50 protein-coding genes and 2 pseudogenes (2 of these 52 running past the window's edge) are annotated in these 57671 nt (G+C 50.8%); 11 read left to right on the plus strand and 41 right to left on the minus strand.

Going from position 1 to position 57671, the window contains the following annotated elements; genetic code table 11:
- A protein-coding gene (locus MKY64_RS17360; RefSeq protein ID WP_036721510.1) for a carbohydrate ABC transporter permease crosses the window boundary here: on the plus strand, positions 1–156 show its 3' end. It extends 681 nt beyond the left edge of the window; only the last 156 of its 837 coding nucleotides appear in the window; the start codon falls outside the window, past its left edge; it ends in the stop codon at positions 154–156.
- A gap of 84 nt (positions 157–240) precedes the next feature.
- Here the strand turns inward: MKY64_RS17360 and MKY64_RS17365 are convergent, their stop codons facing one another.
- The 14 genes from MKY64_RS17365 to MKY64_RS17430 form a co-directional block, all read right to left on the minus strand.
- Positions 241–1350 (minus strand): response regulator, encoded by a 1110-nt coding sequence (locus MKY64_RS17365; RefSeq protein WP_340954613.1) that lies wholly within the window; start codon positions 1348–1350, stop codon positions 241–243.
- 36 nt (positions 1351–1386) lie between these two features.
- The gene (locus tag MKY64_RS17370; RefSeq protein ID WP_340954614.1) at positions 1387–4494 is read right to left on the minus strand and encodes an ATP-binding protein; all 3108 of its coding nucleotides are present in this window, start codon (positions 4492–4494) and stop codon (positions 1387–1389) included.
- 129 nt (positions 4495–4623) lie between these two features.
- Complete coding sequence (locus MKY64_RS17375) at positions 4624–6978, minus strand: beta-galactosidase (RefSeq protein WP_340954616.1); 2355 nt, start codon at positions 6976–6978, stop codon at positions 4624–4626.
- Positions 6979–7091: 113 nt separating this feature from the next.
- The gene (locus tag MKY64_RS17380) at positions 7092–8666 is read right to left on the minus strand and encodes a DUF3502 domain-containing protein (RefSeq protein ID WP_340954618.1); all 1575 of its coding nucleotides are present in this window, start codon (positions 8664–8666) and stop codon (positions 7092–7094) included.
- A gap of 67 nt (positions 8667–8733) precedes the next feature.
- Complete coding sequence (locus MKY64_RS17385) at positions 8734–9597, minus strand: carbohydrate ABC transporter permease (RefSeq protein ID WP_425355110.1); 864 nt, start codon at positions 9595–9597, stop codon at positions 8734–8736.
- Between the two features lie 85 nt (positions 9598–9682).
- A complete protein-coding gene (locus tag MKY64_RS17390) occupies positions 9683–10609 on the minus strand; it encodes an ABC transporter permease (protein WP_036721498.1) in 927 nt (308 codons plus the stop codon).
- Positions 10610–10801: 192 nt separating this feature from the next.
- Positions 10802–12361 (minus strand): response regulator, encoded by a 1560-nt coding sequence (locus MKY64_RS17395; RefSeq protein WP_340954621.1) that lies wholly within the window; start codon positions 12359–12361, stop codon positions 10802–10804.
- A gap of 40 nt (positions 12362–12401) precedes the next feature.
- Positions 12402–14123 (minus strand): sensor histidine kinase, encoded by a 1722-nt coding sequence (locus MKY64_RS17400; RefSeq protein ID WP_340954623.1) that lies wholly within the window; start codon positions 14121–14123, stop codon positions 12402–12404.
- Between the two features lie 230 nt (positions 14124–14353).
- Positions 14354–15358, minus strand: coding sequence for a CapA family protein (locus MKY64_RS17405; protein WP_445671726.1), 1005 nt, complete (start codon positions 15356–15358; stop codon positions 14354–14356).
- A gap of 69 nt (positions 15359–15427) precedes the next feature.
- Positions 15428–15637, minus strand: a complete 210-nt coding sequence (locus tag MKY64_RS17410; RefSeq protein WP_340958109.1) for a DUF1877 family protein — start codon at positions 15635–15637, stop codon at positions 15428–15430.
- A gap of 119 nt (positions 15638–15756) precedes the next feature.
- A complete protein-coding gene (locus MKY64_RS17415) occupies positions 15757–16416 on the minus strand; it encodes a class I SAM-dependent methyltransferase (protein WP_076079038.1) in 660 nt (219 codons plus the stop codon).
- Positions 16417–16593: 177 nt separating this feature from the next.
- A complete protein-coding gene (locus MKY64_RS17420; protein WP_340954628.1) occupies positions 16594–17616 on the minus strand; it encodes an SDR family oxidoreductase in 1023 nt (340 codons plus the stop codon).
- Between the two features lie 18 nt (positions 17617–17634).
- Complete coding sequence (locus MKY64_RS17425) at positions 17635–18573, minus strand: aldo/keto reductase family protein (protein WP_209872675.1); 939 nt, start codon at positions 18571–18573, stop codon at positions 17635–17637.
- 66 nt (positions 18574–18639) lie between these two features.
- Positions 18640–19227, minus strand: coding sequence for a TetR/AcrR family transcriptional regulator (locus tag MKY64_RS17430; protein WP_209872679.1), 588 nt, complete (start codon positions 19225–19227; stop codon positions 18640–18642).
- A gap of 183 nt (positions 19228–19410) precedes the next feature.
- Here MKY64_RS17430 and MKY64_RS17435 point away from each other — a divergent pair, with 183 nt between their 5' ends.
- Positions 19411–20373, plus strand: coding sequence for an NADP-dependent oxidoreductase (locus MKY64_RS17435; RefSeq protein WP_340954632.1), 963 nt, complete (start codon positions 19411–19413; stop codon positions 20371–20373).
- A 22-nt stretch (positions 20374–20395) separates the two neighbouring features.
- Here MKY64_RS17435 and MKY64_RS17440 read toward each other — a convergent pair whose 3' ends face one another.
- A complete protein-coding gene (locus MKY64_RS17440; protein ID WP_340958110.1) occupies positions 20396–20992 on the minus strand; it encodes a TetR/AcrR family transcriptional regulator in 597 nt (198 codons plus the stop codon).
- 123 nt (positions 20993–21115) lie between these two features.
- Between MKY64_RS17440 and MKY64_RS17445 the strand changes: the two genes are divergently transcribed.
- Positions 21116–21661 carry a hypothetical protein gene (locus tag MKY64_RS17445; RefSeq protein WP_340954634.1) on the plus strand — a complete coding sequence of 182 codons (546 nt, stop codon included), beginning with the start codon at positions 21116–21118 and terminating at the stop codon, positions 21659–21661.
- Between the two features lie 40 nt (positions 21662–21701).
- On the opposite strand, the gene MKY64_RS17450 is transcribed toward MKY64_RS17445, so the two are convergent.
- Complete coding sequence (locus MKY64_RS17450) at positions 21702–22307, minus strand: DUF1349 domain-containing protein (protein WP_340954636.1); 606 nt, start codon at positions 22305–22307, stop codon at positions 21702–21704.
- Between the two features lie 243 nt (positions 22308–22550).
- Between MKY64_RS17450 and MKY64_RS17455 the strand changes: the two genes are divergently transcribed.
- From MKY64_RS17455 to MKY64_RS17465, 3 genes and pseudogenes are all read left to right on the plus strand, one after another.
- The gene (locus MKY64_RS17455; RefSeq protein WP_235191724.1) at positions 22551–22610 is read left to right on the plus strand and encodes a hypothetical protein; all 60 of its coding nucleotides are present in this window, start codon (positions 22551–22553) and stop codon (positions 22608–22610) included.
- A pseudogene (locus MKY64_RS17460) lies at positions 22597–22659 on the plus strand (hypothetical protein); the annotation flags it as partial. The gene MKY64_RS17455 and the pseudogene MKY64_RS17460, both read left to right, overlap by 14 nt.
- Before the next feature lie 78 nt (positions 22660–22737).
- Positions 22738–23016 (plus strand): annotated as a pseudogene (locus tag MKY64_RS17465) (short-chain dehydrogenase); the annotation flags it as partial.
- Between the two features lie 84 nt (positions 23017–23100).
- Here MKY64_RS17465 and MKY64_RS17470 read toward each other — a convergent pair.
- The 6 genes from MKY64_RS17470 to MKY64_RS17495 all read right to left on the minus strand — a co-directional run bounded on the left by MKY64_RS17470 (position 23101) and on the right by MKY64_RS17495 (position 31809).
- Positions 23101–23982 carry an Rpn family recombination-promoting nuclease/putative transposase gene (locus MKY64_RS17470; protein WP_340958112.1) on the minus strand — a complete coding sequence of 294 codons (882 nt, stop codon included), beginning with the start codon at positions 23980–23982 and terminating at the stop codon, positions 23101–23103.
- Positions 23983–24064: 82 nt separating this feature from the next.
- Positions 24065–28384: an S-layer homology domain-containing protein gene (locus tag MKY64_RS17475; RefSeq protein ID WP_340954637.1), complete on the minus strand. Its 4320-nt coding sequence runs from the start codon at positions 28382–28384 to the stop codon at positions 24065–24067.
- A gap of 98 nt (positions 28385–28482) precedes the next feature.
- Entirely contained in the window at positions 28483–29139 is a 657-nt protein-coding gene (locus tag MKY64_RS17480) for a 3-oxoacid CoA-transferase subunit B (protein ID WP_036721471.1), read from the minus strand.
- Entirely contained in the window at positions 29132–29800 is a 669-nt protein-coding gene (locus tag MKY64_RS17485; protein WP_036721470.1) for a CoA transferase subunit A, read from the minus strand. The genes MKY64_RS17480 and MKY64_RS17485 overlap by 8 nt, the downstream gene beginning before the upstream one ends.
- 46 nt (positions 29801–29846) lie before the next feature.
- Positions 29847–30590 (minus strand): acetoacetate decarboxylase, encoded by a 744-nt coding sequence (locus MKY64_RS17490; protein WP_340954642.1) that lies wholly within the window; start codon positions 30588–30590, stop codon positions 29847–29849.
- A gap of 34 nt (positions 30591–30624) precedes the next feature.
- Positions 30625–31809: an acetyl-CoA C-acetyltransferase gene (locus MKY64_RS17495; protein WP_340954644.1), complete on the minus strand. Its 1185-nt coding sequence runs from the start codon at positions 31807–31809 to the stop codon at positions 30625–30627.
- Positions 31810–32623: 814 nt separating this feature from the next.
- On the opposite strand from MKY64_RS17495, the gene MKY64_RS17500 reads away from it, so the two are divergent.
- Positions 32624–33118: a hypothetical protein gene (locus MKY64_RS17500; RefSeq protein WP_340954646.1), complete on the plus strand. Its 495-nt coding sequence runs from the start codon at positions 32624–32626 to the stop codon at positions 33116–33118.
- Positions 33119–33156: 38 nt separating this feature from the next.
- Positions 33157–33261: an IS3 family transposase gene (locus MKY64_RS33435; protein WP_445671727.1), complete on the plus strand. Its 105-nt coding sequence runs from the start codon at positions 33157–33159 to the stop codon at positions 33259–33261.
- A gap of 271 nt (positions 33262–33532) precedes the next feature.
- Here MKY64_RS33435 and MKY64_RS17505 read toward each other — a convergent pair whose 3' ends face one another.
- The 9 genes from MKY64_RS17505 to MKY64_RS17545 form a co-directional block, all read right to left on the minus strand.
- Positions 33533–34417: a hypothetical protein gene (locus tag MKY64_RS17505; RefSeq protein WP_340954649.1), complete on the minus strand. Its 885-nt coding sequence runs from the start codon at positions 34415–34417 to the stop codon at positions 33533–33535.
- A gap of 553 nt (positions 34418–34970) precedes the next feature.
- Entirely contained in the window at positions 34971–35540 is a 570-nt protein-coding gene (locus tag MKY64_RS17510) for a manganese catalase family protein (protein WP_036692823.1), read from the minus strand.
- Positions 35541–35588: 48 nt separating this feature from the next.
- Positions 35589–35855 carry a spore coat protein CotJB gene (locus MKY64_RS17515; RefSeq protein WP_036721463.1) on the minus strand — a complete coding sequence of 89 codons (267 nt, stop codon included), beginning with the start codon at positions 35853–35855 and terminating at the stop codon, positions 35589–35591.
- A 3-nt stretch (positions 35856–35858) separates the two neighbouring features.
- A complete protein-coding gene (locus tag MKY64_RS17520) occupies positions 35859–36074 on the minus strand; it encodes a spore coat associated protein CotJA (RefSeq protein WP_036692819.1) in 216 nt (71 codons plus the stop codon).
- A 218-nt stretch (positions 36075–36292) separates the two neighbouring features.
- Positions 36293–37651 carry a hemolysin family protein gene (locus MKY64_RS17525; RefSeq protein ID WP_036721461.1) on the minus strand — a complete coding sequence of 453 codons (1359 nt, stop codon included), beginning with the start codon at positions 37649–37651 and terminating at the stop codon, positions 36293–36295.
- 18 nt (positions 37652–37669) lie between these two features.
- On the minus strand, positions 37670–38809 hold the full coding sequence (yfkAB, locus tag MKY64_RS17530; RefSeq protein ID WP_339255043.1) for a radical SAM/CxCxxxxC motif protein YfkAB: 1140 nt from the start codon (positions 38807–38809) through the stop codon (positions 37670–37672).
- Between the two features lie 169 nt (positions 38810–38978).
- Positions 38979–40085 (minus strand): HD-GYP domain-containing protein, encoded by a 1107-nt coding sequence (locus tag MKY64_RS17535; protein WP_036721458.1) that lies wholly within the window; start codon positions 40083–40085, stop codon positions 38979–38981.
- 59 nt (positions 40086–40144) lie between these two features.
- A complete protein-coding gene (locus MKY64_RS17540) occupies positions 40145–40966 on the minus strand; it encodes an undecaprenyl-diphosphate phosphatase (RefSeq protein ID WP_209872766.1) in 822 nt (273 codons plus the stop codon).
- A 75-nt stretch (positions 40967–41041) separates the two neighbouring features.
- Positions 41042–42481, minus strand: a complete 1440-nt coding sequence (locus MKY64_RS17545) for a bifunctional metallophosphatase/5'-nucleotidase (protein WP_036721453.1) — start codon at positions 42479–42481, stop codon at positions 41042–41044.
- Positions 42482–42633: 152 nt separating this feature from the next.
- Between MKY64_RS17545 and moaD the strand changes: the two genes are divergently transcribed.
- Both moaD and MKY64_RS17555 read left to right on the plus strand, forming a co-directional pair.
- Entirely contained in the window at positions 42634–42882 is a 249-nt protein-coding gene (moaD, locus tag MKY64_RS17550; protein ID WP_036721451.1) for a molybdopterin converting factor subunit 1, read from the plus strand.
- A gap of 159 nt (positions 42883–43041) precedes the next feature.
- Entirely contained in the window at positions 43042–44082 is a 1041-nt protein-coding gene (locus MKY64_RS17555; RefSeq protein WP_036721450.1) for an HD-GYP domain-containing protein, read from the plus strand.
- A 113-nt stretch (positions 44083–44195) separates the two neighbouring features.
- On the opposite strand, the gene MKY64_RS17560 is transcribed toward MKY64_RS17555, so the two are convergent.
- Both MKY64_RS17560 and licT read right to left on the minus strand, forming a co-directional pair.
- The gene (locus MKY64_RS17560; RefSeq protein WP_340954657.1) at positions 44196–46058 is read right to left on the minus strand and encodes a beta-glucoside-specific PTS transporter subunit IIABC; all 1863 of its coding nucleotides are present in this window, start codon (positions 46056–46058) and stop codon (positions 44196–44198) included.
- A 230-nt stretch (positions 46059–46288) separates the two neighbouring features.
- Complete coding sequence (licT, locus tag MKY64_RS17565; RefSeq protein ID WP_340954658.1) at positions 46289–47134, minus strand: BglG family transcription antiterminator LicT; 846 nt, start codon at positions 47132–47134, stop codon at positions 46289–46291.
- A gap of 266 nt (positions 47135–47400) precedes the next feature.
- Here licT and MKY64_RS17570 point away from each other — a divergent pair, with 266 nt between their 5' ends.
- The gene (locus tag MKY64_RS17570) at positions 47401–47649 is read left to right on the plus strand and encodes a DUF7667 family protein (RefSeq protein WP_340954660.1); all 249 of its coding nucleotides are present in this window, start codon (positions 47401–47403) and stop codon (positions 47647–47649) included.
- Between the two features lie 93 nt (positions 47650–47742).
- On the opposite strand, the gene MKY64_RS17575 is transcribed toward MKY64_RS17570, so the two are convergent.
- The 8 genes from MKY64_RS17575 to MKY64_RS17610 form a co-directional block, all read right to left on the minus strand.
- The gene (locus MKY64_RS17575; protein ID WP_340954663.1) at positions 47743–49611 is read right to left on the minus strand and encodes an ABC transporter ATP-binding protein; all 1869 of its coding nucleotides are present in this window, start codon (positions 49609–49611) and stop codon (positions 47743–47745) included.
- Positions 49608–51377 carry an ABC transporter ATP-binding protein gene (locus MKY64_RS17580; protein WP_340954666.1) on the minus strand — a complete coding sequence of 590 codons (1770 nt, stop codon included), beginning with the start codon at positions 51375–51377 and terminating at the stop codon, positions 49608–49610. Before MKY64_RS17580 ends, MKY64_RS17575 begins: the two co-directional genes overlap by 4 nt.
- A 498-nt stretch (positions 51378–51875) precedes the next feature.
- On the minus strand, positions 51876–53273 hold the full coding sequence (gene sufB, locus MKY64_RS17585; protein WP_036721442.1) for a Fe-S cluster assembly protein SufB: 1398 nt from the start codon (positions 53271–53273) through the stop codon (positions 51876–51878).
- A 30-nt stretch (positions 53274–53303) separates the two neighbouring features.
- A complete protein-coding gene (gene sufU / locus MKY64_RS17590) occupies positions 53304–53732 on the minus strand; it encodes a Fe-S cluster assembly sulfur transfer protein SufU (RefSeq protein WP_036721441.1) in 429 nt (142 codons plus the stop codon).
- Positions 53719–54945, minus strand: a complete 1227-nt coding sequence (locus MKY64_RS17595) for a cysteine desulfurase (protein ID WP_036721439.1) — start codon at positions 54943–54945, stop codon at positions 53719–53721. Before MKY64_RS17595 ends, sufU begins: the two co-directional genes overlap by 14 nt.
- Positions 54942–56243 (minus strand): Fe-S cluster assembly protein SufD, encoded by a 1302-nt coding sequence (sufD, locus tag MKY64_RS17600; RefSeq protein ID WP_340954669.1) that lies wholly within the window; start codon positions 56241–56243, stop codon positions 54942–54944. Before sufD ends, MKY64_RS17595 begins: the two co-directional genes overlap by 4 nt.
- Before the next feature lie 25 nt (positions 56244–56268).
- A complete protein-coding gene (gene sufC, locus MKY64_RS17605) occupies positions 56269–57051 on the minus strand; it encodes a Fe-S cluster assembly ATPase SufC (RefSeq protein WP_036721433.1) in 783 nt (260 codons plus the stop codon).
- Positions 57052–57224: 173 nt separating this feature from the next.
- Positions 57225–57671 carry the end of a nitroreductase family protein gene (locus MKY64_RS17610; RefSeq protein WP_340954672.1) on the minus strand. 582 nt of this gene lie beyond the right edge of the window, so the window shows 447 of its 1029 coding nt (coding positions 583–1029); its start codon lies off the right edge, out of view — the gene reads right to left on this strand; its stop codon occupies positions 57225–57227.

Raw genomic sequence — 57671 nt, forward strand, 5'->3', positions numbered from 1 at the left:
ACGCTGGCCGCTTACACCTTCGTGGGCCAGTATACCTCGGACTGGCAGTATGCCATGACCGCTATGGTAATGGCGGTGCTTCCATCAATCGTGGTCTTCATCTTCCTGCAGAAATACATTGTGAAGGGCGTTGTCGCGGGGGCGGTTAAGGGCTGATCCTGTTCTCACTATGCAAAGAGGCGTCCCCATAAGCCGTGTAACGGCTACATGGGACGCCTTTTCTTTTTGTCACGGGATATACTAATGAGCCTGCAGCCATTCATTCTTGATTTCCGGCGGCAGCTCAAGCCCCAGCTCATTTTTACAAGCCGCTTCAAACTGCTCATACCGTCTGTTGATATTCTCTAATGCGCCGCGTCCTCTATACATGCTAATCAGGTGGCGGTTCATTTCCTCCTCCAACGGATACAGCGACAAGTATTGCTCAAGACGTAATTCCGCTGCTGCTCCATTTCCAGCGGTAAGCTCAGCCGCCGCCAATTCCCGGACCATTGCTGTATATTGCTTGAAGAAGGCTTCCTCTAACGGGATCTTCCATAAGTAATTCTTACCCTCCAGCAGCGGCCCCTGATACAGCGAACAGAGCTCTTCGGCTTGCTCTGTGGTCAGTCTGCCCTCACTGTGAACCTGCTGCAGTTGATGATACTGCAGGAGATCATATTGTTTATTTGCCGTATCCAGCCTGTAACCGTCATTAAGCTTCTGTATGCTCATCGGAATTTTGTTCTCTTTCAGGACCTTTTTTAACAGGTACAGGGTATTATGCAGATTGGATAATCCCCGCTCTCCCTTCGCATCCTGCCACAACAAATCAATGAGCTTCCACTTGCTGATATACCGTCCAGGGTGGCAGAGAAGATAAGCGAACAATTCCTCGGTCCGGCGGGTTCGGAAGTGGACCGGAAGTCCCTCCGGATTAAGGACTTCAAATTCACCGAAGCAGCGGACGGAGAAGCTAGACTTGACGGACTCTGCGGGAATGTGGGTTGTCCCGTGCTTGAACAGCCGCCCGGTGACCCGCTGAATCGCTTGCGGCGTGACAGGCTTGAGAATATAATCAAGTGCACTTACTTCGAATGCTTCAAGCGCATAATCCTTATAAGCCGTAGTGAACACTATCTCTGCCTGACCCAGCTGTTCATGGATGTGCACTGCAAGCTGCAGCCCGTTCATCCTCGGCATCTCCACATCAATGAACACGATATCCGGCTGCAGCTCCTGCAGATTCGCCAAGGCCTCTACCGGATTCGTAAAAGCTCCTACAATGCTGTAATTGCTATTTTGGCCAACCAGCACCTTCATTAAATCCAGGATTGGCCGTTCATCCTCAACAATCATCGCCCGAAACATGGAAGACCCCTCCTTCACGCAGAATCATATTTACTCCTACTCCTCAGAAGCCCCTTGCCCGGAGCCGCCGCCGCTGAGCGGCAGATAGATCGTTACCTTCGTACCGCTGTCTGCTTCAGAATGAATGCTTATGCTGGCTCCCGGAATCATATCCAGACGCTTGCGGATATTCTGAATACCAATGCTTCCTTGCAGCTCTCCTTGACTATTCAATGTATATAACAGATCAGCGGGAATGCCTACACCGTCATCTTCGACTATAATCCTCATGTATCCGTCACCAGCCTGAATTCTTAAGGCAACCTTGCCTTGCCCCTCCTTCTCGAACAGTCCATGACGGATGGCATTCTCAATAAATGGCTGGATGCAGAGGGACGGGATATTCACTGCCTTCAGGGAATCATCCACCTGGCTGCTATAGTCGAACCTCTCCCCGAAGCGGGCTTGTTCAATTTCCACATAGGCTTGAATCAGCTCCAGCTCCCGGTACAACGGAATGACAAGTGTGGAGCGGTCCATATCCAGAATAAAGCGCATATATTGGCTGAGCATGGTTAACAGATAAGCTGCCTTGACGCCATCGGTATAACAGAATGAGATAATACTGCTCATCGCATTATACAGGAAATGCGGTTTGATCTGGGCTTGATGGAACGCATGCTCATGCCGGATCGCTTCCTGGATCGACAATTTCATGGCCAGCAGGTTATGAATCCGGGCCATCAGCGTCTCGCTCTCAAAGGGCTTGGTCACAAAATCATTCGCCCCGGCCCGGAAGCCCAGCGCGATATCGGAAGGTGCATCCTTGACTGTGGCGAACAGAATCGGCAGATCAAGTATAGAATGCCGGCTGCGCAGTGATTGGCATAATTCTATCCCCGATGTACCCGGCATCATGATATCCAGAATGACAAGATCCACTTGCTGATATTCCTGCAGTTTGGTCAATGCTTCCTTGGCGGAGAAGGCTACCAGCACATTATAATCATGACGACGTAGAATATTCAGCAGGGTATGGATGTTGGAGGCCTCATCGTCTACAATCAGAATGGTCTGCCCTTCCCGGTCCAGTACATCAAGCACCGTATAATCAACATCGGCATGCAGCGCGTAAGGTTCGGATACGGCAGCCTGCTGATATTCGGGAATAGGGTCTACTAGGGGCAGCGTAAATACCATGCGGGTTCCCTTGCCCTTCTCGGACCAATCCACCCGAATCACACCGCCCATACGCTCCACCAGCTTCCTGCTGATATACAGCCCTACCCCCATTCCGGTATATCCGTCCTGCGGCAGCAGCCTGTCCACCTGCTCGAAATATTCAAAGATCGCCGCATGGTTCTCTTCGGATATCCCTGTTCCGGTGTCCTCCACTTCAATGAAGACCTCACTCCCGGCTACTCTTGCTGTAATCTGAATCGATCCCTGAAGGGTATGCTTAATCGCGTTATGAACCAGGTTATACATCACCTGCCGCAGTCTGCTCTCATCCGCGAGTACCCATGTATCGGCTTCCACCTGGTTGAGCAGCTGCACCTCTTTGCCCGCCAGCTCGAACCGGAGAATATCATATACAATTTGGACAGCCACTCTTAGATCAACAGCGGTCTGGTGTAATCGCAGCTCTCCGTGCCTCAACCGGCTGACATCGATCAGATCCTGGATCAGCATCGACAACTTCGTGGACGTATCCTTAATCAGCCACAGATTCTGCTTCTGGCCTGCATGCAAATTCTCTTCCTGATTCTCCAGTAAAAAAGAGGTCATATTCATTATTCCATGGAGCGGTGTCTTAATCTCATGAGAGGTGTTCATCAGGAATTCATCCTTCAGCTGGTTCGCTGTCCATAGCTTACGGGATAGAATCTCTGTTTTGGCATACGCATTCGAGAACCTTACGGCCAGCAGGATATTAATGAGCACAATAAATGCAATAACTCCGCATCTTCCTGTAAAATTGCTCTGCACAATATTCTCGGAATAAAGGCCGTCATTCATCAGATAGATTATCAGCGAGATGGCACCGCCAATGAACAGCATCAGCTCCGCACGGTCTGCCACCTGACTCTGCCTGCGGATATACAAATAGACCATTCTCGCTACAATGCCGAGCATAACGATCCAGAGATAGAATATAAAGAAATATTTCACTCGAATATGCACCGCGTACGGCAAAAGCACAACCATAACAAGATAGGCCATAAACGGGGTAAGAATCAGCTTCAGCCTGCGCAGCGACATCAGGTGCGACTCTACGGTACAAAAGAACACAATAATCAGTATCGCGCTAAGAAAGTGGCTGACATCCAGCAGCTTATACGAAAAATCAAAGGGGACCGACGGCAGGAGACGCTGAAACATCTTTTCCCCGTACAAGGAGTTCTGCAAGGCCAGAAACAATAAGAAAAATCCGCTAAGCAAATACTCCTTCTCATGGCGGCCAATAAAATAGAAGCTGAGGTGATAGGCACCGAACATGGCCAAGATCAAAATGATTCCGATATCCGCACCGATCTGTATCATGTTGCGCCGGGTGATGTCCTCTTGTGCTCCAAGCGTGAGGGAGTTCACAATTCCTCCGGTGACAAAATTATAGTTAGAGACTTGGATCACAATCTCGAGCCTGCGGGCATCCGGATGAAAAAATATCGAATACGGTGTGTTTCCGGGTTGAAACGCGCCTTTGTCCGTGGAAGGAAGCCCGCTGGCCCCCTCCTCCTGTCCACCAATAAACAGACGGTGGGCCATGCGGATGCTTCTTATTTTCAAGCCGAGTATTTCATCGGTATCCTTCAATAATACCTGCAAACGGTAGGTGCCTGAACCCCTGCTGCTCATCCCGCCAGCGGGATTCTTGCCGCGCCAGGTACCGGGAACCTTCAAATAGGCAGGCGGAGAATCATACCGGCCTTGCCGGAAATCCTCAGGGCTCAGCAGCTCATCCTGGTAAAACTCCCACTCACCATCCAAATTCACGACTCCCTGCTGCTCAAGATTCCATGAGGACAGATCCAGTACTCCCTTCTCCACGCTTACCTCATTTTGAGGAGGCCGGGTCAGTGAGAAGATCATGAAGATCAAAGAAAAGATAATACAGAAGAATATGCCGATTCCCGCAAGTCTGCGGATATTTACCTTTCTCACAAACAGCCTCCAGTTCAAATCATCGATGTTCTCATTCTAACTTAATGCACTTATAAAAATCTCACAAAATACTTAAACAGAAAAAAGCACCATCCAGCGGAGCTTCCTGGACAGTGCTTCCTTCTTGCATTATCTTGTTAGTCCGATCCGGTACACCTTTGTTGCGGTCACACTATGGAACACGGCAACGGCTTCGCCCTCGAATACCTTCTCCACAGCCATGGCTGCATCGTCGGCCAGCTTAACAGCACCTGTCCGGCGAGGTGTCGTTTCCAGAACGATCTCGCCCCGGCGCAGTACCTCCCGGAACCGGGATAGCCCGATCTCCCACGGCAGGCCGTTATAGAAATGGTCGTGGAACAGCTGCCCGGCAGCGAAGGCATAGCCCACATTGCCTGTATAATCAATGCTCAGCAGGACTTCTTCCGAACCCTCCAGGACTTCTTCGGGCAACTGGAGGACAACCTTGTGATCCTGAATCCGGCGCATCGGAATCGTGATTTCCTTCTGCGGTACCTGTACCTCGTAAGCCTGGAACCAGCCATCCTGTCGTCCGCTGACCGTTGCATCCGCCTGTGCGGTATTCCACTGCGTTGCCGCCTCAGTTCCGCCCGTGTATTCACGGAATGTGAATGCATGATGCCCCTGGCTGATGAATTCAATTCCGCCCGGGGTCTGAACCGGAGGAACCGGTGAGAAGATGATGCGGATGCGGCCGTTCTCCTCAAGCTCCCACAGAGCCGCAGCTTCACGAGCGCTCATGGCATAGATACGGACTTCTCTGGCTCCGTCCCGCCGGATCACAATCATAGAAGATTGGTGATGCGGAATCAGCACATTATAGCCGCCATTCTCTGCTACGTCTCCGGTCTCCGCGCTCACCTCCAGAATACCGGCATCCGCGTCAATCTGAAACTCAGCGTCGATGCCCTCCGGCATAGAGAAGAAGTAGGTGGCTGCTTCCTCCGTTTCAATAGCCGTTACAGGCTGGGCCGTGGCAGCCTTCAGATTAAGACCATCCAGCGCGAAGTTGAACGGCAGCAGGAAGGAAGCCTTGGGCTGAACCGTCAGCTTGCTCCGCTGCGGGAAGCTTAGCGTCTCCTCTCCCAGTTCTACCGCAAACACAACCTCCTCGTGCGTATCCATCTCCACATGGTCCTGATAATTATTGACGAACAGGAAGCCGGACTTGCCGTCCGTGCGGACTGCATAACGCAGCGTGTGCGCATCCTCCGGCGTAACTGCTTCTGCCCCTTCAGGAAGCACAGTTGCCATCGGTGCAAGCCGGTCTGCGAACCGGCGCAGGAAATAATGAAGCGGACGAAGCAGGTGATTCGACTCACGGATCTGGCCGAATTCCCCGATTGGCGCCTGGAAGTCATAGGTCAGCTTCGGCGTAGTGCTCTCATTCAGGTATCCCGTTCTTCCCACCGGATTGGTTCCGCCATGGAACATATAATACCCGATGAAGTTGCAGCCTCCGGCAAGCTTCATTAAGGTCATGGCGATGACACTTTCCGGTTCCACCTGGAATCGGGACAGATACCAGGTCTGCATCCCGCCGCCCATCTCACAGCAAGCGAACGGGTATTTCGTCCGCGCATACGGCGGATTGAATTCGCCGCCCGGCGCCTTGTCATCATGGAAATTCACGAATACGTATTCCGGCGTCGGCTTCTGAACCTGATTCGGGTCACTGATGCTCCACGGAGTATAGGCATACCCTCCGTAGAGCGGAAGCACCTCATCCTCCAGGAACGGCGCCTCGCCCCAGCCGGTGCTGGTATAGATCGGAGCGATCAGACCGGAATCCACTGCATACTGCTTAAGCAGACGCATATGCTCAGATCCCGCTTCACCGCTCGCTCCGCCGCTGAGATATTCGTCACCCTGCTTGGCGGTCTCTTCCCAGAGAGCGGCCGCAGCATTCAGCTCATTCTCCAGCTGAATCCCGATCACCGGGCCGCCATCCTTGAACATCTGTCCATCGGCCTGATTGCCGATCTCCTTGAACAGACGGTTCACATACTTCAGGTAGCCCTCGTCATTGGAGCGTACATCGAATTCCCGGCCGAACAGCCAGTCCGGCAGTCCGCCGTTGCGGACCTCGCCATGACAGAATGGACCGACACGCAGAATGACGTATAGGCCATTATCCCGGCACAGCTCCACGAATCTCCGGAGATTGCGGTTGCCTGCCCATTCGAACGCTCCTTCCACCTCTTCATGATGATTCCAGAAGATATAGGTCGCCACCACGTTGATGCCGGACAGCTTCATCTTGGCGATTTCACTCCCCCAATCCGCTTCGGGATACCGTGAATAATGGAATTCCCCGCAGATGGCGAAATAAGGCTTGCCGCTGCGCTCCATATAATAATTCGTGAACCGGATCTCATCCCCTTGAGGATTGCTCCCGCCCAGCTTCAGTGTGGACGGGTAGATTTTTTTGGGAGACACCCCAGCCTGTATCGTATATCTCATGAGAATTGCTCCTTTGCCATATTGTATGATCCTTGTACAACCTATACATTCTTATATTTTCATAAAAACTGCCCCAAAGCTATTGCTTTGGAGCAGCCCGTAAGCTTATTCTGTTATTTCTGCGCTGCGAGGAACGCATCGATCTGTGTCTGCATTTCAGTCTGCACCTTATCCAGACCTGCTGATTTCAGCTGCTTGATCAGGTCTGCCTGGCCTTTCGCCAGATCTTCGATCAAGCCATATTCAAGCGGAATCGCATAACGCAGCATCACGTTGCCGATATTAGCCACTTCGTTCTTCACTGGCGTAGTGTCGAAGACGAAGGTTTCCAGCGGGAAGTGATAGATGCTGGACTGCCAAGTGTTGAACATATCGTCCGCTTCCTTAGGATACGCTGCATCCTGACGGTTCAGCGGGGAGTTCCAGCCCCAGTTCGAGAAGCCTGTGTAGTTAGCGGCAGCAGGACCGGCGGTGAACTTCTTGTCGCCTTCCGGGTTGTAGTTGCTTCCGGCGATACCGTACATAGTCAAGTCGTGAATTTCCTTATCATTCTGCAGTAAATCCAGCAGCATCAGTGCGCGCTCAGGATTCTTGGAGGTTGCATGCACGGACATCCCGTTCTGCGTTGAGATCGCAGCAATTTTCTTTTTGTCCGGGGTAAGGTCAGCAATGCCCAGCTCTACATCCGGTTTGTCACGGCGCATTTCAGCCAGGTTAGCAGCTACAGTACCCAGATTGTGCGCATAAGAGGATACTTTGCCTGCTTTCACATCCTGCCATACATCGTTTTTGTTGCTGACTACGTTCTTGGACCACGCGCCGTTATCGGCCAGGTCTTTGTAATATTTAAGCAGGGAAGTGAATTCCGGTGTGTCATAGATGTTGAAGACTTTACCGGTTGCATCATCCAGCTTGTACGCCAGCGGCAGCAGGCTTGCATCTACCAGGTTGAAGTTGTTGTTCTGCTCCAGCAGCGTCTGATCCAGCTCATGGAATTTCCAGCCGTCTGCAGGCTTGGCACCGAATGCGGTGATGCCTTTCTCATCTTTGGCAATGGCCTTCAGATAAGTAGCATATGATTCAGCACTGTTGATTTCAGGCAGATTGTGTTTTTTGCGCAGATCCTCACGGTACAGCACCACTTTGTCGGTTACTTCAACATTGTTGTTAGGAACCATATAGAGCTTGCCGTCCACCTTGGCTTGCTGCCAGTTCACTTTCGGCATCGCTTCCCAAGTCTGTGGCATGTATTTGGTCAGCATATCATCCGTTAGCTCCAGGAATCCGCCTTTCAGCGCCTGGTCGTTATAGAAGGCCCAGTTCGCTGTATATACGAGATCGAAGTCTTCATTTGCTGCGAATTTCAGCGGGTATTTCTGGGTCCAGTCAGACCAGTCGAGGAATTCGGTTTCTACGGTAGCATTGATTTTTTCCTTGAGCTTGGTGTTCAGCTCTCCGAAGACCTTGTCGTAATCCCCAGGCTGTGGCCCGAGCAGAATCATTTTGAGCTTCACTTCTTTGGAGGTGTCCGGAGCACCGGAATTTGTTGCTCCTTCCGATGTCGCCGGAGCCTTCGTAGCCTCCGCTCCTGTATTACCATTATTATTGCCGCCGCAGGCACTGAGGACCGTTCCAAGCGCCATCATCGTTGCAAGCGTAACTGTCAGTTTCTTTTTCTTGTTCATCATGACCTGTATTTCCCCCTTAAATAATAGTTGCTTTAAGTCTTATATTGATAACCAGGTTGCCCTGTAATCATCCTTTGACTGCGCCAATCGTAAGTCCTGTTACAAAATACTTCTGGATGAACGGATACGCCAGCAGGATCGGTCCTGTAGCCACAATCGTCATGGCCATCTTCAGACTTTCGGTTGGCAGGTCTGTGTTGACCACCGCACCGGAAGCCATCATCGCCTTACGCATTCCATCCATGTTGCCTAACATTTTGTAGAGATAATACTGCAGCGGCATCAGCTCCGACTTGGAGATGAAGAGCAATGCGTTATACCAGTCATTCCAGTAGGCCAAGGCAATGAAGAGGCCAATGGTAGCCAGCGCCGGCTTGGACAACGGCACGATCAGCTGCATGAAGATCCGGAAATCGCCGGCTCCGTCAATTTTGGCGGATTCTGTAATCGCATCCGGGATGCTGCTCATGAAGGACTTCATGACAATAATATAGAAGACGTTCATCATCATCGGCAGAATCAGTACCAGAAGCGTATCCTTCAGATGCAGATAGTTGATGATCATCAGATACCATGGAACCAGACCGCCGCTGAACAATGTAGTGAAGAAGAAGAAGAAGGAGAAGCGGCTGCGCCATTTGAAATCTCTCCGGGACAGCACGTAGGCCGTCATTGACGTCAGGAACAATCCGACGATAGTACCGATAGCTGTAACGGAGATCGTCACGCCATACGCTCTGAGCATCTCAGCCGGATACTTGAACAGCAGGCTGTACGCCTCCGTCGAGAAGGCGGTCGGGAAGATCTGGAACCCTTTCTCGATAATCGCGCTCTCTTCACTCAGAGAGGAAGAGATGACCAGAATGAACGGGAAGATACAGAATATGGCCAGTACCGTTAGGGTTACGTATCCGATGATGGATAGCACCATCTTGTCCCGGTTAGCAGGCTTTCTGCGTACTTCCGGTGATTGAATATTTGCAGTGGTTGAACTCATTGGGCATTACCTCCTTGTCCTAGAATAGAGCGCGATCCTTGTCGTATCGGCGTACTGCATAGTTGGCCAGCATGATGGTTGCGAAGCCGAGCAGGGATTGGTAGAAGCCGGCTGCCGCAGACATCCCGATTTCATTGGATGTGGTCAGCGAGCGGAAGACGAAGGTGTCGATTACGTCTGTGGATGAGAACAGCAGGCCGTTGTTGCCGACCATATTGTAGAACATCCCGAAGTCTCCGCGGAAGATATTACCGATCGCCAGCAGCACCAGAATGATGACAGTCGGCATCAGGTTAGGAATCGTAATTTTCATAATCCGCTGGAAAATATTCGCGCCGTCAATTTCGGCGGCTTCGTACATCTCGGTGTCTATGCTGGTGATGGCGGCCAGATACATGATCGTTCCGTATCCCAGTGTCTTCCAGGCGGAGACAATGACCAGGATAAACGGCCAGTAGGCTGCCGTATTATAGATATCCACCGGCTGCATACCGAGTCCCTTCAGCAATACGTTAACGGTACCTACATCGAAGTTGAACAGGTTGTACGCAATGGCTCCAACTACAACCCAGGAGATGAAATAAGGCAGGAACAATACCGTTTGGGTCAGCTTGCGGAACCATTTGCCCGCTACCTCGAACAGCAGGATCGCTGCGAAGATCTGAAGCCCGTTGTTCACAACGATGAATGCGATGTTATATAACGCTGTATTTCGGGTTACGCGCCAGGCGTCACCGGAATCAATGAAGAATTTGAAGTTATCCAGTCCGTTCCACGGACTGCCGAATACCCCGCCAGTATAATCAAATTGCTTGAATGCCAGCACTATGCCCGACATGGGCAGATAAGCAAATAGCAGAAAGAACAATACTGCCGGTGTCAGCATAAGAAGCAAGGATCTGTATTTCTTGACGTCATCCCAGAATCCGTGTTGTTTCTGTTTCATCTTGAATCCCCTTTCCCATTCCCATTTCTCTATAGCCTTATTATAAATAAGCGTCCTTCCGGTGTGGATTAGGGCTATCAACTAAAAGTAATACTTTTTCAACGATCCGTTTAAATATATACTTTCCAAAAAAACAAAAAACGTTGCCTCTGATTTGGAAATCAGGACTGGCAACGTTTGGTAATCATCAGCTTAGATTTTCTGCTTCTTGCGGTATTCCCCCGGCGTCATGCCGGTGATCTGCTTGAACTGCCGGTTGAAATAGATAATATTCTTATAGCCCATCCGTTCGGCTATCTCATAGATCTTAAGCGTCGGATCACTGAGCAGCTCGAACACTCTGCCTGTCTTGCGTTCGTTAACATACTCGCTGAAGGGAACCCCATACTCTTCCTTGAACAGGAAGCCCAGATAATTCGGGGTGAAGTCGAAGTGGGCGGCTACCTCCTTCAGCGTGATCTTCTTCTCCAGATTCTCCTCCACATAATTCATAATCTCGTCGATCAGCTTGCGCTTCTGCCGCTGCCGCTTCACATACAGCAGCTCCGACAGCTCGAAGAATCTCCGTCTCATCCACGACAGGATATCGTGAATCGTCTCGAACTGGAACAGGATGTCCGGCTGATGAGACTCCCACTGGAGCAGCTCATACAGATTCTCATTCTGCTGCTGCAGGTCCGCATGCAGCTTAGAGGTGATCCGGATAATCAGCTCATAGACATCCTTCTTGCCCGCATTCGTGAACAGCTCCAGCAGATGATCGTCAATCGCCACCAGATCGTACTGGATGATAGCCTCCAGCAGTTGCACAACGGTCTGTTCAATCCTTGCCCCCGGCGTCCCGCGCGGGGAGGACTCCAGATTATCGCGGATCAGCCGGTTCTTGCCCAGCAGCCACTTCGCACTGAGTGCAGCCGTTGCCTGCTGGTAGGATTCATGCAGCCCCGCCTCATCCTGGGCGTAACGTCCGACCCCGATGGTTAAGGTGCAGGGTGAGCTCCCGGCCATCTGCTTAATCAGCTCATCCAGCAGACTGAGGAAGCTGTCCTGCGGAAGGCTGCACAGAATGACGAACCGGTGATGATGTACAGGAATCAGCGTTCCCAGCTGGGCGCTCTCTACGAACGCTCTGATTAGTCCGGCCATCTGCCGCGTCTTGACCCGCGCATCCTCCTCGGACAGGTCGCGCATTTTCCATTCCAGATCATCAATCTCAATAATCGCTGCAGCCGCCCCCTTCATGAGCAGCGGATTCAGGGCACTGCGCAGATGCTGCTCCGCCGGCTCAGGCGATGCATCCTCGAACCAGCGCAGAATCAGCTCCTTGTTCACCAGGGACAGCGCCTCGGTAAATGAACGGTTCTTCTCCCGTTCCTGCTCCAGAGCGGCAGACAGGGATTCGAGCATGTCGTAGAGATCCTTGTCTTCCACAGGCTTCAATAAATAACCGGAGGCATTGATCTCAATCGCTTCCTTGGCATAGCTGAAATCCTCATGGCCGCTGATGAAGACAATTTTGACCTTCGGATGGATGACCTTGGCCCGGCGTGCGAATTCCGTTCCCGTCATAATGGGCATCCGTATATCGGACAGGATGATATCCACCCGCTCCTGCTCCATAATCTTAAGCGCATTGAAGCCGCTGTTCGCCGTTCCTACCACTGCAAGATCCAGCGGGCTGGCCAGTACTCTGCGCCGCAGCCATTCCAGATCAATCGCTTCATCGTCAACCAGCAATACATTGATACTCATCGCAATCTTGTCCTCCTGTATGTGTAACTGACCCTAAGTCTTACAGCTCCTCATCATCCTGAAGCCCGGCAGGGAGCAGCAGCCGCACAGTTGTTCCGCCTCCGTAGAAGCTGGCAATCGTCACTCCGTACGCATCGCCGTACCTGAGCTTAATCCGCTCATCCACATTTTTCACACCGTACCCGCCTGACTGGCTCGGCCCCTGCATCATACGCTTGACTACCTCGGGGCGCATGCCGATCCCGTTATCGATTACCTTAAGTTCAATATTGTCCCCTACCCGCTTGCCGGTCAGCCGGATGGCAATGGTCTCACCGAACCAGGCGTGCTTGAATATATTCTCCACAAAAGGCTGAAGCAGCAGCTTAATCACCTGCATATGCAAAATCTCCTCGTCCACATCCACGTGCAGCGTGAAGGCATCCGCATATTTGACCCGCTGGATCTCCAAGTAAGTAGCCACCTGGTCCAGCTCCTTCTCCAGCTCAATATAGACATTGCCCTGATTGAGGGTCAGCCGGTAGAACCGGGACAGCCCCTGAACCATCTCCGTGACTTTGCCGATCTCCCCGAGATTAGCAAGGCTACTGATCGTAGAGAGCGTATTATAGAGAAAATGCGGATTAATCTGTGCCTGCAGGGCTTCCAGCTCCGCCTGCTTCTTCTGGATTCCCTGCACATACACGCTGTTGATCAGCCCCTGGATGTTGGAGGCCATATCATTGAAGGAATCCGCGATCTGCACGAATTCATCATTACCGGAGAAGCGGATGCGCTTCTGAAAGTTCCCGTCCTGGAAGGAGCGTACCAGGCCTACGATCCGGCTCATTTTGCGTCCCGATATCCGTGCTACCACATACCCGATCAGGGTCATAACCAGGAAGCTCAGACTGCAGACTGCGATAATCACACGGCGCAGGCGTCCGGCATCCTGAGTGAGATATTTATGCGGAACCATCGCTTCAATCATGAAGTTACTGCCCGGAATCTGCTCCTGCAGCCTGAGGAATCTTCCCTCCCCGCTGCTATTATTGGCAGGACCCCGCTGGAACAGAACGTCCCCGGTGGTCTCCTCCACCAGCCGCAGCGTAATTCCTTCCTCCAGAGGGAAGGTGTCGAAGCCGCCGAACAGGTCCTCCAGCGATACCGTAATCCGCACATAACCGATCAGAGATTTGTAATCACTGAAGTTGACGAGTCTGCGTACATGCGAGAGGTTGCCCAGCTTCTGGTCCGTATCAATCTGCAGCCACAAATTATCACGCTTGGAATCCTTCAGCGAGCGATACCATGGACTGCCTGTAATATCGTCCAGCGGCAGAATGTAGTAATCGCTGGTAATAATCGGATCATCCAGATTATCCCCGGACACAATGTTCAGATCTGGGTTCGGGGTGTAGAGCATGAAGCGGGTCTTGTTCCCGAACAGCTGCAGCGGCGCGGTAATCTGGGGGATAATCTCGTCAAGCATCGTCAGATAGATCTCAAACGGCGTCCCCTTCAGCTCAAGCGCACGCTGGAACGGCTGGCTGCCGAACAGGTTGTCCGACATCCGCTGTATTTCATCCATCTGATAGCGGATATTGTTCCTCGACTGCTCCATACCTGTGCGGATGTTGGACTCGGCCATCTCTGTCCTGGAATCGGTCAGCATGGAATAGGAGATATAGCCGATGAACACATCCGTGAGGAGAACCAGCAGCAGATAAGGAATCATCATTTTATAGGTGAAAGGCATGTACTTCTTAAGCTTGGGCATCATTCACTGACATCCTCTGCATGGAATTCGTTACAGCTATTCTATAGAACTAATATTCATATTGTAGAGCAGATTTACTCCGCGCTGTTAGCACAATGCTAAGAATGAATAGCACAAAATGAAGAATACCGGGAAAACGCAAAACAGCCCGGGGAGGATTAGGAAGCGGCTCCCCGGGCTATAAGAGATGGATCATACAGATTCATGGATAAGAACTGTTACGCCGGCTTATTTTACAGCTTCTCACTGACTGCCCCGTTCGCTGCAATCTTCGCATTGAAGGAGAGCTGGTTCAGCTTCTTGATGGTTTCTTTATTGTAGGCATCCCCCATGAAATTCGGCTGGCCGCCAATGATTTTGACCGGTGTAATGCTGCTGGTTACCTCTGACGGGTTAATGGTGAAGTTAACCAGCATGGAATGCAGGGTCTTGTCTCCGCCCCGTGTAGAACGGTTGAACACAAAGTTGCCCAGTGAATAATAGATCGGCTTATGCTTGTAATATTCAATACCCATCAGACAATGACTGTGCGCGCCAAGGATAATATCTGCCCCGCTGTCAATCATCTGCTTGGCCAGCTTCCGCGCATACGCTTCCGGGTAATCCTTGAATTCCTGATTCCAGTGAATATAGACAACCGTATAGTCATTATCCTTGGCAGACTTCTTAATCGCACTTAGCAGCGGCTCTGCCGTATAGGCTGAGGCTGCTCCCGGGCTGTTCTTGCCTGCATACCAGGAAGGGTCAGACAGCACACGGCTTGTACCCAGAACAGCGATCCGCTTGCCCTTGACGGTCTTGACATACGGTTTGAAGGCTTCATCCATATTGGCACCCGCACCGGTGTGTCCAATATTGTTCTTATCCAGATGAATCAGCGTGTCCAGCATCGCGGTCCGGCCGTAATCCAGAATATGATTATTGGCTACGCTCACGCCGTCGATCCCCGCTTTACTTAATCCCGCAAGTGCCGCCGGCTTGGAACGGAAGGCGAACGTCTTGCTGGCCGCAGCCCCGCGCACAGAGACCGGAGTCTCCAGATTGGCAAAAGCAAGATCGGCCTTCTTCAGCACAGGCGCTACCTTGGCGAACGGGAAATCTACGCCATACTTGGCAATCTGGTCGCCGACAAAGCCGTCCAGCAGAATATCCCCGGCAAACGTAAGACGGATTTCCTCCTGCGGAGCAGTCCCTTGGGCGCTTATCCCCGCAGCGGGGACCAGCAGAAGCAGAATCATGAATATAACAGCATATCTGCGCAACGTTCTCTAGCTCCTTTTTCTAATGTATTATAATAATGACTGTGACTAGGAAATATAGAACACAACGCAGGATGCACTCGCGCTTGCCTGCTGGTAGAACTCCCGGATGGCCTTGAAATACATATAGATATAATCAAAGAATTCTTCCGCCTCATCATCCTCCATAAGGGGGTAGATTCCTTCCTCCATCATCTGCCGGAAAGGGTAGTGTTCCCTCAGCCAGGCTTCTTCTATTCCCTCCAGAGCTGAAGCAATTCAGCATGTACAGTCAGGTAATTGCCGATCATCCCCATGAGATTGTCTCCTTCTTTCTTCTGCCCTTGAAGCTATTCTACTACAATGGAAGGAAACAACCAAATGATGGGTGAATTTTGCTAGATTTGCGCTTTTTTAAGCACTGCCCGGAAGCAGCTCAGGCCGCCCCACTGGTCTGTACGCACGGCATCTGCCGGAAGATTGAAATCCGTCTCGCCCCAATACTGAAATCCGGCCTGGAGCAGAATCTCATTCATCCGCGGCAGGTTGACGGTCGGATGATCAAAGGTCAGCACCAGCAGTCCTTCTCCATTAAGCGTTCTATGAAACTCACGGACGGCCAGGACCGCTTCCTGCACAGACAGATGCTCCAGCACCGAGATACAAAAAACCGTATCAAAGCTCTCATCCTCATAAGGCAGTGAGGTCAAATCAGCCTGGGCCAAGTGCAGCCTGTTCACAGGTCCGGCCTCCACCTGACGGGCTGCAGCTGCTCCGACATCCTCGGTGATATTCTGCATAATCGCTTCATGCGACAGAATCCGGGCATCCTTATCACAGGCATAGACCTCAGCGCTATGCTCGGCAAGATAGAATTTGAGCGGATGAGAGATCCCGCAGGCGGCATCCAGCACGACATCATGCGGTGAGATGAAATGGGTACACCATTCATATTCATATGGGCGGCTCCACCAGGCTTCCGGCAAATCATAAATCAGCTTGTCACGGCGTGCATCGGTATTCACAAAAAAACGGGAGACGTAAGGATGTGTCGGCATGACCAGGACTCCTTTACTCGTGGGGATTTCGGTAGTCAGAGTATATTCACGAATCCGGGTTTCATGCTATACCTGGGTTATAACCTGACACTGCTTATACACAAACAGGCACCATCCTCTATGGACAGCACCTGTTCCGGTATGAAGAAATATTCTGATAGATACTATTAGTTCTCTTTACACGTAATAGCTAAGCAGCTTCGCATCAACGCCGTGCCTGGCGATCAATCCGTCCAGCATTTTGGACCAATCCTGGTCGACTGTGCACAATTCTGGATGGGCCTCGAACCAGGCAACCGACCGTTTCACCCCTTCAGCGAACGGCACAGTAGCGGCGAAGTCAGGAACGAGACGCTTGATCTTGCTGTTGTCGAACACACTGCTGACCGCCTGATCCCCGATCAGCCCGTCCGCTGTTCCCGGCGGGGTATTCGCAACGATGAAATCCGTAGACATGTGTACAACCTTCGGCTCACGGCCGGCTGCCTCCCCGATGGCCGCATAGATCTGATTCCAGTTCAGTACCTCATCCGAGGTAATATGAACCGCTTCTCCAATCGCCTCCTGAAGTCCCAGCAATCCAACGAAGCCTTTGGCAAAATCCGTATTATGCGTCAATGTCCATAGAGAGGTACCATCGCCATGGATAACGAGCGGCTGGCCCTTGCGGATGCGTTCCACCAGAGACCATGGATGGCTCCAGCTGGTCAGCGCCGCCGGAATAGCTGTATCTCCGTACGTATGGGATGGACGGACAATGGTCACCGGGAAGCCGCTGCTCTGATACGCTTCCAGAAGCAGCTGCTCGGAGGCAATCTTATCCCGGGAATACTGCCAATAAGGGTTCACCAGCGGAGTCTCTTCGGTAATCAGATAATTACGCTGGGGCTTCTGGTAAGCGGAAGCCGAGCTGATATAGATATACTGCTGCGTCTTGCCTGTGAACAGGTCAACATCTGTCTGCACATGCTCCGGCGTAAAGGCAATCCAGTCCACAACAACATCGAAGTCATACCCCTTCAGCGCCTCGGCTGCCTTCTCTTTGTCACGGATATCGCCCTGAATCACCTGTGCGCCCTGAGGCACGAAGCCGCTGCGCTCTCCACGGTTGAACAGATACAGTTCTATTCCCCGTTCTACTGCCAGCCGGGAAACCGCCTGACTGATAAGTCCCGTACCTCCGATAAATAGAACCTTCATCTGTATCCTCCCTCTCTCTTAACCGATAATTTCTTCAATTCGGGCCAGTATATCCTCATTCAGCTCAATGCCGGAAGCCTTTACATTCTCCTCCACCTGCTCAGGGCGGCTCGCGCCGACCAAGGCACTGGATACATTCGGCTGGCGCAGAATCCAGGCCAGTGCCAGATTGCCTACAGAGATATCCAGTTCAGCGGCAACCTTGCCCAGCTCCTGAACCTTCGTAAGCTTCTCCTCCGTAATTCCTTTGCGCATCCAGTCGAGCCGGGCAGCCCGGCTGTCTGCCGGAATCTCGGAGACCGAGCTGTATTTGCCGGTCAGCAGACCTTGAGCGAGCGGAGAGAATACGACTTGTCCGATTCCCTTGCGCTGCCCAAGCGGGATAATCTCCTTCTCGATATAACGTTCAAACATATTATAGACCGGCTGATTGACCACGATATGATCCAGCAGATACCGGTCGGCAACCGCAAGGGCTTCGGTCATCTGCGCCGCTGTCCATTCACTGACCCCCACATAGAGCACTTTGCCCTGACGGACCAGATCATCCAGCGCCCGCAGCGTCTCCTCGATCGGGGTCTCCGGATCATACCGGTGACAATAGAGCAGATCCACGTATTCAGCGCCCAGCCGCTTCAGGCTGGCATGGCATTGCTCGGTAATATGCTTCCGGGACAGACCACGGTCATTGGGACCGTCACCCATGACCCCGAACACCTTGGTCGCCAGCACGTAGGATTCGCGCGGATAGCTGCTCAGGGTAGCTCCCAGCACCTTTTCCGCCGCCCCCTTCTCATAGACATTCGCGGTATCAAAAAAATTAATGCCCAGGGAGTAAGCGGTTTCAATGGCCTTAACGGCATTGTCCTGCTCCACATATCCTCCGTAGGTCAACCAGCTTCCCAGGCTAATCTCACTGACCTTAAGTCCGGTCCCACCTAATCTGCGGTATTTCATTAATCCTCTGCTCCTCTCTGAATCCGGCAGTTCCCACCAACCGGTTGCTATATGCACCTATTCATTCTAGAACAATTTGGTAGAAATAGAAAGCGGAGCGGACGGCGGGACCATCTGGTTACGCTCCATGAGTGCCCACAATTGCCCGGATAGCTCTGTTGCTGAATAAGGCGTTGCACGCGTAACCAGCTGTTCGATCATGCCGGTCATTGCCACAGCCAGAAATTGCACCAGGATTCCCTTGTCCATCATCTTGTTAATGCCGCCCATATCCATCTGTTTGTCGAATCCCCGTATCAGTACCGCCTGCAGACGATTTCGGAACGCGGGAACCCCTTGGTTAGCCAGCGCCGCTGCATAGAACGAAGCATGCTCATCGAGGTAACGGAATGTATAGTGCAGAGCCGCCTCAGTAGGAAACAGCGCCTGTTCGCCGCACGGCAGACAGCTGTCAATCAGCTTGACAAAATGTGTCCTGATGCACTGGTCCAGCAGATCGTATTTGTCGGTATAATGCGAATAAACGGTGCCCCGGCTTACATTGGCCCGCTCGGCTATTTCGTTTATCGTAATTTGTTCGAAGTTCTTCTCTGCAATCAGCTGGATAAAGGCTTCAATAATAGCCTCCTGCGATTTACGTATCCTTCTATCCATAAATAACCCCTTCTTCGCCCCGTTCGAATTGATTTGAACACTTCTACAGATTCTGTACAATACTGAACACATTCCGAAATTCTAGCAATTGATGCAGCTATACCACACTGGTAGGATCATTATAGTGAACGTCTACCCGTAAATCAACAGAGACTCAAAATACACGGATCGGAGGATTCAGCTATGCATGCAATTGCTATTCAGCATTATGGTAATCCCGAAGTATTCACAGAAGAGGTACTCCCTACTCCCGCTATCACCGAGACTCAGGTGCGCATTGAAATGTACGCCACAACTGTCAGTTCCGCTGATCAACTGGTGCGCTCAGGCGCATTCAAGGAGGTCATGCAGCTGCAGTTCCCCCATGTGCTGGGAGTAGAAGTAGCCGGAATAGTGAGGGCGATTGGGAAAAATGTGTCACGGCTGAAGGTGGGCGACCGCGTCATGGGGCTCTCCAGGTCCGGCGGCGGTTACGCAGACTTCTTAGCTCTGGAAGAGAACTCAGCGGTAGTTATTCCGCCTGAGCTTTCCTTTCAGGAAGCTGCCGCCCTGCCCGCCTCTGCCTTGTCTGCCTGGCAGTCCTTATTCAAGTACGGCAAGCTGCATTCCGGCCAGCGGATTCTTATTCACGCTGGCGCTGGAGGGGTAGGACATCTTGCGGTGCAAATGGCCAAGCAGCACGGCGCCTATGTCCTGGCCACCGCCCGGGAGTATAATCATGAATTTGTGCGGCAGCTTGGAGCCGATGAGGTTATTGACTACACGACCACTGATTTCGCAGAAGCAACCGGCACAGTAGATATTGTATTGGATATGGTGAGAGAAACTTCCATTGATGCGGACACTGGATTAGGAGCAACCGAACAGAAGAACCTTCAGATTCTGCGGGACAACGGCAGGCTAATCTCCCTGGTAGACCCGCTGATCACCACCCACCCCAAGGTTCGCGGAATCGAGGCCCAGTTTGCCTATATCGAGCCGAACCCAAAGGATCTGGCTTCCATTATCCAGCAAGTCCGCGAGCATAAGCTTAAGGTGCATGTGGAGGAGATTTTCCCGTTTACAATGCAGGGGATAGTAGGTGCGCATAATCATTATGAGACCCGGAAGGTTCGGGGGAAATTAGTGATCCTGAGACAGGGATAGAACATTATACAGAACCAGGCTGTTATGTCGTACTTGGAGTGCAGATAGATTCCAGGTGAACATTCAGCACCCGGATCACACGTTGTTTATTCATCCTGTCAGGCTCAAGCATGGCATGAAGGGCCAGGCCGTCAATCAGGGCATACAGCCGTTCGGCTTCATCCCCCTTATCCAGCCCCTGCTTGAAGAGTGCGTGCTGATCCAGGTAGTCAATAATCTGCACAATCAGCGGATAGATCGCATCATTAAGCTCAACAGGCTTCTCCCCACCAGTCTTGAGATGGAAGGTAAATGCGAACCATACCTCCATCTCAGCCATGCTGCTGTCGTCCGTAGGGAGCAGCTCCAGCAGCACCTTCATAATCTGCTCCCGCGGAGGAAGCTCCGACTGCATAATGTCCACAATCCTCGCTGTTACGCGCTCCTTCACCAGATTCATAGCAAACTCCAGCAATTCATGCTGAGTGGAGAAATAATGGCGCAGTGCGCCCAAAGAAACACCCGCCTCGGCAGCAATATTACGCACCGTAGCCCCTTTGATTCCCTGCCGGATAATGACCCGCCAGGTGGCTTCGGCTATATTCGATTTTCGTTCGGAATGATCTACAATTTTTGGCATGACCATATTGTAGCATACCCGAAATGATAAGCACAATTTAAATGATACGATTGTATTATTTAAAATCCGCTGTTATACTTCGACTAGGCTATAACTACTATCAACAATAACAAGGGGTGCTATATGAATCTGGTGGCATGGGCGATTGTGACCTGTGAGGTCTTGTTCTGGGTGGTCATTCTTGCAGGCTTTACAGCACGTTATATTTTCAAGCGGCCTACACTGGGGCTCATTTTCCTGGCGATGACTCCGGTCCTCGATATCCTACTGTTACTGATTTCCGGCGTGGATTTGGCACGGGGCGCTACCGCTACGACAGCACATGCTCTTGCGGCTGTGTATATTTCTGTGTCTCTTGTATTCGGTAAAAGCATGATCGCCTGGGCCGACGAACGCTTCCGCTACTATGTTACCAAGCAAGGGACGAAGCCGGCCAAGCGTTACGGCATGGACCATGCCAAGCATTATTTCAAGGGCTGGGTGAAGCACTTGCTCTCTTTTGTGCTCGCTGCCGGTATTCTGTATGGATTGATATTGTGGATCGACGATGCCGCCCGCACGGAGGCGCTGTTAAGTATCCTGACTGTATGGTCCGTGGTGGTCGGCATTGACCTGATCATCACTGTTACCTATTTCATCTGGCCCAGACAGGCCAAAGGTTCGAACTAAGCTCCGGCAGGAGCAGCTGGTTCATCGAAAAAAAGCCGGCTTATATGCCGGCTCTTATATTTTTCACCGTCCGCTGTTCCAGTGAGAAATGCTTGTAGATTCTATCCCCGCCATCGCCAGTAGGGGCCTGCGCCAATAACCCAACCTTGACTGAGTCTCCCACCGGAAGGTTAAAGAAACGCATCATGTCAAACCGTACGCCGTCGGTCGAATAATGAAAAGCAAAGGCATTCCCGGATCTGGCGGCCTGCAGCCATACCTCATTACCCTCAATATTGCAGCCGTTCGCATCATCCGAGGTCTGGTTCGTAACTACGCTGACCACCGCATGGGTATCAAAATCTGTCAGCTCGAAGCAAGCCTTCGCCCAGACCGACAGATCCTGCATAATCATAATGGAAGAAGAATCGTACGTGTCCCGGAAGTCATGACTCACCTTCACCCGCAGCACGAAATCCCCGGATACTTCAGTATAGAAGAAAGGCGCGTTGGTCAGACTCTCAGGCGTCAGCCCTTCTTCCGCAACCGCCCCGTTATTGCAGAAAAAATCACTGTTAGCAGTGGCCTCTATTATAATACTGTCATCCTCAAACCTGATGTTCCCTTCATTCATCCATTGGTACGCTGCAAAATCAGTCTTAGTCATTTGGTAGTCCTCCTATTTTTGGATAATTTTCATGGAATGCAAACGCATTCTCATAATATAGCAAAATGGAAAACTAACCAATAGTAATATTTTGACAGACTCTTATAAATTAGGTTGAATTAACCCTTGGTTTAAGTCGTATCCTATAACTGTCGACACCTAAACAATCAATTGGAGGCCTCCAGATGAACTATTATTCCATTGGCGAAGCGGCAACGCGGTTAGGGGATTCGGGAATCTACCATACGTTTTTATGAGAAGCAGGGGTTACTGCCCCGGATGGAGCGGGATGGAGCGGGATGAAGCGGGCAGGCGGATTTTTACGGAGGATCACCTCGTTTTCCTTAAGATCATCCTCTATCTGAAAAACACACAGATGCCCATAAGCCAGATCAGGCAATATGTAGACTGGATGGCGGAGGGGGACAGCACGATTGCATTGCGGCTTGCCATGTTTCAGCTCTCTGAGTCTTCCGTTGAAGTCATTGAGATTGCCCCGCCTGCTGTGAATACGGATCTCGGCGGATCAGGACTGCATGTCCATGGCGAGCCGTTAGATGCATTCACGGACGGGATCTTCCAGGGACTCACTGAAGGACTCTTGGAGATCGGATACGGCACATCCGTAGACCGTCTGCGCATGTCACGGGAGCAGATTGACAAATATGCAGTGCAAATGTATGAGGCGACAAGGAGCTATATTGAATAAAAGATTGAATCGGAACATACGAAAACAGACCGTCTTAGGGTAGACGGTCTGTTTGGGCGTACGCATAATATGATAGAACTCCGCTTACATCAGCTTCTTAATCTTCTCTACCGGTAACTCCACCGCTTTGGATACCTCTTCTGGAGTAAGTCCGTGAAGGAGTAATTTACGGATGATCTCCGTCTGGCCTTGTTCAATTCCCTGTTCTATGCCTTCAGCTATACCTTCTTCATATCCCCAACGCTTCCAGGCTGGCATGAGTTCCATAATCGCTTCACCCTCCTCCGGGTATTGTATCATTAATTCTTTTATGATCTCTTCATCCTGGGCCCGGTCCGGCTTGAAATATAAATCTGCCACTGACATCACAAGCGCCAGCCGTCCTTGATCGAGCCGTGTCTTCAGCTTCATGAACATGCGCAGGAACTCCCGGCGCACATCTCTTGCTTCTCTTGTAGTATACCCCATCTTAGCTAGTAACGCAGCAGCTACTGCATTGTCTGAATCAATAAATCTTCGCCAGTTCTGCTTACGCAATTCTACCTTGAGAAACTGAAAGCGCAGAATCTGGTGCTCAGGAATAACCATCTCCAAGGTGTCCTGCTCCTCCCTGATCTCATCTGAAGTGAAGATGGCAATCGGAATAATCAGCTTATGTTCTTTGCGGTAGCGCTCAAATAGACGGCTGAAATAAATAAACATCCGTTCATGAAACCGTGAATCCCGATACGACTGCGGCTCCAGGTGAATGAGAATATAACCGTCCAGTCCTTTGTAGCGGATTTCCAGCAGGAGATCCAGTTCCCGCGCTTCCTCACCAACAATATCCACCAGCAATTCCTGCATCAGAAACCGGGTCTCATTATAATCCAGCATCGAATCAAGCTCAGGAAAAAACAACTCAATAAATTCCTGAAAAAACGTCTCCAGCAGCTTCTTAAAAGCCTCATCATGTGGTAAAGGTATTTTACCTTGCTAAAAAAAGAGCAGCCCCGAATAAATGGGGCTGCCCTTGTCTGCTCAGAAGCTTTAGCTTTGTCTACTTATCCTACTTTTCACCCGCTTCAACAAGCTTATCCATGAGCCGGACGATCATCACTACGGCTTCAGCGCGGGAAGCAGAATCCTTTGGTTTGAAGGCGCCATTGCCTTTCCCTGTGACAATGCCTGCATTAGCGAAGGCATTAATTGGCTCTGCCGCCCAGCTTGCCGGGAGGTCGGAGAATGGTGCCGGTGTGCCGGGAACATAGCTCGTAAGACGCGCCAGCATAGTCACAGCTTCCGCGCGGGTGATCTCCTGTTTGGGGTGGAAGGAACCATCGGCGTAGCCCTGAATGACTCCATGCTGTTGAAGCGCCGCAAGTGCCTTCGAAGCCCAATGTCCCTCCGTATCGGAGAATCCGGTCCCCTGCGACCCCGTGAGGCCAAAAGCTTTTGTGAGCATTACAGCAAACTCAGCGCGTGTTACTTTGGCTTCAGGATGGAATGAACCATCCGCGTAACCCGTTATCATCCCCATCCGGGCTGCACGATCAATGAATGGTGCACTCCACAGAACGGCAGGTACATCCTGGAACTTGACAACTGCAGCCGTCCGGCCTTTTGCAACGATAGATTTAAGCGCATCTAAGTCCAAGGTGTCTTTCAGGACAGGCCTGGTTACCGTTGGCTTTGCGGGACCGGCAGTTATAGCCGGTGTTGGTACCGGTGTCGTCGTTGCTGTCGATGACGGTGTTGCTGTCGGTGTTACCGCCGGCTTTGGTGCTGGCGTTACTGCCGGTGTTCCTCCCGATTGTGGCGTTGGCGTTGGTGTCGGCGTCGGCGTTGCCACCGGTACCGTTCCGCCCTCAACCACGATGGGAATCGCAATGGTTAAGCCGCCGAAGGAAGCAGTAATCGTTACCCCGTCCCCCGCTGCAATACCCGTAATGATCCCCTTGTCCGATACCGAGGCGACCGCAGGATCTGAAGTTGTCCAACGAACCTGATCCGTAACCACTATATTTGCTCCATTGTCATATACCGCTGTAATCACGGAAACTGCTTGCTTGTTCACCTGTAAGGTGTGTGTGCCAGGCTCGGCGGTCAGCTTCAGCAGCTTTGGCACCGTACCTTCTGCCTGAACCGTTACCGATAGCTTCACCGGCGGCATGTTACCGTAATTCGCCTGGATGGTAGCTTCTCCCACTTCAACGGCATGAATGATACCCTGGGCGTCTACTGTAGCTGCCCGCTCATTAGAAGATGTCCATACCGCTTGATTCGTGACATCGGCAGTGGAGTTATCGCTATAGGTAGCCGTAAGCACCGTCGCGTGCGTGTCGCCGACATTCAGCTTCAATTCGGCCGGGGCTACGGCCACGGAAGTCACTGTCCGCTCATCCTTTTTCACAATCGTATAGTTGTCAATTAATTCTGCGCTCTGCGTAGTGCGGGCTTGGATGATGATCTCATCATGTCTTACCTGAATGGCAGAATAGACGGGAACATCCTCGTCAAACATGAAATCAAGATACTCGTATTTGCTTCCATCGTAGAACTTCCAGCCCGACGCTCCGCCGTCCAGATAGACTGTTCCTTGCTCTCCGCTTGGCAGCGGCTTGCCTTTGCTCATCGGATAGGTGCGCGCATATACATGGTCATGGCCTTCCAGCACCAGATCGACCTTCAATTCTTCCAGAATAGGGGCAAAATAAGTCTGTGTGTATTCAATCAGATTGCCGCGTCCATCTTCGGTATGATAGGCAGGTTTGTGGAACATGACAATCTTCCATTTTTTATGACTGTTCAGAAGATCCTCCCGCAGCCACTCCGCTTGCTTGCCCATCGTGACTTCGTCTGCTTCGGAGTTCAGTACCACGAAATGCACCTCTCCTGAATCGAACGAATAGGCATACTCCTTCTGGAGCTCTGGCCCATTATTAGGAAGCCCCAATCCTTTGGCGAAAATGTACTTTCCTCCCCCTTTTACATCATGATTCCCCATGGCATACGCTGAAGGAACAGAGGAGGTATAGATCGACGAGGCTTGCCAGAACTGGTTCCATTCATTCAAAACCGCCCCATCATCAACCATATCACCGCCATGCATAACGAACTGGGTATCGGGATAATTCGTGAACGCATTCTGGATCAATTGCTGATAGGTCTCCAGCCCATTGTCCCCTTTGGTATGCGAATCGGTTACAAATACAAAGGAAACAGGTTTGTCCGGCGCAGCCTCCACCGTCTTATAATTGGACCAATCGCTCCAATGGCCTTCGTAGCCAACTCTGTAATGATAGCCCGTACCTGGCTCAAGACCCGTGACTAATGCGTTATGAAGCTTGATTTCGCCCATAGGTCCGCCTGCAACCTCAGGAATGACCTCCACCTCGGAGAGCGCGCGCTGCGTGGCTGCTTTTGCCGGAGCATTCGTCAGATCACTATCCACCCAATCACTATCTTTCATATACTGGATGTAAGCTTCTTGAACACTTGGCGCGCTCTGCCACCCTACGCTCATCATCGTCTTCATATCTTCGGTCACAAAGGTCTGCACATATTGCGGATCTGCCCCGCCAAACGGAGCTACAACATTCATACTGGTACTCTCGCTGGTCCCGCCATCCTTGACAGCCTGAACGCTCCAAGTGCCAATGGCAAGGTTCGTCAGGGACGTATAGATCTCTCCCTTGGCATCCGTCAAGCCTATTCCTGCGGTAAGATCACTCTGCTCCACATCTGCGGATGAGATGTACCCTGCCTTGCTGCCATCCGGCAAATACACCTTGATGAATCCGGAGGCACTGCCTGTTGTGGCGAACATCCGCGCGTCTTTCTCTACAGCAAGCAACACTGCGGACGATGGATCGGCTTTGGCATATACTTTGGACCCATCGGCGGTTACACGCACATAAGTCTGAGGACCGCTGGTATCGCTAAAATCAATCCCGGCTCCTTCCACCGGCGCTCCTGCGCGGGAGGTAACCGTGATGATACTCTGAGTGTGCAGCGCTGATCCCTTGATACTGAGCTTGTAAGGAAACCCGATCTTATACCTATGCGGGGAGGCTAAGGAAGGAACTCTCGTCCCGCTTTCATACCCGAAACTGCCTTCCACCATAGCCATCTGCTTAGCCGTCTCGCCGCGTTCCATTTTCGCAGAGCGGTTCACCTCAAAATCAATACTTGCCAGCGCATCCGCCTGATCCCCTTGCAATCCCTCGGCACTGACTTCAACATAGCCGCCTGTATTATCAAGAACTGTCTGCACTTGGCTGAGGCCGGAGCGTGCATTAATTACATTGGCCTGCAATGTCTCTGGATCGAACTTGATTCTGGCATGAAAGCTCTTAGCCTCGCCTACATCCGTTGCCTTCAACTTCAGCCGGTAGGTCTCATTACTGACGGCCTCCTCCGGGGCTTCCAAGGTAAATCTGGCTCCATGCTCAATCTGAAAAGCATATTCTGCCGCTGCCGGATTGCCGGCCATATCCTTCACTTCTGCCAGCACTTGATGATAACCTCCGGCCAGCGGAAGCTCCGGGTGATAGGTAATCTGCTTATGATTCAGATCATAGACATAAGTTGACGGTGCCGCAGGCTGACCATCCACCGTTAACCGGATGGAATCCGGGTCAATGCCCGACTTGGCATCCTCCGCTGACAGAATAATGTCAGAGACAGGGGCGCTCAAGGTTTGATTAGGAGCCGGTGCCGCTGGACTTAACACAGGCACATCCATATCTTCATTAACCGGCTCATCATAGATCAGCCTGACGTCATCAATCCAGATCGAGCCTTTATTCTTTTTGCTCATTTGTCTTTCTTTCATCTGGAAGTAGAAGGCCAGTGTACCCGGCATGGTCAGGTCTGAACCTATATCCGCCTCAACATACTTCCAGCCGCTCCAGTCGATCCCGGTCTCTTCACTCCTGATTTCATACGTTTTGGATTTGCCGGTGGAAGACACGTAGAACTTGGAGGTCAGGCCATGGCCTTCCTGATTGGCATATACCCACATCCCTATTCTCTTAGGTGTTCGGTTAGAGAGCGGCAGCTGAGTCGCCGGACCCACGGCAACCTGAGACGGATTATCGGTTATGCCAATGAAGTCATAATCAATCCGCAGGGACTTTGCTCCGCTATGTACGTATTTCGGATTGGTCTCAAGCGCCAGACTGCCGCTGTGAATGCGGGCACTGTCAAAGGTTAGATCCGCTAAGCGTACCTGTTCAAAATCCTCTACCTTCACGACACCGCTGGGTTCCGCCGCATCCCCAAAGGCAGTCGGTAACGGAGATAGAGCAGGTGTAAGGATGGGAAGCAGAACCGTCATAGCCAAGATCCCGCTTAATACTTTCTTTACAAATGGATGATTACTCACGAACTTTCACGCTCCTTGTTGTCTGTTCTAGTAGACAGCATAACGGCGTAATATGTTCGTAGAGTCATCACAATGTAAACATATTAAATTTTATTGTATTAGACAGCAATCCCCTTCAGGTCCGGGGAGATCCATAGCTCGGCCCCTGTAGCCTTCTGAACGTCTTCCACCGTCAGACCCGGTGCAATTTCCATCAGCATCAGCCCCTGGCCCGGGATCACCTCGATGACCGCCATTTCAGTGACAATCGTGTTTACGACATGTACCGCCGTCAGGGGGAGCTTGCAGTCTTTCACTATTTTCGGCTGTCCGTCCTTGCTCACATGATCCATGGCGATAATGACCCGTTTAGCCCCGACTACCAGATCCATAGCTCCGCCCATGCCTGGTACTTTTTTCCCCGGAATCATCCAGCTTGCCAGATTGCCCTGCTCATCGACTTCAAGCGCACCCAGCACAGTGATGTCCACATGCCCCCCACGGATGATCGAGAAGGAGACCGCGCTGTCAAAATAGCAAGCTCCGGCCATCGTGGTCACGAAGCTGCCGCCAGAATCGATGCAGTCGATGTTTTCTTCTGACTTCGCCGCTTTGGGGCCGACTCCAAGTATTCCGTTCTCCGCCTGTAGCATAATCTGAACATGATCAGGAATATAATCGACTGCCAGGGTCGGCATACCGATCCCCAGATTCACCACATCGCCGTCCTTGAACTCCTGGGCGATTCTTCTCACAATGAATTCCCGGTTATTCATGCGTATTCCCCGCCTTTACAATGGCATCAATCAAAATTCCCGGGACATTGACATGATTGGGATCAATCTCCCCGAGCTTCACATAAGTATCTACCTCAGCTACTACATAATCCGCCGCCATCGCCATCACGAAATTGAAGTTTCGGGAAGAGCCGTCAATCACCAGATTCCCGGCCTCGTCCGCCTTGTGGGCCCGAATTAGTGCCACATCTGCATGGAGAGGCAGCTCGAGTAAATATTCCCTCCCTTCAATATCGAGCTTCCTCTTACCTTCCTCTACAATCGTCCCTACTCCTACAGGGGTTAACACACCACCCAGCCCCGCTCCACCAGCCCGGATTTTCTCAGCTAACGTGCCCTGCGGATAGAGATTCACCTCAGCTTCCTTGGTCATCAGCAGTCTTCCCGTTTCCGGGTTAGAGCCGATATAGGAGGCATAGATCCGCTTGACCCGGCCGCTTTTGACCAGCTTATAGATCGATAATTCCGGGGTGCCGGTATCATTGGAAATTAGCGAGAGCTGACCGGCTGACTGCGTCTCGACAAGCGCACGCACCAATTCTTCGGGGTGGCCTCCAGCCAGAAAACCGCCGACCATCACGGTATCTCCATCCTTCACTCTCTTCACGGCGTCTTCGGCAGAGATTAATTTGTTTATCATAGATTTCAGGCTCCTTGTTTATTATTGGAGAAAAGCTGGCTACAGGCTACTGGATGATATAGTCATGAATGACTTTGCCGTAGGGCAGCGTTAGATCAGCAATGAAATGCTTTCCCCCGCGGTACGTCTTCACCGGCAAATCGGCCACAGGGGCATTCACATGGGGGATCAGGCTTAAGCGGGCCGGCCCGGTCCAAGCGCCTTTTACGTGAACATCTTCAAGAGTGTAGGCAACCAGCTGCGCAATCTTGGGGGTCCCATCCACATCGGGAATGAGCTTCAGATTCACTTGAGTTTTGGCGATAGCTCTAGCTGTGTCCTCTGTATCCAGCAGGTTATGCTTGTAAGGCATGGTTCCCACAGCCACCAGGACATCGTTATAATGCAGCGTGCCAGTCAGCGTCTCTGTTCCTGCAACTGTCAGGCGGGGAGAGGCCCACTTTTTGGGGAACCCCCAGATCTCCCGTCCTCCCAGAATGGCAGGCGCATTATTCAGATACATCTGGGCCACGAAATTGCACGGCTCCCCCTGAAAGGTACACGGAATCACGATCCCGCTCTCCTCATAGCTTCCCAGACCCGACGAATCGGGCATCTTGATCCATTCATAAGACACGGTGTTACTTCCATCCGGCTGCAAGGGTTCCGGGACCGCCTGTCTGATCGCCGCAGGGTCAGATTCATAAGTGATGACCATAAATTCACGGTCAATGAAGCGGTAAGGCGGACGCCCGTAACCCGGACTGGCCGCAGGCATGGATTGCATTACAAGAACCTCTTTTGCATTCATAATGATCTTAAACTCCCTTTCTGTCAGCGTTGTGTTAATAGCGTGCGTTCTCGACCAGCATGGCAATGCCCATCCCCGTTCCGATGCACAAGCTGGCTATACCGTAATGCGACGATCTCCGTACCATTTCATGCACCAGTGTAACTAACACTCTGGCTCCGCTTGCCCCGACAGGATGTCCAATCGCAATCGCGCCGCCATTGACATTCACCTTCTCCGGGTTAATCTCCAGCTCATGCAATACCGCTATGGCCTGTGCCGCGAAGGCTTCATTAATCTCGAACAGATCGATAGCTTCTTGAGGGATATCCTGATTCTTAAGCAGCGACTTAATGGCTCTTACCGGACCCATTCCCATGTAGGCAGGATCTACGCCAACCAGTGAATACCCCTTAATATAGGCTAAAGGCTCTACCTCATGCTCCTTGCATTTGTCTTCCGACATGACCAGCACAGCCGCCGCACCATCATTGATCCCCGAGGCATTTCCGGCAGTCACCGATCCGTTTTCTTTAAAAGCAGGCTTTAGATGAGCAAGCTTCTCTTTGCTGACCTCTCCTCTTACATGCTCGTCCTCCGCGAACCATACAGTTTCCTTTTTGCTGGTGGTCATCACAGGCACAATTTGCTCTGCAAACACCTGCTTCCGTTTAGCTTCGGCGGCCTTGATCTGGCTGTCATAAGCAAATTCATCCTGCTCCAGTCGTGAAATATGATATTTCTCGGCAATGTTCTCGGCTGTAATGCCCATATGGTAATGATTGATCGGGCAGGTCAGCCCGTCAGCGACCACGGTATCTATCAGCTCGCTGTTTCCAAGCTTATAGCCGTTTCTTGCATTTCTCAGCACATAAGGGGCATTCGACATACTCTCCATCCCTCCGGCCATAAGGACACTCCCTTGTTCAGCCCGAATAGAGTTGTAAGCTAAAGCGACGGCATGAAGACCTGAACCGCAAACGGTATTGATAGTTGTTGCAGGGACTTCAATAGGGATACCGGCTTGCAGTGCCGCCTGTCTGGCAGGATTCTGGCCCTCGCCCGCCTGTAGGACATTGCCCAGATAGATCTGCTCCACTAACGCAGGCTCTACATGGCTTTGCTGAAGGCAGGCCGTCATCACGTTCGCTCCTAATTCTGTAGCACTCAGTGTCGAAAGTCCGTTGTTAAATGAACCAACTGCAGTCCGTAAGGGACTTACCAATGCAACTCTGTTCACAAAATCTCACATTCCTTTCTGATTGTAGTGGACTTACGTGCGGGTATGATCACGATGTATGAGAGAGTATGCGTTACGGCTTAGATCGGCTTAATCAGCTTGATTAGCTTGATCCGCTATGCCGCCTTGATCGCCTTCCTCCATTTGAATATTTGGTATTTATTTACATATTCAGTGTAAGCCTAAACGCCGGTTTCCTCAACACTCAAAAATATACATAATTTTACATACAAATAGCTCTCGGCCCTTGTACACTCCCCAACGAGGTCATGCTATCATTTCCTTTGATATTCTGGTTATTAATGGTTATTTCAGAAAAACGCATGAAAACATACCAAAAGATTTCACACAAGCGGAAACAGCTTTGCCGTCCTTTTAAAGGACGGTACTGTTTCAGCGAGAAATAGAAGGATAATTTAAAACGTGAAACATATAAATTCTTCTATTTAAAAAAACGCCTCCGACCCTTACTTGGGTCTGGAGGCGTTATCCGTAGCTATTCAGATCCTTAGAACACCCTTCTTATCCTTCTCCTCAATCAAAATCTGCACCGATTCCTTGAACCGGATCGCAATCTCGTCGCTCATACAGTAGTAGACACAAGATTTGTTTGAATGAAATCATCACCAAGAATAACGGTTGTCCGTGAGTGAATTTGAGGTGTTAAAACATTTCTTATCTTTAACATTCACGTACAAGATTGAGCTTAGAGAGTTAAACCCACTTTATAAATTGGAATATAGAGTAAACTCCATCAATAAAAAAAATTTCCCCATATCAATATGTTTGTTTGAATTATAATTATGATTTCAGCATGGGAAAGGTATTTGTTGAAAATAGCGAAACAGCGTATCGATTCATTTACTCCTGTTCTTCAGTGGAAGATATAATTTTTTCAGTCCTGCATTATTTGGTGTTGTTTGAATATAAGTTTTGGAAATGCAATCATTGCGGCAATTATTTTGCCACGCAAACCTTGAAACAAAAAGACTGCAAAAGGAAAAGCCCATACAAGGAGTATGAGCATCTGGATTGCGAACGGACAGTTAGAAATATTAAGCAAAAATGTGTTCGACGTCAGGGGCATATATACGATCGTTTAAAAGATTTTTATAAAGAGAGGGTATCTGGGAAGTTTTCTAATGAATACGAATTATATAAGAGAGCAGTTGATGATTATTCATCCGTGGAAAATCTTTTCGTGCTCGAACAGTTTTTGAGCAATAATAACGTAAAGAAAAAATGGTATACAGAAGAGAATAGAGTAAAGCCAACACTCAATAATAGGCGTACAACTCAATCCGAGTAATATGCCTTTATCTTCATACCTACCATAGCTTTGAAGAACTGAAGAGACCAGTTAATACTTACATCCATTTTTACAATTACGATCGTTTGCAGGCAAAACTAAACGCCATCTTTTCCATGGAAAACAGGACGAAGACCGCGTAATTGATATTTTTATTTATTGTACTGTCTACTTGATGGGGTGCAATTCACAACCCATAACGTCTCCTTTTATTTTTTCGCTTTCGCCGCTCCTATGACAATAATTGGCGGTACAGCCTCCGGCTTCTCACGCCATTCATTGTCATTCATCTACGTCGTCCTTGGCAAGAAAAAAAACACCCTTTTCCCGACAAGGAAACTCGGCAACAGTAAGGCTTGTCGAAAATAAAACGATACCCCACTGTGTCCAGCCTGGAGGCACATTAAAATGCACCTACATCCTTCGTCTTATACGGTCAATTATATCGTGAACAAAATATGTTATTTGCTCTCTAAAAACTATGACTAATATTATAATAATTATTATAAATAAAGAAATACCTATTATCCATATTATATTATTGTTTTGATTAGGATCGGTAATATTAATCTTAAATATAAAATGATACGGTAAAGCTTTATTTACACTTGCAGGATCAACAAATAGAATATTTAAGTTTGTTGATCCTATTTTTATTGTATCTATGTTACGATATAAAGTTGAAGCGACTGTTTCATTATCTATGTATGTTATTGGTATTGTAGTTATATCCAAAATTTTTCCAATTTGCTCACTTGAGGAGTATACAAAAGGTATAATATCATTGCCACGTATAAAAACATACTTATATGGCTCCCTAGACAGAGGAATATCTATTGTATCTCCATCCTTATAAATCATCTTTTTGCCACTTTGATCTTTTAACGGATTCCCATTATCATCTTGAAACTCCACATAATAGATATCTTTAGACTCTTTGATAGACTTATCAATTGTATATGTAACAGGTTTTTTAATGTAAGATGGAATTCTTGAGTTCAAGTTCACAAATGCCTTATAATCTTTCAGAGTTTTGACTCCTAATACTTGAATAGTATTTAGAATATCGTATATATCATATATAGGATTATCTGGATTTATTGCTTCCCTTAGTTCAATAGTATCTGGTGAATTGTCTTTTAGAACATTTTTTTGCCATGTTTGAAATCCCACTGTCTTATTATCAGCTTCACTTTGATTTTTTTCAATAGAATTGTTGAATATTATAATCCCTATAATAATCATAATAAATGGAATAAAACCCAAAATTTCTTTATAATTATTCCTTAAATAATTCACACCCACACCTACTTTTTTTATTTATGGATCGGAGATACTTTTAACTACGCAATATAATAAATTCGGTTCCCAAATAAATATTTACATATCCGATAATACACCTTAAAAGCCACTGTTTCATATATACATTGCCTTAATTGAGAGTTTCTTATCACATTTGAAGAGTAGAAACTCTCTATCCTTATGATATACGAAATATTGAGGCACAAAGTAAACTAGACAAGCTGACGCCAGCTTGCAACTTAGGGCTTTTTCCAATGTCTACTAATTGGGGACTTGACCAATTACTATGGGACGGGTCAATTTTAAGGAAACGCGCTCAGTTTGGGTCTTTACCTGTATAATGGAAATAGAGGTTTTAGCGTTTGGCAAGGTAGCATTCCACTAGAATGGTGAAAAGTGTCACTCTTTTATAATGATTTTCAAATTAATCCCGTTTTCTTCCTTCGTGTAGATAATCGTATCAATAAATTCACGCAAAATATCACCCCAGAACATAAAAGACCGCTCTCTATAGTAGAGAACGGTCTTTTAAATGTACTATAATTCTTGCTCAGAACACCCGCTTCTTATCCTTCTCCTCAATCAAGATCTGCACCGATTCCTTGAACCGGATCGCATGAATGATCTCCCGCTCGCGCAGGAACTTGAGGCTGTCCTGCAGATCCACATCGTCGGTCATGTCAATCAGCCACTGGTATGTAGCCCGGGCCTTCTCCTCGGCGGCGATATCCTCATACAGATCCGCGATTGGATCTCCCTTCGCAGCGATGTAGGCAGCTGTGAACGGAACACCCGCAGAGTTGTTATAGAACAAGGCATGATCCCGCTGCGCATAGTTCGGGCCTAAGCCTGCGGCTTCCAGCTCCTGCACCGAGGCGTCCTTGGTCAGCTTGTAGATCATGGTGGCAATCATTTCGAGGTGGGCAAATTCCTCAGTGGAAATATCCGTTAGTACACCAATTACCTTATCGGGTATAGCATACCGCTGGTTCATATAGCGCAGCGCCGCAGCCAGCTCGCCGTCCGCACCGCCGTATTGCTCCATCAGATACCGGGCCATCCGCACATCACATTTGCCGACACGCACCGGGTATTGCAGCTTTTTCTCATAGATCCACATTCGTGAACTTCCCCCTCCTTAAGGCTATTTCATTCCCCGCTTCATGCCTTAGACTTGCCAAGGCCAGGGACTCTCGCTCCATTGCCATGGAGCCTTGGAATAGGCGCGGCCGAAATTCTGCAGCGGTCCGTATAGCTCCTGGAACTGGTTCGCCAGCTTGGTGCGCTCATACGTCAGCTGATTGAACTGCTCAATCGCCTTCACATCCTGCGGATGAGTGTCCAGGTACAGATTCAGCTCTACGAGTGCAAAATCAAGTACCTGCAGCTGCTCCAGCATCTCGTAATAACGGGGCTCGCAAGGATTAGCTTCCATAGCCTACTTCCCTCCTTTGAACTTGGATTCATAAGGGCTGTATAGCGATGGCCATAACGTTCCATGCTTGAGCGCCTCCGGCAGGGAGAACTGCGGCAGATTCGGGGGCTGAAACGTGACGAATTGATTCGGCGGCACAACATACGTCTTGAACGGCACCGGCGGACAAGGATCAAACGGTCCCCTGTACGGTGTCCATACGCGATCCTGGGAGTTCAATGATCATTCCTCCTCGTAAGGTTTTGACGGCATTGCCTGATGGATGTCCAGATCTCTGATCGTTACCTTCGTAACTAACTTATGACAGTCCAAGGGTGGAAAAGAACAACTGCCCAATAAAATCGCCCTAAGCAACAAAAAAACAGGGACCCCAAAAGCCCTGCAAACCGGCTTCTGAAGTACCCTGCTCTATTAAAAAATACGAGTTACACTTCTGCTTACTCCTTCTCCTCTTCCACGGCTTCCGCATCCTCTTCGGACTCTGGCGGCGGCTCGCGGTGGATGTTGATCCGGGTGATCCGCAGCCGGGTGGACTCCTCCACCTCGAAGGTGACATCGCCTACCACAACTTTCTTGCCCTTAGACGGATTGCCCTCCAGCTCCTTGAACAGCCAGCCGCCGATGGAATCCACCTCGTCATCCTCAATCACGACGCCTGTGAGATCGTTGACGTCTTCAATCAGCATCCGGCCCTCTACGGAGATGTAATCGCCGTTACGCTCTACGCTGGGGCGTTCATCCTCGAACTCGTCATGCAGATCGCCGACGATCTCCTCCAGAATCTCTTCAGCGGTCAGCAGCCCCGCCGTTCCGCCGTACTCGTCAACGACCAGCGTCAGCTGGGCCTTGTTCTTCTGCATCAGCCGTAGCGCATGGCTGATCTCCATCGATTCCGGCACGTTCAGAATCGGCCGGACCAGGGAAGCCAGATCATTCTGCTGCTCCGGCGGGGCGAACAGCAGATCCGTAATATGGATGAAGCCGATAATCCGGTCCTTGTCCTCGAAGGCCACCGGATAACGCGAATGCTTCGTTTCCGTAATGATCCGCATGTTCTCCTCCAGCGGAAGATTGCTGTACAGTACATCCATATCGGTACGCGGCAGCATCACCTCACGGGCCAGCAGGTCCGAGAATTCGAAGATGTTATCCATCAGCTTCATCTCATCCTGATCGATCACCCCGCTCTTCGCGCTCTGATTCATCAGAATGCGGATTTCCTCCTCCGAATGGGCAGCCTCGGCTTCACTGGCCGGCTCCACGCCGAACAATCTCAGCAGAGCGTTCGCTGACGCATTCAGCACCCAGATGAAGGGCAGAAACAGATTATAGAAGAACATCAGCGGAGCGGACAACAACAGTGCTGACCCTTCCGTTTTTTGAATAGCCAGAGATTTCGGTGCCAGTTCTCCCAGCACAATATGTAAAAAGGTAATAATCGAGAAGCCGATAATCACAGATACCGTTGAGATTAGCGTCTGGTCAGTAACACCGATCTGGTACATCAGGGGCTCCACCAGCAGCTCCGAGATCGCCGGTTCCCCGACCCAGCCGAGTCCAAGGGAAGCGAGTGTGATCCCGAACTGGGTGGCCGACAGATACGAATCCAGCCGCTTGTTGACCTTAAGCGCATATCCCGCCATTTTGTTCCCTTCGCTGACCAGCTGGGTCAGACGGGACTGTCTGACCTTAACCAGCGAGAATTCCGCCGCAACAAATACACCATTTAATAATACGAGCACCAGAACGAGCAAAAGATTAAGCACTAATCTTCCTATTTCAAATTCCGTATGCACTATAATAACGCCCCATTTCTACAAGGTGATCGCTTTTCTGGTTTTGAAATCGACCCCGGGATAATACATATCGGCCACGAGCAGGTTAGGCCCGCAGCAGCCTGCCGCATCACAGTAACAATTCACTTGCTGATTCAAGGGATGCTTAGTCTGCCACTCCGTGAAAATGTCATCCAGCTTCGAGTCGCTGATATTGCCAAAGGCGGATATGTCGGCGAAGTCTGTTACAAAGACATCGCCCGTGAACAGGTTGACATTGACCCGGTTTCTTCCGTCCGGATCATTGCGCAGCGTTACATTCTTCTCGCTGCGCAGTCTGCTCAGCAGCTGCTGGTCTTCCTCCAGGAAGCTGCAGGCGAAGAACGGCAGCGTGCCGAACAGCATCCACATCTCCGGGTCACGATGGTCAAGGAGGGAATGAATAGCAGTATTCATCTCCCGGAGCGACAGCACAGGCAGCTTCGAGGCGAAGCTGGATGCGTACATCGGGTGTACCTCATGCCGTCTAGCCCCCATGTCCCCGATCAGCCGGTGAATCTCGGGAAGCTTGGTGTGTGTACGATAGTTGATCATCGACTCGGCAGAGATCAGCATTCCGTCGCTGCTCAGCCGGCGGGAATTCTCCAGCATCGTATCATACAGCCGGTAGGCGGCCTCCTTCGAGACCGGGTGCCCGCTGTTCGCGAAGCCCACCTCGTGGAAGTCATCGCCGTTCACATAATTGAACGAGATATGCATGACATCCAGGTAAGGGAGCAACTGCTCATAACGGGAATACGGCATGGTCAGATTGGAGTTGATCTGCGAACGGATGCCCCGCTCCCGCGCATATTTCAGCAGCGGTACGATGGTATTCTCCACCGTCCCGGCACGGAACATCGGCTCCCCGCCCGTAATGCTGATAGTCTGCAGGTGCTCTACCTCGTCCAGACGCTTCAGCATCTTGGTTAAAGGCAGCAGCTCTCCCTCTTTCATCGTAAGACTGTCGCCGACGGCGCAATGCTCGCAGCGCATATTGCATAGATTCGTGACCGTCATCTCTACACTGGTCAGCACATGCTGCCCGTATTCGCGGAGTGAAGTAATCGGATCCCATGGATCGTACTCCGGCGACAGCTCTTTTACAGGGATTATAGATGATGGCTCTAATATACTCATTTCTTAATGCTCCTTTAATGCTTATTCCTTATTATTAACCCAAAACAAAAGAAAAAGAACGATAACTTAAGCTATATCATACCACGACTACTCAAAAAAACAGCAAGGCGGAGAATACAGCTCCGCAATTCCTGCAGATACCCTATTCTCTCCTCGCTGCGCAGAACACCTATCCGGTACTTTTCACTACAGGTTCTCCCCCGTCTGTCACATCCACAATGACTACAGAGAGGGCTTTGCTGAGATCACGCTCATAGGGGGTAACCGTTTCGCCTTCGGGTCCATTCAGCACCCGGACAACAGGCCGATGTGGTGTGCTGGGGTCAATCTTGACCACCACGCCACTCTCGCCGGAGCTGAGCTTCACCGTAAGTCCCAGCGGATAGATGGCCACGCGGTCTCTGAATAACTCCAGTTGCTTCTGCTCATACAAAGTTCCTGAGCCGACATACAGCGCTTCTACCGCCTGATGGGGCAGCATGGCTTTTTTGTAAATCCGGTTGGAGGTCATCGCATCATAGGAATCGGCGACCCCCAGCCATTTCGCATATTCATGGATCTGCGGACCCGTCAGGCCGCGCGGATAGCCGGAGCCGTCAATCCGTTCATGATGCTGCAGGGCACAGTGGGCCGCCAGCAGAGGAATATTCGGCTCTTCCTTGAGAATGCGGTATCCGATCTCGGTATGCGCCTGCATATGGCGGAATTCCTCCTCGCTGAGCATACCGGGCTTCTGAACAATTTTGACAGGAATCTGCGTCTTGCCGATATCATGCAGCAGCGCACCAAGCCCAATGACCCGCAGCTCTTCTTTGCTGTAGCCGTGGGCAATCCCCAGCACCAGCGTATACAGGCATACGTTCAGGGAATGGACATACAGGTAGTTATCAGCGGTGTGCATGTCAAGCAGCATGATCATCGGGTCCTCCTGCAGGGACATGTCATCAAGGATGGAATCCATCACCTTGGAGAACTTCTTATCCAGATGATAAAAGCCCTTGGTAATTCCCGAGGCGCCGGACATCTGCTGGAACTGGTTCCGGATGACCTTGAGCGCCTGATTGCGCGTCTCGTCCTGCAGCATTCCGGGGATCACAATATCCTCCGTGAGCGAATCCTCAATATAGATATAGCCGATATCGATTCTGGCGAGCCGCTTGATCAGGGAATCGGTAAGCTCCACTCCGTCCGCAAGCAGAACCAGCCCTTCATCATTATATATTTTTTTACCCAGCTTCATTCCGGCCTGAAGCCGATTGACGGATACTAGACGCACCTTGGCTCACTCCTGCCTTTAAACGGTAAAATTGCTTTTCTGTGATGCCAAGCTGAGAATCAACGCATAATAAACAGCCAGAAGGCGGCTGCAAGGATAAAGCGGTAGATGGCAAAATGCGTCGGTCTGATCTTCTGGATCATTCTCATGAACAGAACTACCACCACATAAGCCACGATGAAGGAAATAATGAAGCCGATGACAAAATACCCGATCGTCTCACTCGTGAAATTCTTGTAGGAATCCAGCAGCTCATACCCCGAGGCCGCGCACATAATCGGAATCGCGATGAGGAAGGAGAAGTCGGCCGAGGCCTTGTAGCTCACTCCGCTCAGCATCCCCCCGGAAATGGTCGAGCCGGAACGGGAGAAGCCAGGCCAGAGGACGGAAATAATCTGGAACAGTCCGATCGAGAGTGCCTGCCCGTAGGACAGATCATCCAGATCATGCGCCGTCACGCGGATCTTGCGTTTGTTGACCCATTCGGCAATGATCATCAGAATACCGCCTGCGACCAGCGCCCAGAGGACGGTGGATGCCCCGAAGAGGCTTTTAATGAAGTCCCGGGCAAAAAAAGCTACAGCAAGCGCAGGCACAATGCCCAGCAGCACATGAATCAGGTTCAGACGGGCTGCCGGCATTACGCCCCCTCTGTCTCTGCGGCCGAATCCGAGCAGATCCACAATCCGCTGGCGGTAGACCAGCGCAATCGCCAGTATAGCCCCCAGTTGAATCACAATTTCATACGTCTTCATAATCGAATCCTGCTCGTTAAATCCCAGAAGCTTAGTCGTTAGAATCATGTGTCCCGTCGAAGAAACCGGAATGAACTCCGTGATTCCTTCCACAATTGCCAGAATAATGGCTGTAATTGTATCCATATTACTCCTCCTGATCTAGTCAATGAAACCTGGTACTGTGTTAACTATCAATTTAATAAAACATGGTGTGGATCATCAGGTGGATTGCCTCTCCCAGCGAACCGCTTCACACTCATCCAGACTCCCCGGCCGCTGCAGCTCCATCCGCAGCAGATCGCGGAGGAAATGAGGCAGCAAATATACCGCCTCCCGGCCATTGGCTATACTCTCGTAGCCTGTACGGAACGTAAACATATCCAGCGTGCCGACACTATATACCTTGGTATCCTCCAGCTGCTCCCCGCCGGCAAAAATCGCAATACCGTTATCATAAGGCATGACCCTTGGATCGTACAAGATTTTTAATCCGTCCACGGCCAGGGTGCCCAGCACCTCTCCGCGGAAGCCATATCCGTAGATGACTTTATTCCGGAACTCTGCCATCAGACTTTGTTCAAGTGCGGTGCGGATATCCTTGCCTGTCAGCTGTACAATACAAGGATTAATCGGAGAAGGACATAAGGCATGCAGCATGCCTGTGGTGATATTCCCTTCCGGCAGCGGGCCAAGCAGCTGGCCTGTATTCACGAGCGAGATGGGACTGCCTGTGAACTGGCGGACCGCCTGTGCCAGCAGGTTGCCAAACGGAGACTCCCCCTGCAGATCCAGCGGCAGCATGCGGTCGCTGATGGCAACCGTCTCCTCCAGGGCCTCACGCCCGCGCAGCAGATGGATCGCTGCCGCCGGAGCGATCAGCTCCTCCGTCAAGGCAGGATCAACTTCCGTGCAGCCTCCTTCGGCCAGGTGAAACGCTCCGTCCGGCTGTTCCCGCTCGAAGACCACCCGTCCGGCGTACCGGCCGAATTTGCCGGCTCCGCATACGGCTGTCCCGTTAATCATCTGCGGCTGCTCCAGCATATGGTGGGTGTGCCCGCCCAGAATGGCATGCACGCCCTCCAGGTTCTCTGCCAGCCTCTGGTCTGCGGGTAACCCCAGATGTGACAGAATGATCACGATATCCACCTGCGGGGCAAGCAGCTGAACCTGCTCGCGCAGCGCCTCTTCCGGGTCCAGCACATCCCAGCCGAGCAGGGAATAGAAGGAGGTGAACGCCGCCGTAGCACCGGTCAGTCCAATCTTGATGCCGTCCTTCTCCAGAACCGCGCGGCGCTGCATCCAGTGCGGCGGCTCACCGGTAGCGGACTCCAGGAAATTGCAGCATACCACAGGACACTGGATACCTGTAAATATGGCTGAGAGCATCTCCTTGGAGAAGGTGAGGCCTTCGTTATTGCCGATGGTGACTGCATCGTATCCGGTCAGATTCATAATGTCTATGTTGGCCTGTCCCATCGTGCCTTCCGTCTCTACAGCAGCGCGGTCCATATGATCGCCGATATCAAGCAGCAGCACCGGATCCTCGCCTGCCGCTGCCTTCATTGCGGATATCACTGCCGCAAGCGGACTCATCATTTCAAAGTGGCTATGTATATCATTGGTATGAATAATGGTTAATCTTTGCGGCCCAGGCTTCATAAGCTGGCTTCCCTCCCACTTGTACAGCCGTTTATAAAGTAAGCGGCAGGCTTGTTCAGTTCTAGAGTTAGCATAACATTTTCAGACCCAATATGGTATATTGTAATCATTATAAGCTGTCCTAAGCTAAGTCCAGAAAGGGTGAAGAAAGCATGCATATCTCCATCCGGCTGTTCGCCGGTCTGGCCGAAATCATCGGCTCCTCCACTCTGGTCTTCCACGCCCAGGAGTCCCCTTTGACAGCAGGCAGGCTGAAGGAACTCCTCTCCGCCTCCTATCCCGATGCCGCGCCGCAGATCAGCGTGTCTCTTGTAGCCGTTGATCAGGAATATGCGCCTGATGATACGGATATTACCGAAGGTTCAGAGGTGGCCTTCATTCCGCCCGTATCCGGCGGTTAACCGGACCGTTCCCCTTCCGCGAATCTGCATAGATACACAACAGGGTAGGACCAGCGGGTTGCACAATCTGCAAGCTACAATCAGTACTCTTACACCATTGAATATTGCGGACTTTGTTGCTATGCTGTAAAAAATTGCTATAGTAAGGTGGCCTAGTCATTGAGAGTACACGTGATGGATCTTAAACCGGGTGATCATCTGCGGATGGATACCTTCAGCTCCCGCGGGCTGCATGTACTCCCTAAGGGATCACGGCTGCAAATGGAGGAAATCGCCAAGCTGATACAGCACGGCGTGGATTATGTAGACATTGAAACGGTACAGGAAGAGCCCGCCCCTTCCAGCCGGACATCAATCATTCAGGCCGCAGCCAGCAGCTTCGATACCACGATTGACGGTTTTGAATCTCTATATATGGAAGCGCTCAGCAAAGGCAGCTTCAATCAGTCCGTAGTGGATGATATTCTGCAGCCGACCTTGTCCACGCTGGACAAACATAAGGACGTAGTGACACTCCTGCTGCTGCTGGACCGGGAAGATAACTATACCTACAATCATTCCCTGCAGGTAGGCATGCTCTCGTATTATCTTGCCTCGTGGCTCGGATATTCCAAGACAGAGTGCTACGAGATCGGGCGTGCGGGATACCTGATTGATATCGGCAAATGCCGCATCTCCCCCGCAATTCTGAATAAGCCTGGTAAGTTAACCCCTGATGAATACGAAGAGATCAAATTACATACGATTTACGGGTACGAAATCATACAGAACTCCATGAACGATCCTTTCACTGCTCTGGTTGCCCTGCAGCATCATGAACGCGAGGACGGCTCCGGCTATCCCAAGCAGCTGACCAAGACAGATATTCATCCTTACGCCCAGATCGCAGCCGTTGCGGATATTTACAGTGCCATGACCACTCACCGGGTCTATCAGTCCAAGCAGGAGCTGATTTCCGTTCTGCGTGAGATCAACTCCCTCAGCTTCGGGAAGCTGAACGGCAAACCGGTCCAGGCCTTCATCAATCACCTGATGCCTAACTTCATCGGCAAGCGCGTTCTGCTGAGCACCGGTGATATGGGTGTTATCGTGATGAACAACCCGCTGGATGTCTTCCGTCCGCTTGTACAGAGCGAAGGCAAGTTCCTTGACCTGTCCCGCGAACGCAAAATTGCCGTCGTTGAGATTTATATGGAGTAGAGAGATTTCCTCTACGCAAAATAAATCAAGCAGCCCCTCCTGCGTTACCGCAGAAGTGCTGCTTGAAGTTGAATACCAACAGAAGCCTCCCCCGGCCGGGGGAGGCTATCCTTTTATCGGATAAGTGTAAGCAGCAGCTCACCGCTAGGCACTTCTGTCCCTGTGCTCTTAAGCACATCAAGGTATTGTGCCGAGTTGGTGACAATCACAGGCGTGGCGGTTACAAATCCGGCTGCACGGATGGCTTCAAGGTCAAATTCAAGCAATAGCTGACCCTTGACTACCTTGTCGCCTTCCTGCACTTTTTTGGTAAAATGCTGACCCTTAAGCTTCACGGTATTGACACCGACATGAATCAGCAGCTCCGCACCGCTCTCCGAAGTGATGCCGATGGCATGTCCTGTCGGGAATACAGTAGTTACCGTTCCGTTCACAGGGCTGGTTAAGATGCCGGAAGAAGGCTCGATTACAATGCCCTTGCCCATGGCGCCGGAAGCAAAAGCTTCGTCAGGCAGGGTGTCAAGCGGTTGCAGCGTTCCTGCCAGCGGGCTTACAATCAGTTCTTTATCAATCAGCGTCGGTGTAGTCGTACCCGAGGTTGCACTTAAGTTAACCGATGCAGCAGCATCTGTCTCAGGCTCCTTGTAGCCAAACACCAGCACCAGTACAGCGGCCAGTACAAATGCTACCAGTATACCAATGACTACCCAGACAAATCCGGTACCGAAATAGGTCGGCAGAGCCAGCAGACCCGGCAGTGAGAAGGATAATGCTCTTGCGCCGCCTGTTGCAATAATTGCACCGCCGATAGCGCCGGAGATACACGCATAGATGAACGGTTTTTTGAGCTTCAGGGTAACTCCATAAATGGTTGGTTCAGTAATCCCGAAGACCGCAGATAGTGTAGAAGAACCGGCGAGTGCCTTAAGCTGCGGGTTCCGCGATTTCAGGAATACACCGAATACAGCCCCGGCCTGCGACAGAACGGCCGCACTGAGAATAGGCAGCATGGTATCCTGTCCCAGTGTAGCAATATTGCTGAGCATGATCGGTACGAAGCCCCAGTGTACACCGAAGATTACGAACACCTGCCAGAACGCCCCAGCTATGGCTCCGGCCACAAGCGGACTTAGATTGTAGAGCCAAGTATAACCGGAAGCGAGTCCCTCACTGATCATTGAACCTACAGGTCCGAAGGCCAGGAACGTAAGCGGAATAACAATGAGCAGTGCGAACATGGGAACAAGAATATTCCGCACGGACTCATGAATGAAGGAACGGAACCAGCGTTCCACATACGACTGCACCCATACCGCCAGAATAATCGGGATCACGCTGGAGGAATAATTGATCAGTACGATCTTGATCCCCAGGAAGTGCAGCGGGTCAGGTGAGCCTACAGCCGCAATGACTGCGGGATAGATCAAGGCTCCGGCTATGGCAATGGACACGAATTGATTTGCCTTGAATTTGCGCGCTGCCGTAACCGCCAGGAAGACAGGCAGGAAATAGAACACGCTGTCGGCAGCCGCATTGAGGATCATGTATGTGCCGCTGGCAGCACTAATCCACTCCAGTGACAGAATCAGGGCCAGCAAGCCCTTGAGAATCCCCGCCCCGGCCAGTGCACCCAGTATCGGCGAGAAAATACTTGAAATGATGTCCACCGCTTTACCCAGAACTCCGGTGCTTTCCGAGCTTTCGTCACTGCCGCTTTTCTCCGCATCCTGAAGCGAGGTTTCCTTCATAATCTGCTCGAATACCTGGCTGACATTGTTGCCGATGACCACCTGGAATTGCCCGCTGTTCTCAACCACTGTAATGACTCCCGGAGTCTTCTCCAGCGCTGCTTTATTGGCTTTGCTGTTATCCTTCAGCTTGAATCTTAAGCGTGTGGCACAATGGAAGACGGAATTCACATTCCCTTCTCCGCCAACGAGTGTGATAATTTGTTTGGATAAGTCTTTATTGCTCATTTGGGTTTGCTCCTTTTGAGATCTGTAATATAAGCATCGCTGCAGAGGCGAGTTGTGCCAGCCCTTCTATCTTTCCCCTCTGCAAACAAGAAAAACCTGAACTCAAGGCAAAAAAGGCGTAGAACACACGCTATTTTGCCATCAGCTCAGGTTTTGCCTGCATGACCAGTTACACCCTGACAGATGATATGAAAATATATGAAATATTGTAGTCTTACGTATGTTGCGTGTTACTCCAGGCTATTGCGTTCAGTTACACGCTGAATGTGAATCGTCAAATAGACATATTCATCCTTACTGAGGCTCTGGCCATGGGATTTCTCCAGATATTCATTGATCTTGCCAACGCATTCGAAAGCCTTGACATAGGTTAGCCTCACCTGGTTGTAGAGGAACTCTTCCCCGCTGTTATTGGTCTCCTTCTTCAGCACCCGCATGGAAAAATACTGCAGATGGGTCAGGAACCGCGAGTAGTTAAGCGAGGTCTCGTCCAGCACCACCTTATAATGATAGGTAACGATGTTCAGAATGTTCTGGACGATCTCCGTCATCTTGATCGTCGATCTTACCTCGGTGCCATCCATTCTGGCGTTAACCAGGTGAAGGGCAATGAAGCCGGCTTCATCCTCACCCAGCGAGAGGCCGGTGGTCTGTTCAATCATCTTCAGGGCATCCAGCCCGATCCCGAATTCCTTCCGGTAAAAGCGCTTGATCTCAAACAGCATCGCATTCTTAAGCTGAATCCCCTTCTCAAAACGCTCCAGCGCGAAATGAATATGATCCGTCAGCGTCAGATAGAGATTATCGTTCAGCTCTGTATGCAGCACTTCATTGGCGTAGGTGACGATGCCGCTGGCCAGCTCCAGGTGAGCTACCGGAATATCATTCAGCAGTTCAGTCAGCCGGGCAGTGAATTCATTCTCGTTCAGCAGAAAAATCTTATCCACCTTGGCAGGATCAACATAATCCCCCGCCACCTTATTGAAGGAAATCCCTCTGCCCATCACAATAACCTCCTTGCCCTTCTGGTTCTTGGTCAGGAGCACATTATTGTTCAGCACCTTCTCGATAATCATCTCAATTTCACCTCCTGACGCATAGTTTGTACAAAAAAAGCCTAAGTTGATCCCAATATCATTCATAAAATGATACTCGCATCAGCTTAGGCATTGCCCGCGTTACCGGTCACAATCCTGTATTACTGTTATTGTAGCATAAATAAAAGCGATTTCAAGAACTTTTTTTATTCTAAAGATCTGAATATTCATATTAGGCTTCATTCCGGTTTGAAACCGTATTTCCTGGGTCACGCTAATAGAAGACAGTAATACAAGGAGGAGATATGATGCTTGCGGTTCATCAGCGCCTTGCCGAGCTATATACCCTTAGTCAGAAGCGTCCGCTGGCTCCGGCGGAGCAAGACGAGCTTCAGCACTGCCTGCATGTCAACACCGTCTATTGCTGGGAAATGGCCCGCCTCCATATCGAAGCTCTGTTGGCAGAGGGTACTCAAGATACCGGATGGCAGCAGGAGATCAGCACGCAGCTGCTGGAGGTCCGGGTAAGCGGGAAGCCGGGAAAACGGCCTTAACGGGAAGGAACTCTACGCTCCCCCTTATCATTCCAGACGCAAAAAAAACAGCAGCCCCTCCCCCACATCGGGGCCAGGCTGCTGCATGTGCTTCTATAAGAAGCGGAACTGTGCTTCTATTAATCCGTTATAAATACCGTCGTGTTTGGTCAGCTCGGCATGGTTGCCTTCTTCCTTGATCTCGCCGTGATCCAGCACCACGATCTTATCCGCATGGCGGATGGTCGAGAGGCGGTGGGCGACGATGAAGGAGGTCCGGCCCTGAAGCAGCAGCTTCAGCGCTTCCTGAATCTTGATCTCCGTCTCCGTATCAATGCTGGCGGTCGCTTCATCCAGAATCAGAATCCGCGGATCGGCCAGCAGCGCCCGGGCGAAGGACAGCAGCTGGCGCTGTCCCATGGACAGTGCGCTTCCCCGCTCCTCTACTTCGGTATCATAACCGGCAGGCAGCTTGACGATGAAATCATGGGCGTCTACAGCCTTAGCGGCCGCTTCAATCTCTTCGTCCGTGGCATCCAGCCGCCCAAAGCGGATGTTGTCGCGGATCGTTCCCGAGAAGATGAAGGTATCCTGCAAGACAATCCCGATCTGTTCGCGCAGACTCTGGAGTGTAACCTCGCGGATATCCCGTCCATCAATGGTGATGCCGCCGCTCTTGATATCATAGAACCGGCCGATCAGGTTGATGATCGTGCTTTTGCCGGAGCCGGTATGTCCTACGAGTGCAATGGATTGGCCTGCGTGGACATCCAGATTAATGCCCTTGAGTGCCGCACGGCCCTTCTCATATTCAAACACAACATTATCGAAGTGAATATCTCCCTTAATCTTGGACAGCGGGGTTGCTCCCGGCTTATCCTGAACCGCAGGCTGTTCGTCGAGATATTCGAAGATCCGCTCGGAGGAGGCCATCGCCACCAGCAGCTGATTGTACATCTGTCCCAGCCGGTTGATCGGGTCCCAGAAGTTGCTGACATAACTGCTGAAGGCGACCAGGAAGCCGACCGTAAGCTCTCCCGACTGAATCAGGTAAGCCCCGAACCAGAAGAGAATCATCGTCCCGAAGCCGCCGGTGACTTCAATGATCGGACCGAATGCCTGGTTCATGGCTGAGGCCTTGTTCCACGACTTCCGGCTGTCCATATTCATGGCATCGAAATAGTGCATGTTCTCTTCTTCCTGCGTGTAGGCCTGGGTGACGCGAATCCCCTGAATCGACTCATTCAGATGGGAGTTGATCCGCGAGTTCTTCATACGCACATCCTGCCAGGCAATACGGATTCTCTGCCGCAGCTTGGTCGAGATCAGGAACATAAGGGGCACCGTAATCATCACAGCCAGCCCCAGCTTCCAGTTGATCAGCAGCAGAATTATCATAATGCCGAACAGTTGCACACAGTCAATCATTAGATTGACAACCCCGTTGGTGAACAAATCCTGCAGCGAGTTGATATCATTCGTCACCCGGACCAGGACTGATCCGGCCGGACGTTTATCAAAGAAGTTGAAGGACAGCTTCTGGATATGCCGGAACAGGTCCGAGCGCAGGTCATAAATCACCCGTTGGCCGATCACATTCGTATATTTGATCCGGTATACGCCGGCAATCCATTGAATCAGATACAGAATGATTACACTGGCTGTTAATGTGTAGAGCAGCGTCAAGCTGGTGTTTCCGTCTTTTGGAGCAATCGCTTTATCAATCGCCATACTGGTCAGGAATGGAACCGTCAGCTTGGTAATCGTCCCCAGAATCATCATGATCGAGACCAGCGGCAGCATCTGCTTCGCATATGGCTTCATATAGCTGAATAAGCGGGTGAACTGCTTCCAGTCAAAAGCCTTGTCGATCACATCATCGTCTTTGTAGATAAAACGTTCTTCAAGCGTCTGTTCTTCAACCTTACTGTTGTCGGTATTTAATACGCCGTCAGCGGTCTGCTTGGAGGTCTCAAGACTCATGCCGGATCACCCGCCTCTCGCTTCATATCCCTGGCTAAATAATCGGCATACTGAATCCGGTACACATCCTGGTAAGGTCCCGGGACCGCAATCAATTCCTGATGGGTGCCCTGCTGGACCATTCTCCCTTCATTCATGACAATGATCTGATCGGCATGGCGCAGGGAGGAGATCCGGTGGGCAATAATCAAGGTGGTCCGTCCGCGCATAACCTCCTGGAACCCGGCCTGAATCTCATGCTCTGTCTCCATGTCCACCGCACTGGTGGCATCATCCAGAATAAGAATCCGCGGATTCTTGAGCAGTGCGCGGGCAATGGCAATCCGCTGCTTTTGGCCGCCCGAGAGACCCATTCCCCGCTCCCCGACTACCGTATCGTAGCCTTCCGGCATCTCCATAATGAAGTCATGCGCCTTCGCCAGCTCGGCGGCACGGATGATCTCATCCATGCTGACATTCTTCAATCCATAAGAGATATTATTGCGGATCGATGAGGAGAACAGGAAGGTTTCCTGGAATACCGTCGATATTTGCGAGCGCAGACTACGGACCTGGAACTCGCGGATATCCACGCCATCGAGCTTGATACTGCCCTGATTCACATCATAAGCACGCATCATCAGCTGGGTAATCGTGGATTTACCGGACCCCGTTCCGCCAAGGAATCCAATGACCGCACCAGGCTCCGCATGGAAATGAATATCCTTGACTGCCGGCATTTTGTTGCCGTAAGCGAAGGTGACATGATCGAACTCCACCTCACCCTTCACTTCTGCCGCTGCAAGCTCGCGGGCATTCTCTTGATCCCGGACATCGATTGTCTGATTCAGCACTTCCAGCACACGTTCTCCAGAGGCCTTCGACTGGGTATAGTTGTTGATGTGGAACCCGAGTCCCCATACCGGGCCGATAATGTACCAGATCAGGCTGAAGAACGCAACCAGCTCACCCAGCGACATCTTCCCGTTGATAACCAGCGTACCGCCGACACCCAGCAGGATCGCTACACTGACCGAAGCCAGCAGCTCCATGAACGGGAAGAATTTACTCCACAGCTCGGCCGCAAAAATCTGATTATCTTTATAACGTTCATTACGGTGTGAGAATTTCTCAACTTCGTAGGCCTCTCTGGCAAACGATTTGACCGTTCTTACCCCGGTGACATTCTCCTGTACAGCCGTTGTCAGGGAACTTAACGCCAGGCGCATCTCCTGAAAGGCCGGATGAATCTTGGATTCAAATCTGAGTGCGACTACCGCCAGAAACGGCATTGTGATCAGAGTAACCAGCGTCAGCTGCCAATTGATGGTAAACATCATAATGGAGCCGAACAAAACCATGAAAAACACATTCAGCAGTTGGGCAAATCCGAAGCCAATGAACATCCGGATCGCTTCCAAATCCCCGGTCAGCCGGGACATCAGGTCACCTGTCTTCGCCGTATCATAATAACGGAAGGACAGAAATTGCAGCTTCTCATAGCAGGCATTGCGCAGTCGGTAGGCCAGGAAATTCCCCAGCCGTCCGCCGAAAAATCCATGGGCAAACTGCAGGCACGCCTTGACAATAATGACAGCAAGCACACTGAGAGCGAGTACGGGCACCTCAGTAAACTTTAGGGGAACAATAACATCATCGATCAATCTCCTTAACAAATTGGGGGTAATAAGCCCCACTGCAGTTGCGGCCGCCAAACATACAATCGACAGAATCAGATAGTGCAGCTTCTCCCGATAAAAGCCCCGCAGTTGCCTGAGAACATCCATATCTCTCCTCCTTAAAGCTTTACGAAGTAAAGCTGGCTCCGTAAGCATAAACTTAGCTTTACGAAGTAACCTGCTCCGTAAGCATAAACTTAGCTTTACGAAGTAACCTGCTCCGTAAGCAAAAACTTGGTCTCTAAATATCGCACCGTAAGCTAGCTTTTTTAGCGCTTCCAATTTAGTGACTTTAAGCAGTTTATCATCCCTAATTTAATGCGGCAAAGGGGAGAAACCACCGTTTTCCCTCTTTTTCCGGAATAAACCGGGCTTAAGCAGGGGCTAATGGACGCCCGTAGTTTTAAATGCTGCTATTTCCTCGCAAATACTGCTCAATTAAGATATAGCAAGATTCAACGATGCAAAGCAGCTTTTTGAAAGCCTAATAAAAGGTATTTTATGTTCCTATAAAACACAAAAGTGCCCACAGAGCTTTGACCAACCTGCATCAAAGTTCTGTGGACACTCACTGTATATCGCCTGGTTATTGAAAGAGGCAGCTAGTTACCCGATACTGCCTTCCATTTCGAATTTGATCAATCTGTTCATCTCGACCGCATATTCCATCGGCAGCTCTTTGGTGAACGGCTCGATAAAGCCCATAATAATCATCTGCGTGGCATCAGCTTCGGAGAGACCGCGGCTCATGAGGTAGAATAGCTGCTCCTCAGATACCTTGGAGACCGTCGCTTCGTGCTCAAGCACAATGTTATCGTTCATGATCTCATTGTAAGGAATCGTGTCCGAGGTGGACTCGTTATCCAGAATGAGCGTATCGCATTTAATATTGGATTTCGCGCCTTCTGCCTTGCGGCCGAAGGAAGCGAGTCCACGGTAAGTGACCTTGCCGCCGTGCTTGCTGATCGACTTGGATACGATGGTTGAGGTGGTATCCGGTGCCAAGTGGATCATTTTGGCGCCTGCATCCTGATGCTGATTCTTGCCCGCTACCGCGATGGACAATACAGAACCCTTGGCTCCACGGCCTTTAAGAACAACCGCAGGATATTTCATAGTCAGCTTGGAGCCGATGTTGCCATCTACCCATTCCATCGTAGCATTCTCTTCGGCAACCGCACGTTTGGTAACGAGGTTGTAGATGTTCGGTGCCCAGTTCTGAATGGTGGTATAGCGGACACGGGCGTTCTTCATGCAGAGAATTTCAACCACTGCACTATGCAGAGAGTTCGTGCTGTAGATTGGGGCAGTACAGCCTTCAACGTAATGCACGAAGCTGTCTTCGTCTGCCAGAATCAGAGTACGCTCGAATTGTCCCATATTCTCGGAGTTGATGCGGAAGTAAGCCTGCAAAGGAACTTCACACTTCACACCCTTCGGAACATAGATGAAGCTGCCTCCTGACCAAACGGCACTGTTAAGTGCGGCGAACTTGTTGTCTGCAGGCGGAATGATTGTGCCGAAGAACTTCTTGAACAGCTCAGGATGATCACGCAGTGCGGAATCCGTATCTGTGAAGATCACACCCTGATCCTCCAGGTTCTGCTGCATGCTGTGATAGACTACCTCAGATTCATACTGTGCAGAGACACCGGCAAGGAACTTCTGCTCCGCTTCCGGAATTCCCAGCTTGTCAAAGGTCTCTTTGATCTCGGAAGGTACCTCCTCCCAAGTCTTGCCCTGCTTCTCGGAAGGTCTAACATAATATTGGATATCTTCGAAATCCAGATCATCCAGATTGCCGCCCCACTTCGGCATTGGCATCTTACGGAACTGCTCCAGGGATTTCAGCCGGAATTCCAGCATCCATTCCGGCTCGTTTTTGATTGCGGAGATTTCCCGGACGATTTCTTCCGTGAGTCCTTTACCAGACTGAAATATCGACTTGTGCTCGTCACGGAATCCGTACTGGTATTCCTCCATATCAGGCGCTTTCTTAGCCATGGTGTCAGCCTCCTTGTGTGTAATATTATTTTATAAGCTTCTTTGCGTATCTATGCCTTTGCGAAGCGCGTTCCAGGCCAGAGTGGCACATTTGATCCGCGCCGGAAATTTATTAACACCGGACAGGGCTTCAATATCTTCGTAGTCACCGAAATCTGCTTCCTCACCCTTCATTAGAGAGGAGAAGCTGTCGGCCATCTCAAGCGCATGCGCTATCGATTGGCCCTTGACCGCTTCCGTCATCATCGAAGCCGACGACATGCTGATTGAACAGCCTTCGCCGCTGAAACGGGCGTCCTGGACGACGCCATCCTCCACCTTAAGCTGAAGCGTAATGCGGTCGCCGCAGGTAGGGTTATTGAGCTCAATCTTAAGTGCGTCATCTTCAAATGAGCCGCGATTCCGGGGATTTTTGTAATGATCCATAATTACGCGTCTATATAAGTCATCCAAGTTCATAGCTGAAATACTCCTTTGCCTTAAGTAAGGCTTGAACCAGCGCATCTACATCCTGTTCATTGTTGTACAGGTAGAAGCTCGCCCGGGCGGTGGAGCTGACCTCCAGCCAGCGCATGAGCGGCTGGCAGCAATGATGCCCCGCGCGGACAGCCACGCCTTCTGCATCCAGCACGGTGGCCACATCATGCGGATGAACATCACCCAGGTTGAAGGTGACTACCCCCACCTGACGGTTGCGGGGACCATAGATCGTCAGATCACTGACCTCCGACAGCCGCTGCTCCGCATATGCTGCAAGCTGCATTTCGTGGCGGTGGATCTCATCCATCCCGACCTCCTGCAGGAAATCAATCGCTGCTCCTAAGCCGACGGCACCTGCAATAATCGGTGTTCCGCCTTCGAACTTCCACGGCAGCTCCTTCCAGGTAGACTCATACAGCCCGACATCATCGATCATCTCGCCGCCGAATTCAACCGGCTCCATAGCTTCCAGCAGCGCCTTCTTGCCGTAGAGAGCACCGATACCAGTAGGTGCAAGCATCTTGTGCCCGGACAAGGCGTAGAAATCGCAATCCAGGTCCTGCACATCCACCTTCAGATGCGGTGTGCTCTGTGCACCGTCCACCACAATTACTGCACCGTTCCGGTGGGCAATCGCTGCAAGCTCTTTGATAGGATGAGTAACGCCCATGACATTGGATACATACGCAATGGCTACGATCTTGGTCCGGGCAGTAATCGTCTGCTCGGCATCCTCCAGCGTGATCGTACCGTCCTTTTGCAGCGGCAGGAATTTCAGGGTAGCCCCGGTGTTCTTGGCCAGCTGCTGCCAGGGAATGAAATTGCTGTGATGCTCCATCTGGGTAATCACGATCTCATCCCCTTCCTTCAGGACGGAAGGACCGTAAGAGGAAGCTACAATATTGAGCGCGGTCGTTGTCCCGCGTGTGAAGATAATTTCCTTCACACTGCGGGCATTAATGAAGTTCTTCAGCTTCTCGCGGGCACCTTCATACGCATCGGTTGCCCGGCTCCCCAGGGTATGCACCCCGCGGTGTACGTTGGCATTATCCCATTCGTAGTAAGACTTGACCGCCTCAATGACCTGGCGCGGCTTCTGTGAAGTGGCCGCACTGTCCAGGTAGACCAACGGATGGCCGTTGATCTTCTGGTTCAGGATGGGAAATTGCTCCCGGATCTGACTGCTAATCATTGGCCTAACTTCCTTTCCACAAGAGATTGGAGCTGATTGCGCAGTCCCTCCAGTGGAATTTGCGATACAACAGGTGCAAGGAAGCCGTATATGATCAGTGTTTCTGCGTCATGCCGCGATAATCCCCGGGACATCAGGTAATAGACTTGCTCGTAATTGACCTGTCCTACGGAAGCGGCATGGCCTGCGGTTACATCATCTTCATCTATAAGGAGGATCGGGTTGGCGTCTCCGCGCGCTTTGGGGCTTAGCATCAAAACTTTCTCTGTCTGCTGTCCGTCAGCTCTGGTAGCACCCTTCTCAATCTTCGTAATTCCGTTAATAATCGAGGTTGCTGAATCCCGCATAACAGCACGCGTGATCATGTCACTTGGTGTATTTCTGCCGAAGTGCTGGGCTTGTGTAGTATAGCTCAGCTTCTGCGAACCGGAGCCTACAGCAATGACCTTCGCATCTGAGCTTGAGCCGTTGCCTTTAAGCACCGATTTGGTATCGCTGGCTGTATCTCCATAGTTCATCTCACCGATGATCCATTCAATGGTGCCGTCATTCTCCACAACGGCGCGGCGGTACGTCACATCCGTTGTATCCTGCCCCAGCTGATGTACGGTAGCGTATCTCACAGTGGCACCTACACCTACGAATACTTCAACGGCTCCGTTATGCAGACCCGCTTCAGTCTTATCGGATACGTAGTTATCCACGTAGGTCAACGAACTGTTAGTATCGGCAACAATCAGAATATGCGGTACAAAGGCAGCTTCAGCGTCATCCGTGAGCAGAACCGCCTGCAGCGGAGTCTCGATGACAACATTCTTCGGAACATAGAGGAATACCCCGCCGTTCCATAGTGCTGCATGCAGTGCGGCGATGGAGTGCTCTTCCGGCAATACTGCCTTATGCAGATAACGCTGAACAAGGTCTCCATGCTCTCTGACTGCAGTCTGCAAATCGGTGAAAATAACACCTTGCGCAGCCAGCTCCGGAGCCAGGCGGGCATATACAGCCCCTGAATTCCGTTGAATAATCAGGCTGCCTTCCTCTTGTCCTTCAATCAGCCCCGCAATAGAAGCCGGTGCATCTTGAAGTGCCGCCAGCGCCTGGCTTGGCTTGTATTCCCCGTAGTTGTTGATATTCCAGCGGTCAATCCGTGTCTTCTCCAGCTTCGGCAGGTCAAGCCCTGCGGCAAGCTCCAGAGCCTTCAAACGGCTGTCCTTCAGCCAGCCCGGTTCGCCGCTGCTCTGCGATTGTGCGCCGAGCTGCTGTGCATCCACGGGAAGAATGGTTTGCGTCGTCATAAGTGATTTCCTCCTTCCAGCGTTTCTAAGCTTCTTGTCCTACAGTTTCGTCTTCAATGCCGAGCTCTTCCTTGATCCATTCGTAACCTTCTGCTTCCAGTTTCTGTGCCAGCTCAGGACCGCCGGATTTCACAATCCGTCCCTGCATCATGACATGCACATAGTCAGGTTTGATATAATTAAGCAACCGCTGATAGTGGGTAATAACAAGGAATCCGCGTTCCGGGCTGCGCATGGAGTTCACGCCATCAGCAACAATTTTGAGTGCGTCAATATCAAGGCCGGAGTCAATTTCGTCAAGAATGACGATCTTAGGGTCCAGCATCATCATTTGCAGAATCTCGTTACGCTTCTTCTCCCCGCCGGAGAAGCCTTCATTCAGATAACGGTGCAGGAATTCAGGGTTCATATCCAGTTCTTTCATCTTGGCTTCCATCTGGCGGATGAAGCGGATCAGTGAGATCTCACTGCCCTCTTCACGGCGCGAGTTAATCGCACTGCGCAGGAAGTCGGAGTTCGTCACTCCGCTGATTTCACTTGGATATTGCATCCCGAGGAACAACCCGGCGCGGGCGCGCTCATCCACTGCCATCTCCAGCAGATCTTCACCTTCGAGCAAGGCCGTACCTTCTGTAACCACATACTTGGGATGACCCATCAGAGCTGAGGCCAGCGTACTTTTACCAGTACCATTCGGTCCCATCACGGCGTGAATTTCTCCGCCCTTCATCTGAAGGTTAATCCCCTTCAGAATTTCTTTTCCTTCAATCGTCGCTTTCAGTCCCTCAATGACAAATTCTGCTGCCATAATTATTATTCCCTCCATTGATCGATTTGCGAAATCAGAAAGTTGTATTGTCACAGGTTAACCCTGATTACAAGCAATTAGATTTTATATCACATTATAATTATTATAAAGTGAATCAGGATGATTATCAATGATTCTCACTAATTTTATTACATCGGCCCTTTTTTATCAAATTAATTAATGGTTATCTTCACTGCGGGAATAGGAAAAACGGAATTTGAATAACGCTTATGTTCCCCCGCTTCAAGTACTGCGACGATCCGTTCCAGCGGACGAAGCCCGAAGGACTCACACTGCTTCCGGTCATAGACCCATTCCGGAATCCTGCGGCGCAACTGCCACCCTTCAGACCGGGCCAGCAGTTGAAAATTCTGTATCAGGCTGCACACCGCGGCATAATCCTCATCCTGCTTGTGCGCGTCCGTCTCTTCTCTGGCTACGACCAGCAGAAACGGCGGTGAAAGTGCCTCTTCAGAGAACTGCAGTTTGCCTGATGCCTCTGTCTTATCACCCGTCACATAGATGAACCGCCAAGGCTCCCGCATGCCGTCATTCGGTGCCCAGACCGCCTCGTTCAGCAGCCTAAGGACATTGTACGCGGAGAAAGGAGCGGCATCCTC

It is taken from the genome of Paenibacillus sp. FSL R7-0210 (genome assembly GCF_038009085.1).
GTDB classification, from domain to species: Bacteria; Bacillota; Bacilli; order Paenibacillales; family Paenibacillaceae; genus Paenibacillus_AQ; species Paenibacillus_AQ silagei.

What these genes read in the sequence shown, in the direction of transcription:
- MKY64_RS17365 (WP_340954613.1), bottom strand. Translation starts at nt 1,350, where the DNA reads ATGTTTCGGGCGATGATTGTTGAGGATGAACGGCCAATCCTGGATTTA.
- MKY64_RS17375 (WP_340954616.1), bottom strand. Translation starts at nt 6,978, where the DNA reads ATGAGATATACGATACAGGCTGGGGTGTCTCCCAAAAAAATCTACCCG.
- MKY64_RS17380 (WP_340954618.1), bottom strand. Translation starts at nt 8,666, where the DNA reads ATGATGAACAAGAAAAAGAAACTGACAGTTACGCTTGCAACGATGATG.
- MKY64_RS17385 (WP_425355110.1), bottom strand. Translation starts at nt 9,597, where the DNA reads ATGGTGCTATCCATCATCGGATACGTAACCCTAACGGTACTGGCCATA.
- MKY64_RS17390 (WP_036721498.1), bottom strand. Translation starts at nt 10,609, where the DNA reads ATGAAACAGAAACAACACGGATTCTGGGATGACGTCAAGAAATACAGA.
- MKY64_RS17395 (WP_340954621.1), bottom strand. Translation starts at nt 12,361, where the DNA reads ATGAGTATCAATGTATTGCTGGTTGACGATGAAGCGATTGATCTGGAA.
- MKY64_RS17400 (WP_340954623.1), bottom strand. Translation starts at nt 14,123, where the DNA reads ATGATGCCCAAGCTTAAGAAGTACATGCCTTTCACCTATAAAATGATG.
- MKY64_RS17405 (WP_445671726.1), bottom strand. Translation starts at nt 15,358, where the DNA reads ATGATTCTGCTTCTGCTGGTCCCCGCTGCGGGGATAAGCGCCCAAGGG.
- MKY64_RS17415 (WP_076079038.1), bottom strand. Translation starts at nt 16,416, where the DNA reads ATGCCGACACATCCTTACGTCTCCCGTTTTTTTGTGAATACCGATGCA.
- MKY64_RS17420 (WP_340954628.1), bottom strand. Translation starts at nt 17,616, where the DNA reads ATGAAGGTTCTATTTATCGGAGGTACGGGACTTATCAGTCAGGCGGTT.
- MKY64_RS17425 (WP_209872675.1), bottom strand. Translation starts at nt 18,573, where the DNA reads ATGAAATACCGCAGATTAGGTGGGACCGGACTTAAGGTCAGTGAGATT.
- MKY64_RS17430 (WP_209872679.1), bottom strand. Translation starts at nt 19,227, where the DNA reads ATGGATAGAAGGATACGTAAATCGCAGGAGGCTATTATTGAAGCCTTT.
- MKY64_RS17435 (WP_340954632.1), top strand. Translation starts at nt 19,411, where the DNA reads ATGCATGCAATTGCTATTCAGCATTATGGTAATCCCGAAGTATTCACA.
- MKY64_RS17440 (WP_340958110.1), bottom strand. Translation starts at nt 20,992, where the DNA reads ATGCCAAAAATTGTAGATCATTCCGAACGAAAATCGAATATAGCCGAA.
- MKY64_RS17445 (WP_340954634.1), top strand. Translation starts at nt 21,116, where the DNA reads ATGAATCTGGTGGCATGGGCGATTGTGACCTGTGAGGTCTTGTTCTGG.
- MKY64_RS17450 (WP_340954636.1), bottom strand. Translation starts at nt 22,307, where the DNA reads ATGACTAAGACTGATTTTGCAGCGTACCAATGGATGAATGAAGGGAAC.
- MKY64_RS17480 (WP_036721471.1), bottom strand. Translation starts at nt 29,139, where the DNA reads ATGAATAACCGGGAATTCATTGTGAGAAGAATCGCCCAGGAGTTCAAG.
- MKY64_RS17485 (WP_036721470.1), bottom strand. Translation starts at nt 29,800, where the DNA reads ATGATAAACAAATTAATCTCTGCCGAAGACGCCGTGAAGAGAGTGAAG.
- MKY64_RS17490 (WP_340954642.1), bottom strand. Translation starts at nt 30,590, where the DNA reads ATGAATGCAAAAGAGGTTCTTGTAATGCAATCCATGCCTGCGGCCAGT.
- MKY64_RS17500 (WP_340954646.1), top strand. Translation starts at nt 32,624, where the DNA reads ATGGGAAAGGTATTTGTTGAAAATAGCGAAACAGCGTATCGATTCATT.
- MKY64_RS17510 (WP_036692823.1), bottom strand. Translation starts at nt 35,540, where the DNA reads ATGTGGATCTATGAGAAAAAGCTGCAATACCCGGTGCGTGTCGGCAAA.
- MKY64_RS17515 (WP_036721463.1), bottom strand. Translation starts at nt 35,855, where the DNA reads ATGGAAGCTAATCCTTGCGAGCCCCGTTATTACGAGATGCTGGAGCAG.
- yfkAB (WP_339255043.1), bottom strand. Translation starts at nt 38,809, where the DNA reads ATGAGTATATTAGAGCCATCATCTATAATCCCTGTAAAAGAGCTGTCG.
- MKY64_RS17540 (WP_209872766.1), bottom strand. Translation starts at nt 40,966, where the DNA reads ATGGATACAATTACAGCCATTATTCTGGCAATTGTGGAAGGAATCACG.
- MKY64_RS17545 (WP_036721453.1), bottom strand. Translation starts at nt 42,481, where the DNA reads ATGAAGCCTGGGCCGCAAAGATTAACCATTATTCATACCAATGATATA.
- moaD (WP_036721451.1), top strand. Translation starts at nt 42,634, where the DNA reads ATGCATATCTCCATCCGGCTGTTCGCCGGTCTGGCCGAAATCATCGGC.
- MKY64_RS17560 (WP_340954657.1), bottom strand. Translation starts at nt 46,058, where the DNA reads ATGAGCAATAAAGACTTATCCAAACAAATTATCACACTCGTTGGCGGA.
- licT (WP_340954658.1), bottom strand. Translation starts at nt 47,134, where the DNA reads ATGATTATCGAGAAGGTGCTGAACAATAATGTGCTCCTGACCAAGAAC.
- MKY64_RS17570 (WP_340954660.1), top strand. Translation starts at nt 47,401, where the DNA reads ATGATGCTTGCGGTTCATCAGCGCCTTGCCGAGCTATATACCCTTAGT.
- MKY64_RS17575 (WP_340954663.1), bottom strand. Translation starts at nt 49,611, where the DNA reads ATGAGTCTTGAGACCTCCAAGCAGACCGCTGACGGCGTATTAAATACC.
- MKY64_RS17580 (WP_340954666.1), bottom strand. Translation starts at nt 51,377, where the DNA reads ATGGATGTTCTCAGGCAACTGCGGGGCTTTTATCGGGAGAAGCTGCAC.
- sufB (WP_036721442.1), bottom strand. Translation starts at nt 53,273, where the DNA reads ATGGCTAAGAAAGCGCCTGATATGGAGGAATACCAGTACGGATTCCGT.
- sufU (WP_036721441.1), bottom strand. Translation starts at nt 53,732, where the DNA reads ATGAACTTGGATGACTTATATAGACGCGTAATTATGGATCATTACAAA.
- MKY64_RS17595 (WP_036721439.1), bottom strand. Translation starts at nt 54,945, where the DNA reads ATGATTAGCAGTCAGATCCGGGAGCAATTTCCCATCCTGAACCAGAAG.
- sufD (WP_340954669.1), bottom strand. Translation starts at nt 56,243, where the DNA reads ATGACGACGCAAACCATTCTTCCCGTGGATGCACAGCAGCTCGGCGCA.
- sufC (WP_036721433.1), bottom strand. Translation starts at nt 57,051, where the DNA reads ATGGCAGCAGAATTTGTCATTGAGGGACTGAAAGCGACGATTGAAGGA.